General features: G+C 64.6%; 53 protein-coding genes and 1 riboswitch (1 of these 54 only partly in view). Of the genes, 41 read left to right on the top strand and 12 right to left on the bottom strand.

Annotated features, from left to right (window positions below):
- The 13 genes from A9513_RS02685 to lpxC form a co-directional block, all read left to right on the top strand.
- A protein-coding gene (locus tag A9513_RS02685; RefSeq protein WP_065083910.1) for a penicillin-binding protein 2 crosses the window boundary here: on the top strand, window positions 1-984 show its 3' portion. 765 nt of this gene lie to the left of the window's left edge; the window shows 984 of its 1749 coding nt (coding positions 766-1749); the start codon falls outside the window, past its left edge; its stop codon occupies window positions 982-984.
- Entirely contained in the window at window positions 984-2447 is a 1464-nt protein-coding gene (locus A9513_RS02680; protein ID WP_065083909.1) for a UDP-N-acetylmuramoyl-L-alanyl-D-glutamate--2,6-diaminopimelate ligase, read from the top strand. Before A9513_RS02685 ends, A9513_RS02680 begins: the two co-directional genes overlap by 1 nt.
- Window positions 2440-3804, top strand: a complete 1365-nt coding sequence (gene murF / locus A9513_RS02675; RefSeq protein WP_065083908.1) for a UDP-N-acetylmuramoyl-tripeptide--D-alanyl-D-alanine ligase — start codon at window positions 2440-2442, stop codon at window positions 3802-3804. Before A9513_RS02680 ends, murF begins: the two co-directional genes overlap by 8 nt.
- Window positions 3805-4887, top strand: coding sequence for a phospho-N-acetylmuramoyl-pentapeptide-transferase (mraY, locus tag A9513_RS02670; protein ID WP_024764061.1), 1083 nt, complete (start codon window positions 3805-3807; stop codon window positions 4885-4887).
- Between the two features lie 13 nt (window positions 4888-4900).
- Entirely contained in the window at window positions 4901-6247 is a 1347-nt protein-coding gene (gene murD / locus A9513_RS02665) for a UDP-N-acetylmuramoyl-L-alanine--D-glutamate ligase (RefSeq protein WP_038803243.1), read from the top strand.
- A complete protein-coding gene (ftsW, locus tag A9513_RS02660) occupies window positions 6247-7446 on the top strand; it encodes a putative lipid II flippase FtsW (protein WP_017518101.1) in 1200 nt (399 codons plus the stop codon). The genes murD and ftsW overlap by 1 nt, the downstream gene beginning before the upstream one ends.
- Entirely contained in the window at window positions 7436-8509 is a 1074-nt protein-coding gene (gene murG, locus A9513_RS02655) for an undecaprenyldiphospho-muramoylpentapeptide beta-N-acetylglucosaminyltransferase (RefSeq protein WP_037009769.1), read from the top strand. The genes ftsW and murG overlap by 11 nt, the downstream gene beginning before the upstream one ends.
- Entirely contained in the window at window positions 8502-9956 is a 1455-nt protein-coding gene (gene murC, locus A9513_RS02650) for a UDP-N-acetylmuramate--L-alanine ligase (protein ID WP_065083907.1), read from the top strand. The genes murG and murC overlap by 8 nt, the downstream gene beginning before the upstream one ends.
- Window positions 9953-10900 carry a D-alanine--D-alanine ligase gene (locus A9513_RS02645; RefSeq protein ID WP_065083906.1) on the top strand — a complete coding sequence of 316 codons (948 nt, stop codon included), beginning with the start codon at window positions 9953-9955 and terminating at the stop codon, window positions 10898-10900. Before murC ends, A9513_RS02645 begins: the two co-directional genes overlap by 4 nt.
- A gap of 3 nt (window positions 10901-10903) precedes the next feature.
- Complete coding sequence (locus tag A9513_RS02640; RefSeq protein ID WP_037009767.1) at window positions 10904-11767, top strand: cell division protein FtsQ/DivIB; 864 nt, start codon at window positions 10904-10906, stop codon at window positions 11765-11767.
- Between the two features lie 21 nt (window positions 11768-11788).
- Window positions 11789-13036: a cell division protein FtsA gene (ftsA, locus tag A9513_RS02635; protein ID WP_024764065.1), complete on the top strand. Its 1248-nt coding sequence runs from the start codon at window positions 11789-11791 to the stop codon at window positions 13034-13036.
- A 53-nt stretch (window positions 13037-13089) separates the two neighbouring features.
- Window positions 13090-14274: a cell division protein FtsZ gene (gene ftsZ, locus A9513_RS02630; RefSeq protein ID WP_024764066.1), complete on the top strand. Its 1185-nt coding sequence runs from the start codon at window positions 13090-13092 to the stop codon at window positions 14272-14274.
- Window positions 14275-14386: 112 nt separating this feature from the next.
- The gene (gene lpxC / locus A9513_RS02625; protein WP_024764067.1) at window positions 14387-15298 is read left to right on the top strand and encodes a UDP-3-O-acyl-N-acetylglucosamine deacetylase; all 912 of its coding nucleotides are present in this window, start codon (window positions 14387-14389) and stop codon (window positions 15296-15298) included.
- Between the two features lie 70 nt (window positions 15299-15368).
- Here the strand turns inward: lpxC and A9513_RS02620 are convergent, their stop codons facing one another.
- Entirely contained in the window at window positions 15369-15836 is a 468-nt protein-coding gene (locus A9513_RS02620) for a DUF721 domain-containing protein (RefSeq protein WP_065083905.1), read from the bottom strand.
- A gap of 290 nt (window positions 15837-16126) precedes the next feature.
- On the opposite strand from A9513_RS02620, the gene secA reads away from it, so the two are divergent.
- From secA to A9513_RS02600, 4 genes are all read left to right on the top strand, one after another.
- Window positions 16127-18877, top strand: coding sequence for a preprotein translocase subunit SecA (secA, locus tag A9513_RS02615; RefSeq protein WP_024764069.1), 2751 nt, complete (start codon window positions 16127-16129; stop codon window positions 18875-18877).
- Window positions 18878-18995: 118 nt separating this feature from the next.
- On the top strand, window positions 18996-20213 hold the full coding sequence (gene argJ / locus A9513_RS02610; RefSeq protein ID WP_024764070.1) for a bifunctional glutamate N-acetyltransferase/amino-acid acetyltransferase ArgJ: 1218 nt from the start codon (window positions 18996-18998) through the stop codon (window positions 20211-20213).
- A 135-nt stretch (window positions 20214-20348) separates the two neighbouring features.
- Window positions 20349-20978 carry a glutathione S-transferase family protein gene (locus A9513_RS02605; RefSeq protein ID WP_024764071.1) on the top strand — a complete coding sequence of 210 codons (630 nt, stop codon included), beginning with the start codon at window positions 20349-20351 and terminating at the stop codon, window positions 20976-20978.
- 71 nt (window positions 20979-21049) lie between these two features.
- A complete protein-coding gene (locus A9513_RS02600; protein ID WP_024764072.1) occupies window positions 21050-22000 on the top strand; it encodes a Nudix family hydrolase in 951 nt (316 codons plus the stop codon).
- A gap of 312 nt (window positions 22001-22312) precedes the next feature.
- Here A9513_RS02600 and A9513_RS02595 read toward each other — a convergent pair whose 3' ends face one another.
- From A9513_RS02595 to A9513_RS02580, 4 genes are read right to left on the bottom strand one after another with little or no spacing between them, the layout of a single operon-like run.
- A complete protein-coding gene (locus tag A9513_RS02595) occupies window positions 22313-22885 on the bottom strand; it encodes a cob(I)yrinic acid a,c-diamide adenosyltransferase (protein WP_037009764.1) in 573 nt (190 codons plus the stop codon).
- A 2-nt stretch (window positions 22886-22887) separates the two neighbouring features.
- Window positions 22888-24939 carry an ATP-binding protein gene (locus A9513_RS02590; protein WP_024764074.1) on the bottom strand — a complete coding sequence of 684 codons (2052 nt, stop codon included), beginning with the start codon at window positions 24937-24939 and terminating at the stop codon, window positions 22888-22890.
- 59 nt (window positions 24940-24998) lie between these two features.
- Entirely contained in the window at window positions 24999-25910 is a 912-nt protein-coding gene (locus A9513_RS02585) for a putative 2-dehydropantoate 2-reductase (RefSeq protein ID WP_065083904.1), read from the bottom strand.
- A 38-nt stretch (window positions 25911-25948) separates the two neighbouring features.
- Window positions 25949-26914 carry a response regulator gene (locus A9513_RS02580; RefSeq protein ID WP_065083903.1) on the bottom strand — a complete coding sequence of 322 codons (966 nt, stop codon included), beginning with the start codon at window positions 26912-26914 and terminating at the stop codon, window positions 25949-25951.
- 155 nt (window positions 26915-27069) lie between these two features.
- On the opposite strand from A9513_RS02580, the gene A9513_RS02575 reads away from it, so the two are divergent.
- Together A9513_RS02575 and A9513_RS02570 are read left to right on the top strand one after the other, a co-directional pair.
- Window positions 27070-27549 (top strand): YajQ family cyclic di-GMP-binding protein, encoded by a 480-nt coding sequence (locus A9513_RS02575; RefSeq protein WP_037016362.1) that lies wholly within the window; start codon window positions 27070-27072, stop codon window positions 27547-27549.
- Between the two features lie 143 nt (window positions 27550-27692).
- Window positions 27693-28538, top strand: a complete 846-nt coding sequence (locus A9513_RS02570; protein WP_024764078.1) for a mechanosensitive ion channel family protein — start codon at window positions 27693-27695, stop codon at window positions 28536-28538.
- 69 nt (window positions 28539-28607) lie between these two features.
- On the opposite strand, the gene A9513_RS02565 is transcribed toward A9513_RS02570, so the two are convergent.
- Window positions 28608-30416 carry an AmpG family muropeptide MFS transporter gene (locus A9513_RS02565; protein WP_065083902.1) on the bottom strand — a complete coding sequence of 603 codons (1809 nt, stop codon included), beginning with the start codon at window positions 30414-30416 and terminating at the stop codon, window positions 28608-28610.
- Window positions 30417-30456: 40 nt separating this feature from the next.
- The gene (locus A9513_RS02560; RefSeq protein WP_024764080.1) at window positions 30457-30825 is read right to left on the bottom strand and encodes an MGMT family protein; all 369 of its coding nucleotides are present in this window, start codon (window positions 30823-30825) and stop codon (window positions 30457-30459) included.
- A 206-nt stretch (window positions 30826-31031) separates the two neighbouring features.
- On the opposite strand from A9513_RS02560, the gene A9513_RS02555 reads away from it, so the two are divergent.
- Complete coding sequence (locus A9513_RS02555) at window positions 31032-32033, top strand: DUF481 domain-containing protein (RefSeq protein WP_065083901.1); 1002 nt, start codon at window positions 31032-31034, stop codon at window positions 32031-32033.
- A gap of 134 nt (window positions 32034-32167) precedes the next feature.
- Here A9513_RS02555 and A9513_RS02550 read toward each other — a convergent pair whose 3' ends face one another.
- Entirely contained in the window at window positions 32168-32926 is a 759-nt protein-coding gene (locus tag A9513_RS02550; RefSeq protein WP_024764082.1) for an SDR family oxidoreductase, read from the bottom strand.
- A gap of 107 nt (window positions 32927-33033) precedes the next feature.
- On the opposite strand from A9513_RS02550, the gene A9513_RS02545 reads away from it, so the two are divergent.
- From A9513_RS02545 to A9513_RS02490, 12 genes are all read left to right on the top strand, one after another.
- Window positions 33034-33771 carry a HugZ family protein gene (locus tag A9513_RS02545; RefSeq protein ID WP_065083900.1) on the top strand — a complete coding sequence of 246 codons (738 nt, stop codon included), beginning with the start codon at window positions 33034-33036 and terminating at the stop codon, window positions 33769-33771.
- Window positions 33772-33858: 87 nt separating this feature from the next.
- The gene (locus A9513_RS02540; protein WP_024764084.1) at window positions 33859-34326 is read left to right on the top strand and encodes an FxsA family protein; all 468 of its coding nucleotides are present in this window, start codon (window positions 33859-33861) and stop codon (window positions 34324-34326) included.
- 237 nt (window positions 34327-34563) lie between these two features.
- Complete coding sequence (locus A9513_RS02535) at window positions 34564-34857, top strand: co-chaperone GroES (RefSeq protein ID WP_009617968.1); 294 nt, start codon at window positions 34564-34566, stop codon at window positions 34855-34857.
- 48 nt (window positions 34858-34905) lie between these two features.
- A complete protein-coding gene (groL, locus tag A9513_RS02530; protein ID WP_065083899.1) occupies window positions 34906-36537 on the top strand; it encodes a chaperonin GroEL in 1632 nt (543 codons plus the stop codon).
- A gap of 73 nt (window positions 36538-36610) precedes the next feature.
- Window positions 36611-36673: riboswitch (Fluoride riboswitch) on the top strand.
- Window positions 36674-36737: 64 nt separating this feature from the next.
- The gene (crcB, locus tag A9513_RS02525; protein ID WP_024764086.1) at window positions 36738-37121 is read left to right on the top strand and encodes a fluoride efflux transporter CrcB; all 384 of its coding nucleotides are present in this window, start codon (window positions 36738-36740) and stop codon (window positions 37119-37121) included.
- 246 nt (window positions 37122-37367) lie between these two features.
- Window positions 37368-38051: a response regulator transcription factor gene (locus tag A9513_RS02520; RefSeq protein ID WP_024764087.1), complete on the top strand. Its 684-nt coding sequence runs from the start codon at window positions 37368-37370 to the stop codon at window positions 38049-38051.
- On the top strand, window positions 38041-39315 hold the full coding sequence (locus A9513_RS02515; RefSeq protein WP_024764088.1) for a HAMP domain-containing sensor histidine kinase: 1275 nt from the start codon (window positions 38041-38043) through the stop codon (window positions 39313-39315). The genes A9513_RS02520 and A9513_RS02515 overlap by 11 nt, the downstream gene beginning before the upstream one ends.
- 82 nt (window positions 39316-39397) lie before the next feature.
- Window positions 39398-40069 carry a class I SAM-dependent methyltransferase gene (locus tag A9513_RS02510; protein WP_024764089.1) on the top strand — a complete coding sequence of 224 codons (672 nt, stop codon included), beginning with the start codon at window positions 39398-39400 and terminating at the stop codon, window positions 40067-40069.
- 3 nt (window positions 40070-40072) lie between these two features.
- Window positions 40073-40777, top strand: coding sequence for a lipopolysaccharide kinase InaA family protein (locus A9513_RS02505; protein ID WP_065083898.1), 705 nt, complete (start codon window positions 40073-40075; stop codon window positions 40775-40777).
- The gene (locus tag A9513_RS02500; protein ID WP_024764091.1) at window positions 40774-40998 is read left to right on the top strand and encodes a hypothetical protein; all 225 of its coding nucleotides are present in this window, start codon (window positions 40774-40776) and stop codon (window positions 40996-40998) included. The genes A9513_RS02505 and A9513_RS02500 overlap by 4 nt, the downstream gene beginning before the upstream one ends.
- Before the next feature lie 91 nt (window positions 40999-41089).
- Window positions 41090-42289: a nicotinate phosphoribosyltransferase gene (gene pncB / locus A9513_RS02495; protein ID WP_065083897.1), complete on the top strand. Its 1200-nt coding sequence runs from the start codon at window positions 41090-41092 to the stop codon at window positions 42287-42289.
- A 95-nt stretch (window positions 42290-42384) separates the two neighbouring features.
- Window positions 42385-43863, top strand: a complete 1479-nt coding sequence (locus A9513_RS02490) for a helicase HerA-like domain-containing protein (protein ID WP_024764093.1) — start codon at window positions 42385-42387, stop codon at window positions 43861-43863.
- A 61-nt stretch (window positions 43864-43924) separates the two neighbouring features.
- Here A9513_RS02490 and A9513_RS02485 read toward each other — a convergent pair whose 3' ends face one another.
- The 3 genes from A9513_RS02485 to A9513_RS02475 all read right to left on the bottom strand — a co-directional run bounded on the left by A9513_RS02485 (window position 43925) and on the right by A9513_RS02475 (window position 46441).
- Window positions 43925-45820, bottom strand: coding sequence for a methyl-accepting chemotaxis protein (locus tag A9513_RS02485; protein WP_065083896.1), 1896 nt, complete (start codon window positions 45818-45820; stop codon window positions 43925-43927).
- A gap of 122 nt (window positions 45821-45942) precedes the next feature.
- Entirely contained in the window at window positions 45943-46155 is a 213-nt protein-coding gene (locus tag A9513_RS02480) for a Flp family type IVb pilin (RefSeq protein WP_024764096.1), read from the bottom strand.
- 76 nt (window positions 46156-46231) lie between these two features.
- Entirely contained in the window at window positions 46232-46441 is a 210-nt protein-coding gene (locus tag A9513_RS02475) for a Flp family type IVb pilin (RefSeq protein WP_037006964.1), read from the bottom strand.
- A 358-nt stretch (window positions 46442-46799) separates the two neighbouring features.
- On the opposite strand from A9513_RS02475, the gene cpaB reads away from it, so the two are divergent.
- The 9 genes from cpaB (at window position 46800) to A9513_RS02430 (ending at window position 56138) form a co-directional block, all read left to right on the top strand.
- Entirely contained in the window at window positions 46800-47720 is a 921-nt protein-coding gene (cpaB, locus tag A9513_RS02470) for a Flp pilus assembly protein CpaB (RefSeq protein WP_065083895.1), read from the top strand.
- Window positions 47721-47735: 15 nt separating this feature from the next.
- Entirely contained in the window at window positions 47736-48968 is a 1233-nt protein-coding gene (locus tag A9513_RS02465) for a type II and III secretion system protein family protein (RefSeq protein ID WP_065083894.1), read from the top strand.
- Between the two features lie 65 nt (window positions 48969-49033).
- Complete coding sequence (gene tadZ, locus A9513_RS02460; protein WP_065083893.1) at window positions 49034-50218, top strand: type 4b pilus Flp biogenesis protein TadZ; 1185 nt, start codon at window positions 49034-49036, stop codon at window positions 50216-50218.
- On the top strand, window positions 50215-51468 hold the full coding sequence (gene tadA, locus A9513_RS02455; RefSeq protein ID WP_024764100.1) for a type 4b pilus Flp biogenesis ATPase TadA: 1254 nt from the start codon (window positions 50215-50217) through the stop codon (window positions 51466-51468). Before tadZ ends, tadA begins: the two co-directional genes overlap by 4 nt.
- Window positions 51465-52349 (top strand): type II secretion system F family protein, encoded by an 885-nt coding sequence (locus tag A9513_RS02450; RefSeq protein ID WP_065083892.1) that lies wholly within the window; start codon window positions 51465-51467, stop codon window positions 52347-52349. The genes tadA and A9513_RS02450 overlap by 4 nt, the downstream gene beginning before the upstream one ends.
- Window positions 52350-52359: 10 nt before the next feature.
- Complete coding sequence (locus A9513_RS02445; RefSeq protein ID WP_083195967.1) at window positions 52360-53265, top strand: type II secretion system F family protein; 906 nt, start codon at window positions 52360-52362, stop codon at window positions 53263-53265.
- Entirely contained in the window at window positions 53262-54050 is a 789-nt protein-coding gene (locus A9513_RS02440) for a tetratricopeptide repeat protein (RefSeq protein WP_024764103.1), read from the top strand. Before A9513_RS02445 ends, A9513_RS02440 begins: the two co-directional genes overlap by 4 nt.
- Before the next feature lie 19 nt (window positions 54051-54069).
- Window positions 54070-54354, top strand: a complete 285-nt coding sequence (locus tag A9513_RS02435) for a DUF3613 domain-containing protein (RefSeq protein ID WP_054906556.1) — start codon at window positions 54070-54072, stop codon at window positions 54352-54354.
- Window positions 54355-54371: 17 nt separating this feature from the next.
- A complete protein-coding gene (locus A9513_RS02430) occupies window positions 54372-56138 on the top strand; it encodes a pilus assembly protein TadG-related protein (protein ID WP_065327303.1) in 1767 nt (588 codons plus the stop codon).
- A 24-nt stretch (window positions 56139-56162) separates the two neighbouring features.
- Here the strand turns inward: A9513_RS02430 and A9513_RS02425 are convergent, their stop codons facing one another.
- A complete protein-coding gene (locus A9513_RS02425; RefSeq protein WP_024764106.1) occupies window positions 56163-56996 on the bottom strand; it encodes a response regulator transcription factor in 834 nt (277 codons plus the stop codon).
- Window positions 56997-57111 lie beyond the last annotated feature (115 nt).

Genomic DNA, 57111 nt, shown 5'->3' with positions numbered 1-57111 from the left:
GTGAAGACTGGCGAAGTGCTGGCCATGGCCAACCAGCCGACCTACAACCCGAACAACCGCCGCAACCTGCAGCCGGCGATGATGCGCAACCGCGCGATGATCGACGTGTTCGAGCCCGGCTCGACCATGAAGCCGTTCTCCATGAGCGCGGCGCTGGAAACCGGCCGCTGGAAGCCCACCGACAAGGTCGAGGTCTACCCCGGCACCCTGCAGATCGGCCGCTACACCATTCGCGACGTTTCCCGTACCGAGGGCCCGGTGCTGGACCTGACCGGCATCCTGATCCGCTCCAGTAACGTGGGCATGAGCAAGGTCGCCTTCGACATCGGCGGCGAAGCCATCTACAGCGTGATGCAGAAGGTCGGCCTGGGGCAGGACACCGGCCTGGGCTTCCCGGGCGAGCGCGTCGGCAACCTGCCGAACTACCGTGAGTGGCGCAAGGCCGAGACCGCGACCCTGTCCTACGGCTATGGCCTGTCGGTAACCGCCATCCAGTTGGCCCATGCCTATGCGGCGCTGGCCAACAATGGTCGCAGCGTGCCGCTGACCATGGTGCGTGCCGATCGCCCGGCCGACGCCGTCCAGGTCATCCCCGAGCCGGTCGCCAAAACCATGCAGGGCATGCTGCAGCAGGTCATCGAGGCGCCGAACGGCGTGTACCGCGCCCAGGTGCCGGGTTATCACGTGGCCGGCAAGTCCGGCACCGCGCGCAAGACCGCGACCGGGACCAAGGGCTACGCCGAGAACTCCTACCGTTCCCTGTTCGCCGGGTTCGCGCCGATGAACAACCCACGCTATGTCGCCGTGGTGGTGATCGATGAACCCAGCAAGGCCGGTTACTTCGGTGGCCTGGTTTCCGCGCCGGTGTTCAGCAAGGTGATGTCCGGGACGTTGCGCCTGATGAACGTGCCGCCAGACAACCTGCCGACAACCCCGCAGCAACAAGCCGATGCTGCGCCCGCTGCCAAAGGAGGGCGTGGCTGATGCCGATGAGCCTGAATCAACTGCTGCCGCAAGCTGAAAGCGGCGAGCTGATCCGTGAGCTGACCCTGGACAGCCGCACCGTCAAGCCGGGCGACCTGTTCCTGGCCGTGCCGGGTGGCCGTCAGGATGGCCGCGTGCACATTGCCGCTGCGCTCTCCCTGGGCGCTGCCGCGATTGCCTACGAAGCGGAAGGTGCTGTCGACCTGCCACCCAGCGATGTGCCGATGATCGCCATCAAGGGCCTGGCCAAACAGCTTTCCGCCATTGCCGGGCGCTTCTATGGCGAGCCTAGCCGTGCCGTCGAGCTGGTCGGCGTGACCGGCACCAATGGCAAGACCAGCGTCAGCCAACTGGTGGCCCAGGCGCTCGACCTGCTGGGCGAACGCTGCGGCATTGTCGGAACCCTCGGCACCGGTTTCTATGGCGCGCTGGAAAGCGGCCGCCACACCACGCCCGATCCGCTCGCCGTGCAGGCGACCCTGGCACGCCTCAAGCAGGCCGGCGCCAAGGCCGTGGCGATGGAGGTGTCGTCCCATGGCCTGGAGCAGGGCCGCGTCGCCGCCCTGGGTTTCGATGTGGCGGTATTCACCAACCTGTCCCGCGACCACCTGGACTACCACGGCTCGATGGAAGCCTACGGCGCCGCCAAGGCCAAGCTGTTCGCCTGGCAGGGGCTGCGTTGCCGGGTGATCAACCTGGACGATGACTTCGGTCGCCAGCTGGCTGCCGAATCCCACGAGTCGCGACTGATGGGTTACAGCCTGAACGACTCGTCTGCCTATATCTATTGCCGCGAAGCGAAGTTCAGCGATGCCGGCGTGCAGGCGCACATCGTCACCCCGCAGGGCGAAGGCCTGCTGCGCAGTTCGCTGCTGGGCAAGTTCAACCTGAGCAACCTGCTGGCCGTGGTCGGTGCGCTGCTAGGCCTGGACTACCCGCTGGGCGACGTCCTCAAAGTGCTGCCGCAACTGGAAGGCCCCATCGGCCGCATGCAGCGCCTGGGTGGCGGCGACAAGCCACTGGTGGTTGTCGACTACGCCCATACCCCGGATGCGCTGGAAAAGGTCCTGCTGGCCCTGCGCCCGCATGTGCACGGCCAACTGCTGTGCTTGTTCGGCTGCGGCGGTGATCGTGACCGCGGCAAGCGTCCGATCATGGCGCAGATTGCCGAGCAGCACGCCGACCGCGTGCTGGTCACCGACGACAATCCGCGTACCGAGCAGAGCGGGGCGATCATCGCGGATATCCGCGCCGGTTTCGCCAAGCCCGATGCCGTCGAGTTCGTCCCGGGCCGTGGCGAGGCTATCGCCCGCCTGATTGCCTCCGCCGGTGTCGACGATGTCGTGCTGCTGGCTGGCAAGGGACACGAGGATTACCAGGAGATCGACGGCGTACGCCATCCGTTCTCCGATCTTGATCAAGCCGCCAAGGCGCTGGCTGCCTGGGAGGTGAAGCGTGCTTAAGCCCCTGTCGCTCAACGAAGTCGCTGGCGCACTGCAAGGCCGGGTGGTCGGTGCCGATGTCACTTTCGCCGCCGTGAGCACCGACAGCCGCGCCATCGAGCCGGGACAACTGTTCATTGCCCTGACCGGTCCGCGCTTCGACGGCCACGACTATCTGGCCGACGTCGCCGCCAAGGGCGCTGTCGCTGCGTTGGTCGAGCGTGAAGTCGCCGGTGCGCCGCTGTCGCAGTTGGTCGTGAAAGACACCCGCATCGCGCTGGGCCAGCTCGGCGCGCTGAACCGTGCTGCCTTCACCGGCCGCGTCGCTGCCGTGACCGGCTCCAGCGGCAAGACCACCGTGAAGGAAATGCTCGCCAGCATCCTGCGGACCCAGGGCGACGTCCTGGCGACCCGCGGCAACCTGAACAATGATCTCGGCGCGCCGCTGACCCTGTTGCAGCTGGCCCCCGAGCACCAGAGCGCAGTCATCGAGCTGGGCGCCAACCGTGTCGGCGAGATTGCCTATACCGTCGCGCTGACCCGTCCGCAGGTGGCGATCATCACCAACGCCGGCACCGCCCATGTGGGCGAGTTCGGCGGGCAGGACAAGATCGTCCTGGCCAAGGGCGAAATACTCGAAGGCCTGGCGGCCGATGGGGTCGCCATTCTCAATCGTGACGACAAGGCCTTCGATACCTGGCAGGCCCGTGCTGACGGCCGTCGCGTCTCCAGTTTCGGCCTGCACGATGTTCGCGCCGACTTCCACGCCAGCGACGTCAAGCGGGACGCCCGTGGCTGCCCGGGATTCACCCTGCAGGGCCCTGCCGGCGAAGCTGCCGTTCAGCTGAATCTGCTGGGTGAGCACAACGTCACCAATGCGCTGGCCGCCGCCGCAGCCGCTCACGCTCTTGGCGTGCCGCTGGTCGGGATCGTTTCCGGGCTGCACAACCTGCAGCCGGTCAAGGGGCGCGCCGTAGCCCAGTTGGCGACGAACGGCATGCGTGTGATCGACGACAGCTACAACGCCAACCCGGCTTCAATCTGCGCGGCGATTGATATACTCGCCGGCTTTTCCGGCCGGACCGTCCTGGTCCTCGGGGACATGGGCGAGCTGGGTGCCTGGGCGGAATCTTCCCACCGCGAAGTGGGAACCTATGCCATTGGCAAAGTCGCCGCCCTGTATGCGGTCGGACCGCTGATGAGCCACGCCGTGCAGGCGTTCGGTTCCGCGGGCCGGCACTTCGCCGATCAGGCCAGCCTGATCCAGGCCCTGGCCGAAGAAGCTTCGACAACCACCATTCTGATCAAGGGTTCCCGCAGCGCGGCGATGGACAAGGTCGTCGCGGCGCTCTGTGGTTCCTCCGAGGAGAGTCACTAAATGCTGCTGCTGCTCGCCGAGTACCTGCAACAGTTCTACAAGGGCTTCGGCGTTTTCCAGTACCTGACCCTGCGCGGCATCCTGAGCGTGTTGACCGCGCTCGTCCTGTCGCTGTGGCTGGGGCCGTGGATGATCCGCACCCTGCAGATCCGCCAGATCGGCCAGGCCGTGCGCAACGACGGCCCGCAATCGCACCTGTCCAAGAAAGGCACGCCGACCATGGGCGGCGCGCTGATCCTCACGGCCATCGCCATCAGCACCCTGCTGTGGTCCGACTGGTCGAACCGCTACGTGTGGGTCGTGCTGGTAGTGACCCTGCTATTCGGCGCCATCGGCTGGGTGGATGACTACCGCAAGGTGATCGAGAAGAACTCCCGCGGCCTGCCGAGCCGCTGGAAGTATTTCTGGCAGTCGGTATTCGGCCTGTGCGCGGCGATCTTCCTCTTCATGACCGCCGAGACGCCGGTGGAGACCACGCTGATCGTGCCGATGCTGAAGAACGTCGAGATCCCGCTGGGGATCGGTTTCGTGGTGCTGACCTACCTCGTGATCGTCGGCTCCAGCAACGCGGTGAACCTCACCGACGGCCTCGACGGCCTGGCCATCATGCCCACCGTGATGGTCGGCGGCGCGCTGGGGATCTTCTGCTACCTGTCGGGCAACATCAAATTCGCCGAATATCTGTTCATCCCGAGCGTGCCTGGCGCGGGTGAGCTGATCATCTTCTGCGGCGCCATCGTCGGTGCCGGGCTGGGCTTCCTCTGGTTCAACACCTACCCGGCCCAGGTCTTCATGGGTGACGTCGGCGCGCTGGCCCTCGGCGCCGCGCTGGGCACCATCGCGGTGATCGTCCGCCAGGAAATCGTGCTGTTCATCATGGGCGGCGTGTTCGTCATGGAAACCCTGTCGGTGGTGATCCAGGTCGCCTCCTTCAAGCTGACCGGCAAGCGCGTGTTCCGCATGGCGCCGATCCACCACCACTTCGAACTCAAAGGTTGGCCTGAACCGCGCGTGATCGTGCGTTTCTGGATCATCACGGTAATTCTCGTGCTGATCGGCCTGGCCACGTTGAAACTGCGTTGAGGACTGATCGAGCATGAGCCTGATCGCTTCCGACCAATTCCGCATCGTTGTCGGCCTCGGCAAGAGCGGCATGTCCCTGGTGCGCTTCCTGGCGCGCCAGGGTGTGCCGTTTGCCGTGGCCGATACGCGCGCGAATCCGCCGGAGCTGGCGACCCTGCGCGAGCAGTACCCGCAGGTCGAGGTGCGCTGCGGCGACCTCGACGCCGATTTTCTCTGCCGCGCCCAGGAGCTCTACGTGAGCCCCGGCCTGTCGCTGCGCGTGCCTGCGCTGGTGGAGGCTGCGGCTCGCGGCGTACGCCTGTCCGGCGATGTCGACCTGTTCGCGCGTCACGCGAAGGCGCCGATCGTCGCCATCACCGGTTCCAACGCCAAGAGCACCGTCACCACCCTGGTGGGCGACATGGCCAAGGCCGCCGGCAAGCGCGTCGCCGTGGGCGGTAACCTCGGCACTCCGGCGCTGGACCTGCTGGCCGATGACGTCGAGTTGTATGTGGTGGAGCTGTCCAGCTTCCAGCTGGAAACCTGCGAGCGCCTCAACGCCGAAGTCGCCACCTGCCTGAACGTCAGCGAAGACCACATGGACCGCTACGACGGCATGGCCGACTACCACCTGGCCAAGCACCGCATTTTCCGTGGCGCGAAGCAGGTCGTGGTGAACCGCGCCGACGCGCTGAGCCGCCCGCTGATCGCCGACAACGTGCCGTGCTGGACTTTCGGCACCAACAAGCCGGACTTCAAGGCCTTCGGCCTGATCGAGGAAGACGGCGAAAAGTGGCTGGCCTTCCAGTTCGACAAGCTGATGCCGGCCCGCGAGCTGAAGATTCGCGGCGCGCACAACCAGTCCAATGCCCTGGCCGCGCTGGCCCTGGGTCATGCCGTTGGCCTGCCGTTCGAACCGATGCTGCAGACCCTGCGTGAATTCGCCGGCCTTGCCCACCGCTGCCAGTGGGTGCGCGAGCGCAACGGCGTGAACTACTACGACGACTCCAAGGCCACCAATGTCGGCGCCGCCCTGGCCGCCATCGAAGGCCTGGGCGCCGATATCGACGGCAAGCTCGTGCTGATCGCCGGAGGCGACGGCAAGGGCGCCGACTTCAATGACCTGCGTGGCCCCGTTGCCCAGCACTGCCGTGCTGTGGTGCTGCTGGGCCGCGATGCCGAGCTGGTGAGCGTTGCCATCGGCAATGCCGTACCCAAGGTTCGTGTGAATACCCTCGAGGAAGCCGTCGAGCACGCTGCCGACCTCGCCCTGCCGGGCGACGCCGTGCTGCTGTCGCCGGCCTGCGCGAGCCTGGACATGTTCAAGAACTACGAAGAACGCGGACGGCTGTTCGCCAAGGCCGTGGAGGACCTCGCCTGATGTTCTCCTTCCTGCGCCCGTACCCGTCCCCGCTGATCAGCCGCAACGGCATCGATATCGATTTCCCGTTGCTGGCAGGTTGCCTGGCGCTACTCGGCCTGGGGTTGGTGATGGTCACTTCGGCATCCTCCGAAGTCGCCGCGGCGCAGTCCGGCAACCCGCTGTACTTCTCGGTCCGCCACCTGATCTACCTGGCCATCGGCTTCGTCGCCTGCGGCGTGACCATGATGGTGCCGATGGAAACCTGGCAGCGCTGGGGCTGGAAACTGCTGGCCGTGGCCTTCGTGCTGCTGGTCATGGTGATCACCCCCGGCATCGGCCGCGAGGTGAACGGCTCCATGCGCTGGATCGGCTTCGGCCTGTTCAACATCCAGCCCTCGGAGATCGCCAAGGTCTTCGTGGTGATCTTCATGGCCGGCTACCTGGTTCGCCGCCAGGAAGAAGTGCGCGAAAGCTGGCTGGGCTTCTTCAAGCCGTTCGTGGTGCTGCTGCCCATGGCCGGCCTGCTGCTGCGCGAGCCGGACTTCGGCGCCACCGTGGTGATGATGGGCGCTGCCGCCGCAATGCTGTTCCTCGGCGGCGTGGGCCTGTTCCGCTTCGGCCTGATGGTCGCGCTGGCGGTCGGTGCCGTGGTGCTGCTGATCCAGACCCAGCCCTACCGGATGGCACGCCTGACCAACTTCACCGACCCCTGGGCCGACCAGTTCGGCGCAGGCTACCAGCTCAGCCAGGCGCTGATCGCCTTCGGCCGTGGCGGCTGGACCGGCATGGGCCTGGGCAACAGCATCCAGAAGCAGTTCTACCTGCCCGAAGCGCACACCGACTTCGTGTTCGCCGTGCTCGCCGAAGAGCTGGGCATCGTCGGCGCCATGGCCACCGTGGCCCTGTTCGTCTTCGTCAGCCTGCGCGCGCTGTACATCGGCATCTGGGCCGAGCAGTCGAAACAGTACTTCTCCGCTTACGTCGCCTACGGCCTGGCCTTCCTGTGGATCGGCCAGTTCCTGATCAACGTGGGTGTGAACGTCGGCCTGCTGCCGACCAAGGGCCTGACCCTGCCGTTCCTCAGCTATGGCGGTTCGTCCCTGGTGATCTGCTGCGCCCAGCTGGGAATGCTGCTGCGCATCGAGTGGGAACGCCGCACCGTGATGGGCAGCGAGGAATATGAATTCAGCGAAGAGGACTTTGCCGATGAAAGGTAACGTCCTGATCATGGCGGGTGGCACCGGCGGACATGTGTTCCCGGCCCTGGCCTGCGCCCGTGAATTCCAGGCGCGCGGTTACAGCGTGCACTGGCTGGGCACTCCGCGCGGCATCGAGAACGACCTGGTACCCAAGGCCGGCCTGCCGCTGCACCTGATCAACGTCAGCGGCTTGCGTGGCAAGGGCCTGAAGTCGCTGCTGCGCGCGCCGTTCGACCTGCTCAAGTCGCTGTTCCAGGCTATCGGCGTGGTTCGCCAGCTCAAGCCGGTGTGCGTGCTCGGCCTGGGTGGCTACGTCACTGGTCCGGGCGGACTGGCCGCCAAGCTGTCCGGCGTGCCGCTGGTGATCCATGAACAGAATGCCGTTGCCGGCACCGCCAACCGCAGCCTCGCGCCGCTGGCCAAGCGCGTCTGCGAAGCCTTCCCGGATACCTTCGACAGCAGCGCCAAGCGCCTGACCACCGGCAACCCGGTGCGCGCCGAATTGTTCCTGGAGGAGGGCGCCCGCGCACCGCTGGCCGGTCGTCGGGTCAACCTGCTGGTGCTGGGCGGCAGCCTGGGCGCCGAGCCGCTGAACAAGCTGTTGCCTGAAGCGCTGGCGCAGGTGCAGGCACAGATTCGCCCGGCCATTCGCCATCAGGCCGGTCGTCAGCACGACGAAATCACGGCGGAGCGTTATCGCGCCGCGGGTGTCGAAGCGGATGTAGCTCCGTTCATCGCCGACATGGCCGCTGCCTACGCCTGGGCCGATCTGGTGATCTGCCGCGCCGGAGCGCTGACCGTGAGCGAGCTGACTGCCGCCGGCCTGCCGTCCTTCCTGGTGCCGCTGCCCCACGCGATCGATGACCACCAGACCAAGAACGCCGAATTCCTGGTGCGGGAGGGCGCGGCCCACCTGCTGCCACAGAAATCTACCAGCGCCGCCGAACTGGCCGCGCAGCTGTCCGAGGTATTGATGCATCCCGATTCCCTGACCCGCATGGCCGCTCGCGCCCGCAGCCTGGCCAAGCCCGAGGCTACCCGCACGGTAGTCGATGCCTGCCTGGAGGTGGCCCGTGGTTAAAGAACCCACCGGCGTCACCCGTACCATGCGGCGCATCCGTCGCATCCACTTCGTCGGCATCGGCGGCGTGGGCATGTGCGGTATCGCGGAGGTGCTGCTCAACCTCGGCTACGAAGTCTCCGGCTCGGACCTCAAGGCTTCTCCGGTCACCGAGCGCCTGGAAAAGTTCGGCGCGGAAATCTTCATCGGTCACCGCGCGGAAAACTCCGACGGCGCTGATGTGCTGGTGGTGTCCAGCGCAGTGAACAAGTCGAACCCGGAAGTTGCCGCCGCGCTGGATCGCCGCGTGCCGGTGGTGCCGCGCGCCGAGATGCTCGCCGAGCTGATGCGCTACCGCCACGGCATCGCCGTCGCCGGTACCCATGGCAAGACCACCACCACCAGCCTGATCGCCTCGGTATTCGCCGCCGGCGGCCTGGACCCGACCTTCGTCATCGGCGGCCGCCTGAACGCTGCCGGCACCAACGCGCAGCTGGGCACCAGCCGCTACCTGGTGGCCGAGGCCGACGAGAGCGACGCCAGCTTCCTGCACCTGCAGCCGATGGTCTCGGTGGTCACCAATATCGACGCCGACCACATGAGCACCTACGGCGGCGACTTCAACAAACTCAAGCGCACCTTCGTCGACTTCCTGCATAACCTGCCGTTCTACGGCCTGGCCGTAGTCTGCGTGGACGACCCGGTGGTGCGTGAGATCCTGCCGCAGGTGGCGCGTCCGACCGTGACCTACGGCCTGAGCGAGGACGCGGACGTCCGCGCCATCAATATCCGCCAGGAAGGCATGCGCACCTACTTCACCGTGCTGCGCCCCGAGCGCGAGCCGCTGGACGTCTCGGTGAACATGCCCGGCCTGCACAACGTGCTGAACTCCCTGGCGACCATCGTCATCGCTACCGACGAAGGTATCTCCGACGAAGCCATCGTCCAGGGCCTGTCCGGCTTCCAGGGCGTGGGCCGGCGCTTCCAGGTCTATGGCGACCTGCAGGTGGAAGGCGGCAGCGTGATGCTGGTCGACGACTACGGCCACCACCCGCGCGAAGTCGCGGCAGTGATCAAGGCCGTGCGCGGCGGTTGGCCGGAGCGTCGACTGGTGATGGTCTACCAGCCGCACCGCTTCAGCCGTACCCGCGATCTGTATGACGACTTCGTGCAGGTGCTCGGCGAGGCCAATGTGCTGATGCTGATGGAGGTCTACCCGGCCGGCGAAGAGCCGATACCCGGCGCCGACAGCCGTCACCTGTGCCACAGCATCCGCCAGCGCGGCCAGCTCGATCCGATCTACCTGGAGCGCGGTGGCGACCTCGCCTCGCTGCTCAAGCCGCTGCTGCTTCCGGGCGACATCCTGCTTTGCCAAGGCGCCGGCGACATCGGCGGGCTGGCTCCGGCACTGATCAAGAATCCGATGTTCGGCGCCGCTGCTGCGGGCGCCGAGGGGAAGAAGCAATGAGTGACGCCCTCAAATCCGCCCTCGAGCCCCGCGCCTTCGGTCGCGTCGCCGTGCTGTACGGCGGCAAGAGCGCCGAGCGCGAGGTGTCGCTGAAGTCCGGCGCCATGGTGCTGCAGGCCCTGCAGGGTGCGGGCGTGGATGCCTTCGGCATCGACGTGGGCGACGATCTGCTGGAGCGTCTGACCCGCGAGAAGATCGACCGCGCCTTCATCATCCTCCACGGTCGTGGCGGTGAAGACGGGACCATGCAGGGCCTGCTGGAAATCGCCGGCATCCCCTACACCGGCAGCGGTGTGCTGGCGTCCGCCCTGGCCATGGACAAGCTGCGTACCAAGCGCGTGTGGCTGAGCCTCGGTCTGCCGACGCCTGACCACGCCGTCCTCGCCAGCGAGGAAGATTGCCGCGCGGCTGCGGCGAAACTGGGCTTCCCGCTGATCGTCAAGCCGGCCAGCGAGGGTTCGAGCATCGGCATGGCCAAGGTGAACAGCGAGCAAGAGCTGATTGCCGCCTGGGCCGGTGCCGCGAAATACGATCCGCAGGTGCTCGTCGAGCAATGGATCAGCGGCCCCGAGTTTACCGTCGCGATCTTGCGTGGCCAGGTGCTGCCGCCCATTCGCCTGGGTACCCCGCACACCTTCTACGACTACGACGCCAAGTACCTGGCCAACGATACCCAGTACCAGATTCCCTGCGGCCTGGATGCCGACAAGGAACAGGAACTCAAGGACCTGACCGCGCGCGCCTGCGATGCCCTCGGCATCCAGGGCTGGGGCCGGGCCGACGTGATGCAGGACGCCCAAGGGCGCTTCTGGCTGTTGGAAGTGAACACCGCACCGGGCATGACCGACCACAGCCTGGTGCCCATGGCCGCGCGCGCGGCCGGCCTGGATTTCCAGCAGCTGGTGCTGGCGATCCTCGCCGACAGCGTCGAGGCAAGGGGGTAAGTCATGAACGGCGCGCAGCTTCGTCACCAGAATCCCGGAATCGGCCGTGCTCCCGCACGCAAGCCGGTGCCGCGCGGCGCCAGCCGTCTGGTGGCCAAGGAGCCGCTCAGCGCTCGCATGCCCAAGCCCAGCTTCGGCTTCCTGAAGGTGCTGCTGTGGCCGCTGGTGCTGGGCGTGCTCGGCGCTGGTGCCTACTACGGCGCGCAGTACGTGCTGCCTTATGCAGACCGTCCGATCGCCAAGGTCAGCGTGGAAGGCGACCTCAGCTACATCAGCCAGGCGGCAGTGCAGCAGCGGATCAGCCCCTACGTGTCGGCCAGCTTCTTCACCATCGACCTGGCCGGCATGCGCCAGGAGCTGGAACAGATGCCCTGGATCGCTCATGCCGAGGTGCGCCGTGTATGGCCTGATCAGGTGGTTATCCGCCTGGACGAGCAATTGCCCATCGCCCGTTGGGGTGACGAAGCCTTGCTGAACAATCAGGGTCAGGCTTTTGCACCGCGGGAAGTGGCCAACTACGAGCACCTGCCGCGCCTTTCCGGCCCGCAGCGCGCTCAGCAGCAAGTGATGCAGCAGTACCAGATTCTCAGCCAGATGCTCCGCCCGCTGGGCTTCACCATCGCCAGCCTGGACATGAGTTCGCGCGGCGCCTGGACCCTGGGCACCGCGCAAGGCGTGGAGATCATGCTGGGCCGCGACCACGCGGTAGAACAGATTCGCCGGCTCGTGACCATCTACGACAAGGCGCTGAAAGAACAGATTACGAAAATTGCCCGCATCGACATGCGCTACCCCAACGGCCTGGCCGTGGCATGGCGTGATCCGGTGCCGGAAGCGACGGTGGCTCAGACCACCGCCGCGCAGTGAGTTGAGGAGACTTCTATAAACATGGCAAGCGTGCAGAGCGGCAAAATGGTCGTCGGCCTGGACATCGGCACCTCCAAGGTGGTGGCGCTGGTGGGCGAGGTGGCGGCCGATGGCAAGCTGGAAATCGTCGGCATCGGGACGCATCCGTCGCGCGGCCTGAAGAAGGGCGTGGTGGTGAACATCGAGTCCACCGTGCAATCGATCCAGCGCGCCATCGATGAAGCCCAGCAGATGGCGGGCTGCCGTATCCACTCGGCCTTCGTCGGCATTGCCGGCAACCATATCCGCAGCCTGAACTCCCACGGCATCGTGGCGATCCGCGACCGCGAAGTCAGCGGCGCCGATATCGAGCGCGTGCTGGACGCGGCCCAGGCCGTGGCCATCCCGGCCGACCAGCGTGTGCTGCACACCCTGGCCCAGGACTACGTGATCGATAACCAGGAAGGCGTGCGTGAGCCGCTGGGCATGTCCGGCGTGCGTCTGGAAGCCAAGGTGCACGTGGTGACCTGCGCGGTGAACGCTGCGCAGAACATCGAGAAGTGCGTGCGCCGCTGCGGCCTGGAAGTCGACGACATCATCCTCGAGCAACTGGCGTCGGCCTACTCCGTGCTCACCGAGGACGAGAAGGAACTGGGCGTTTGCCTGGTGGACATCGGCGGCGGCACCACCGACATCGCGATCTTCACCGAAGGCGCCATCCGCCATACGGCTGTCATCCCGATCGCCGGCGATCAGGTCACCAACGATATCGCCATGGCGCTGCGCACCCCGACTCAGTACGCTGAGGAAATCAAGATTCGCTACGCCTGCGCGCTGGCCAAATTGGCCGGTCCGGGCGAAACCATCAAGGTACCCAGCGTCGGTGATCGTCCGCCGCGGGAACTGTCGCGCCAGGCGCTTGCCGAAGTGGTCGAGCCTCGTTACGACGAGCTGTTCACCCTGGTCCAGGCCGAGCTGCGCCGCAGCGGTTACGAAGACCTGATTCCAGCCGGAATCGTCATGACCGGCGGCACCGCCAAGATGGAAGGCGCTGTCGAACTGGCCGAAGAGATCTTCCACATGCCGGTACGCCTGGGCGTACCGCATAGCGTCAAGGGACTGGCCGACGTCGTGCGCAATCCCATCTATTCCACGGGTGTGGGGCTGCTCCTGTACGGACTGCAGAAACAGTCCGACGGCATCTCCATGTCCGGCAGCAGTTTCAGCAGTGACGAACCCAAGACACCGGTACTGGAAAAGCTTAAACGCTGGGTCCAGGGCAATTTCTGATTTACCACCGCGGTAAACGTAGGCGACACAACTAGAAAGGAAGGAGAGGGGAAATGTTTGAACTGGTAGATAACGTCCCGCAAACAGCAGTCATCAAGGTGATCGGCGTAGGTGGTGGTGGCGGCAACGCCGTGAACCACATGGCCAAGAACAACGTTGATGGCGTCGAATTCATTTGCGCCAACACCGATGCGCAGGCGCTGAAGAACATCGCCGCGCGCACCGTGCTGCAGCTCGGCCCAGGCGTGACCAAGGGCCTGGGCGCTGGCGCCAACCCTGAAGTAGGCCGCCAGGCCGCCATCGAGGACCGCGAGCGTATCGCCGAGGTTCTGGAAGGCGCCGACATGGTCTTCATCACCACCGGCATGGGTGGCGGTACCGGTACCGGTGCTGCGCCGATCATCGCCGAAGTGGCCAAGGAGATGGGCATCCTCACCGTTGCGGTGGTGACCCGTCCGTTCCCGTTCGAGGGTCGCAAGCGCATGCAGATCGCCGATGAAGGCATCCGCTCGCTGGCTGAAAGCGTCGACTCGCTGATCACCATCCCGAACGAAAAGCTGCTGACCATCCTGGGCAAGGACGCGAGCCTGTTGGCCGCCTTTGCCAAGGCTGACGATGTTCTGGCCGGTGCCGTTCGCGGTATCTCCGACATCATCAAGCGCCCGGGCATGATCAACGTCGACTTCGCCGACGTGAAAACCGTCATGAGCGAAATGGGCATGGCCATGATGGGCACCGGCTGCGCCAGCGGCCCGAACCGTGCTCGCGAGGCGACCGAAGCCGCGATCCGCAACCCGCTGCTGGAAGACGTCAACCTGCAGGGCGCCCGCGGCATCCTGGTGAACATCACCGCAGGTCCGGACCTGTCCCTGGGCGAGTACTCCGACGTGGGTAACATCATCGAGCAGTTCGCTTCCGAGCACGCCACCGTGAAGGTGGGCACCGTGATCGACCCGGACATGCGCGACGAGCTGCACGTCACCGTCGTTGCCACCGGCCTGGGCGCTCGCCTGGAAAAACCGGTCAAGGTCGTCGACAACACCGTCCAGACCCAGGCCGTCAGCGCCCAGGCTCCGGTTCAGCGTGAGCAGCAGTCGGTGAACTACCGCGACCTGGACCGCCCGACCGTCATGCGCAATCAGAACCACGGCGGCGCTGCCACCGCGGCCAAGCTGAACCCGCAGGACGATCTGGACTACCTGGACATCCCGGCCTTTCTGCGTCGCCAGGCCGATTGAGTCGATTTATCAGGAGTATCAATGTGATTGGTGTTCAGCAAAGGGCGGTTCTGCTATCATCGCCGCCCATTGTTGACAACAGTTCGCAACTTGCGCGAAAGCGGCCAAAGCCATGATCAGACAACGCACCTTGAAGAACATCATCCGGGCGACCGGTGTCGGCCTGCACTCCGGGGAGAAGGTTTACCTGACCCTGAAGCCGGCTCCCGTCGATACTGGCATCGTGTTCTGCCGGGCTGACCTCGACCCTGTGGTGGAAATTCCTGCCCGGGCCTCGAACGTCGGCGAAACCACCATGTCGACCACCCTGATCAAGGGTGACGTCAAAGTGGATACCGTGGAGCATCTGCTTTCGGCCATGGCCGGCCTGGGTATCGACAACGCCTATGTCGAGCTGTCCGCGTCGGAAGTACCGATCATGGACGGCAGCGCAGGTCCCTTCGTATTCCTGATCCAGTCCGCTGGCCTGCAAGAGCAGGACGCGGCCAAGAAGTTCATCCGCATCAAGCGCGAAGTGACGGTGGAAGAGGGCGACAAGCGCGCCACCTTCGTTCCGTTCGACGGCTTCAAGGTGAGCTTCGAGATCGATTTCGATCACCCGGTCTTCCGTGGTCGCACCCAGAAAGCCGTGGTGGATTTCTCCAGCACTTCCTTCGTGAAGGAAGTCAGCCGCGCCCGTACCTTCGGGTTCATGCGCGACATCGAGATGCTGCGTTCGCAGAACCTGGCTCTGGGTGGCAGCGTGGAGAACGCCATCGTGGTCGACGAGTATCGAGTGCTCAACGAAGACGGTCTTCGTTACGAGGACGAGTTCGTCAAGCACAAGATCCTGGACGCCATTGGTGACCTGTACCTGCTGGGTAACAGCCTCATCGGCGAGTTCATCGGCTACAAGTCCGGTCACGCCCTGAACAACCGTCTCCTGCGGACCCTCATCGCAGACAAGGATGCTTGGGAAGTGGTGACCTTCGAGGACGCCAAGACCGCGCCGATCTCCTATATGCGACCCGCTGCGGCCGTATAAGGAAACCTCCTCCTTTCAGCTACAACTTTTAAAGGCCACCCTTGGGTGGCCTTTTTTTATGCCCCGCTGTTTACTCTTCGCCCGGCTCCGGTGGTTTGCGGCTACGGCTGGCGAGCCGCTCGAGCGCGGCCTTGAGTTGCGGATTGCTGATGCCTTCGGCAGCTTCGTGCAGGGTGGCAGAGGCGGACTCGCTGATGCGGTTGGTGTTCACCCGGGTCGGCGCCTGGGTCGTCGGCTGCACTTTGAACAGAATGCGCACCAGGCCCCTGAATTCCTCGAACGCGGCCAGTTGCCGCAGCAGGCGGTTCTGCTGGTAGCGCAGGCGCGTAGCCCAGTGACCATCGGTGACCACTAATAGCAGGCTGCCTTCACGCCAGGAGGCGACGCGGCAATAGGGGCGTGCGGCGGGTTGCAATTGTGAGTCGAGCAGTTCCTGCAGGCGCGAGAGGCGTTGCGCCTCGGCGAACAGCGACTGCAGCGGCTTGGCTTCGCGCAGCAACTTGGTCATCGCCTTGGCGGGCAGGGGGCGGAAGGCCATGGAGAGCAACCGGGAGTGAATGAAGAAGGATGGTAACAGATGCACCCAGGGCCAGACGCCACTGTCCGCCCTTGAAGTTGCCTGTCTGCGTCACCATATCACTCACTCGGACTCAAAGTTGTCCGCCCATGCATTGCCCCGAGGCTCGCAGAATGCGAAGCTTCGGAGGATGACTTCGGCACTTTTTTCCCGGAAGTTTCCGGGTAGAATGCCCGCTTCATTGCCGTTCCGCGCCGCGGCCAGCCAGTCGGGCAGCCCTCCAATTCTCCAGTTCGGATGACCCAGTCGATATGTTTGCGCCTTTGTTGAAAAAACTCTTTGGAAGCAAGAACGAGCGCGAAGTGAAGCGCATGGCCAAGCAGGTCCAGGCCATCAATGCACTCGAGCCCCAGATGGTCCCGCTTTCCGATGAGCAACTGAAGGCCAAGACCGAAGAGTTCAAGGCACGCGTCGCCAAGGGCGAGACCCTCGACCAGATCCTTCCAGAGGCTTTCGCCGTCGCCCGCGAGGCCGGCAAGCGCGTGATGGGCATGCGTCACTTCGATGTCCAGCTGATCGGCGGCATGACCCTGCACGAAGGCAAGATCGCCGAGATGCGTACCGGTGAGGGCAAGACCCTCGTCGGTACCCTGGCTGTCTACCTGAACGCCCTGTCCGGCAAAGGCGTGCACGTGGTCACCGTGAACGACTACCTGGCCCGCCGCGACGCCAACTGGATGCGCCCGCTGTATGAGTTCCTCGGTCTTTCCGTCGGCATCGTCAGCCCGTTCCAGCCGCCGGAGGAGAAGCGTGCCGCGTATGCCTCCGACATTACCTACGGCACCAACAACGAATTCGGCTTCGATTACCTGCGCGACAACATGGCGTTCAGCCTGGAAGACAAGTTCCAGCGTGAGCTGAACTTCGCCGTGGTCGACGAAGTGGACTCCATCCTCATCGACGAGGCGCGGACTCCGCTGATCATCTCCGGCCAGGCCGAAGACAGCTCCGAGCTGTACATCAAGATCAACAAGCTGATCCCGCGCCTGAAGCGCCACATCGAGGAAGTTGAAGGCCAGGTGACCCAGCAGGGCCACTACAGCATCGACGAGAAGACCCGTCAGGTCGAACTCAACGAGCAGGGCCATGCCTACGTCGAGGAACTGCTGACCCAGAATGGCCTGCTGGCCGAGGGTGAGAGCCTCTACTCCGCGCACAACCTCAGCCTGCTGACCCACGTCTACGCCGCGCTGCGCGCCCACACCCTGTTCCACCGCAACGTGGAATACATCGTCCAGGGCGACCAGGTCCTGCTGATCGACGAGCACACCGGCCGTACCATGCCGGGCCGTCGCCTCTCCGAGGGCCTGCACCAGGCCATCGAGGCGAAGGAAAACCTGCCGATCCAGGCCGAGAGCCAGACCCTGGCCTCGACCACCTTCCAGAACTACTTCCGCCTCTACACCAAGCTGGCCGGCATGACCGGTACCGCCGACACCGAGGCCTTCGAATTCCGCCAGACCTACGGCCTGGACGTGGTGGTGATCCCGACCCACCGCCCGGTTGCCCGTAAGGACTTCAACGACCTGGTCTACCTGACCCAGGACGAGAAGTACGCCGCCATCATCACCGACGTGCAGCAGTGCCAGGCTCTGGGCCGTCCGATCCTCGTGGGTACAGCCTCTGTCGAGACCTCCGAGTACGTCTCGCAGCTGCTGCAGAACGCCGGCATCGAGCACAAGGTACTGAACGCCAAGTACCACGAGAAGGAAGCCGAGATCATCGCCCAGGCCGGTCGTCCGGGCTCGGTCACCATCGCCACCAACATGGCCGGTCGGGGTACCGACATCCTGCTGGGCGGCAACTGGGAAGTGGAAGTCGCCGCGCTGGAAAACCCCACCGACGAGCAGGTCGCGCAGATCAAGGCCGACTGGCAGAAGCGTCACCAGCAGGTCATCGAGTCGGGCGGCCTGCATGTGATCGCCTCCGAGCGCCACGAGTCCCGCCGTATCGACAATCAGCTGCGCGGCCGTGCCGGTCGCCAGGGCGACCCGGGTTCGAGCCGCTTCTACCTGTCGCTGGAAGACCACCTGATGCGCATCTTCGCCTCCGACCGGGTGAAGAACTTCATGAAGGCGCTCGGCATGCAGCCGGGCGAGGCGATCGAGCACCGCATGGTGACCAACGCCATCGAAAAGGCCCAGCGCAAGGTCGAAGGCCGCAACTTCGATATCCGCAAGCAACTGCTGGAGTTCGACGATGTCGCCAACGAGCAGCGCAAGGTGATCTACCACATGCGCAACACCCTGCTCGCGGCCGACAACATCGGCGAGACCATCGTCGAGTTCCGCGAAGAGACCCTGAACAACACCGTCAGCGAGCACATTCCGCCGCAGTCGCTGCCCGAACAGTGGGACGTCGCCGGTCTGGAAGCCGCGCTGTACAGCGATTTCGGTCTGAAGCTGCCGATCCAGCAGTGGCTGGACGACGACGAGAAGCTCTACGAGGAAACCCTGCGCGAGAAGATCCTCACCGAGCTGGTCGCGGCCTACAACGAGAAGGAAGACATGGCGGGCGCCGAAGCCCTGCGTACCTTCGAGAAGCAGATGCTGCTGCGCGTGCTGGACGACCTGTGGAAGGACCACCTGTCCACCATGGATCACCTGCGCCACGGTATCCACCTGCGTGGTTACGCGCAGAAGAACCCGAAGCAGGAATACAAGCGCGAGTCCTTCAACCTGTTCCAGGAACTGCTGAACTCCATCAAGCGCGACACCATCCGCGTGCTGTCCTTCGTCCAGGTTCGCCGCGAAGACCCGGCCGAAGAAGAAGCCCGCCTGCGCCGCGAAGCCGAGGAAATGGCCAAGCGCATGCAGTTCCAGCACGCCGCTGCGCCGTCCATGGACCAGGTCACCGACGAGCCGGAAGAGGAAGGCGAAGTACCGGCTGACAACGTGGTGCCGATGGAGCCCATCCGCAACGAACCGAAGATCGGCCGCAACGAGCCGTGCCCCTGCGGTTCGGGCAAGAAGTACAAGCACTGCCACGGTCAGGTGGAATAACGCCTCCCGACCCTGATACCGACGCCGCGACCGGCCCTGCCGCTCGCGGCGTTTTTCTCATCTGAATCGCTGATTCGTTTCACTGACTAGATTCACTGACTAGATAGGAGCGCGCCACATGGCTGTTGGTCTCGGCCCCATGTCCACCCTGCACCCGGTCCCCGGTTTCGAACTCGGCATCGCCTCCGCCGGCATCAAGCGACCCGGCCGCAAGGACATCGTGGTGATGCGCTGCGCCGAAGGCTCCACCGTGGCCGGTGTGTTCACCACCAACGCCTTCTGCGCCGCTCCGGTGATCCTGGCGCGCAAGCGCTTCCTGGGGCCGGTGCGCTACCTGCTGACCAATACCGGTAACGCCAACGCCGGCACCGGCGAGTCGGGCCTGGCCAACGCCATCCGTACCTGCGCCAAGCTGGCCGAGCTGGCCGGTGTTGCGGAAAACGCCGTGCTGCCATACTCCACCGGTGTGATCGGCGAGCCGCTGCCGGTCGAGAAGATCGAAGCCGCGCTGCCCGCCGCGCTGGCCAACCTGTCCGTGGACAACTGGGCCGACGCTGCCGCTGGCATCATGACCACCGACACCCTGCCCAAGGGCGCCAGCCGCCAGTTCGAGCATGACGGCGTGACCATCACCGTCACCGGCATCAGCAAGGGCGCGGGCATGATCAAGCCGAACATGGCCACCATGCTTGGCTACATCGCCACTGATGCCAAGGTCGCCCAGGCTGTGCTGCAGGATCTGTTGCGCGATGCAGCGAACAAATCGTTCAACCGTATCACCATCGATGGCGACACCTCGACCAACGACTGCTGCATGCTGGTCGCCACCGGCCAGGCCGCGCTGCCGGAAATCACCGCTGCCACCGGCGCGTTGTTCGCCGCGCTGAAGCAGGCCGTGCTGGAAGTCTCCATGGAACTGGCCCAGGCCATCGTTCGCGACGGCGAAGGCGCCACCAAGTTCGTCACCGTGCAGGTGAATGGCGGCGCCACTCACCAGGAGTGCCTGGACGTCGGCTACGCCGTATCCCACTCGCCACTGATCAAGACCGCCCTGTTCGCCTCCGACCCGAACTGGGGTCGCATCCTCGCTGCCGTTGGCCGCGCCGGTGTGCCGGACCTGGATGTCAGCCTGATCGACGTGTACCTGGACGACGTCGCCATCGCCAGCCGCGGCGGCCGTGCTGCCAGCTACACCGAGGACCAGGGCGCGAAAGTCATGGCCCAGGAGGAGATCACCATCCGCATCGATCTCGGCCGCGGCACCTGCAGCGAGACCATCTGGACCACCGACCTGTCCCACGAGTACGTGAAGATCAACGCGGAATACCGCACCTGATCCGGCGCCGGCCCGGTGCCGGCGCGTCATTTCACTCGGATTCCCGATTTTCATGGAACGATGAAAATCGGGAATTTGTTTTCATGGCTGCCGCACTCTAAGGTCTCCTGACTGACCTTCAAGAGCATCGCGTCCATGTCCCTCACCCTGATCATCGGCAGCAAGAACGTCTCCTCCTGGTCCCTGCGCGGCTGGCTGGCCATGCAGCTCACCGGCGCCGAGTTCGAGGAAGTCCTCATTCCCCTGGGTGGCCAGGACACCGCGCGGCGCATCCGCGAGCATTCGCCCAGCGGCAAGGTGCCGGCGCTCAAGTGCGAGCACGGGCTGATCTGGGATTCCCTGTCGATTGCCGAGTACCTCGCCGAACGCTTCCCCGAAGCCCATCTCTGGCCCCGTGGTGAAGCGGCCCGCGCCCTGGCACGTACGGTCTGCGCCGAGATGCACAGCGGCTTCATGGCGCTGCGCTCGAACATGCCCATGGACCTCCAGCGCAACCAGCCGCTGGCCGAAGTGCCCGAAGCGGTGGCGGCCGATATCGCCCGAATCGTCGAGCTCTGGGCGCTGTGTCGCCAGCAGTTCGGCCAGGACGGCCCGTTCCTGTTCGGCCACGCCAGCATCGCCGATGCGTTCTACGCGCCTGTCGCCACGCGCCTGCGCAGCTACTGCGTAACCCTGCCCATCGAGGCACAGAACTACGTCGACGCCATCTACGCCTGGCCGGCGTTCCGCCCGTGGCTGGACGCGGCGATGGTCGAACGCGCCTGAACCCGGCCGCCAATGACGGTAGAATGCCCGTCTGCGCGGGCCCTGCCTGAATCGGATTGAGGAGTAGCACTGTGAAACGAGTACATGTCGCCGCCGCCGTGATTCGCGGACTCGATGGCCGGGTGCTGATCGCCCGCCGTCCGGACGACAAGCACCAGGGCGGCCTCTGGGAGTTTCCCGGTGGCAAGGTGGAGGAGGGCGAAGCGGTACAGGTCGCCTTGGCCCGCGAGCTGAAGGAAGAGCTGGGCATCGACGTCGAGCAGGCGCGCCCGCTGATCCGGGTGCAGCACGACTATAGCGACAAGCACGTGCTGCTGGATGTCTGGGAAGTCTCGGCCTTCTCCGGCGCGCCCCACGGCGCCGAGGGCCAGCCGCTGGCCTGGGTTGCCCCGCGCGATCTGCCGGACTATGAGTTTCCAGCGGCCAATGAGCCCATCGTGCAGGCCGCGCGACTGCCCGATCGCTACCTGATCACCCCCGACGGCCTGGAAATTCCTCAGCTGGTGCAGGGCGTGCGCGCCGCAGTGGCCAGTGGTATCCGGCTGATCCAGTTGCGCGCGCCCAACATGTACAGCCCCGAGTACCGCGACCTGGCGGTGGATGTTCAGGGCCTGTGCGCCGGCAAGGCGCAGTTGATGCTCAAGGGGCCGCTGGAGTGGTTGGGAGACTTTCCGGCGGCCGGCTGGCACCTGACCTCCGAGCAACTGCGCAAATACGCGCCCAATGGTCGCCCGTTCCCGCGTGAGCGTCTGCTCGCGGCTTCCTGCCACAGCGCCGAGGAACTGGAGCTGGCGGCGCGCATGGGGGTGGATTTCGTCACACTGTCGCCGGTGCAGCCCACCGAGAGCCATCCGGGCGAGCCAGCGCTGGGCTGGGAGGCGGCGGCGGAGCTGATCGATGGCTTCAACCAGCCGGTGTTCCTGCTCGGTGGCGTCGGCCCGCAGGATCTTGAGCGCGCCTGGCAGACAGGGGCGCAGGGCGTGGCGGGTATTCGAGCGTTCTGGCCGAAGAACGAAGGCTGACAGGCATTTTGCGTGGGGCGGCGATGGGTATCGCTCCGCTCCACGCCATCCTACGATGCTCCCTGTAGGAGCAACTGTGTTCTTCAGGTGAGTCCGTACCAGCGCCTTCCCCTCACCCCAGCCCTCTCCCAGGGGGAGAGGGAGCCGCCCGTGCCGGCGAACGACAAGGTTTCATCCTGCACCGAACAGTCCCCTCTCCCCCTGGGAGAGGGTTAGGGTGAGGGCTGATCCGAGCACAGGACTATCGAGTAGGGGCGGGCCATGCCCGCGATCGCGCGCACAGCGCGCTCCTACGAGTCGACTCTCGACCGATCAGGCGGGCTTCTCAGCGGCTTGCCAGAGAATCTCTTCCACGCCCTGGCGCCGGGCTATAAAGCGCGCAGCGACGAACAGCAGGTCCGATAGGCGGTTCAGGTAGCGCAGGCCCGCACCTTCCAGCGGTTCCTCGGCATTGAGTTGCTGGCAGCGGCGCTCGGCATTGCGCGCCTGGGCGCGGCACAGGTGAGCGAGAGCGACCAGGCGCGAACCGCCGGGCAGGATGAAGTTCTTCAGCGGCCCAAGCTCTTCATTCCAGCGGTCGATCACCGTTTCCAGGCGTTCCACTTCGGCATCGTTCAGCGCACGGTACTCCGGCATTGCCAGCTCACCGCCGAGGTCGAAGAGGCGGTGCTGGATCGGCGCCAACACCCCGATCACTTCTTCCAGCGCACTGCTGCGCGCCTCGTGCAGCCCAGCCAGCAGCAGGCCGAGGTGGCTGTTCAGCTCGTCCACGGCGCCCATGGCTTCCACGCGGGGGTGGTGCTTGGGCACGCGCCGGCCATCGGCCAGGCCAGTTTCCCCGGCATCGCCGGTGCGGGTGTAGATCTTCGACAGGCGGTTGCCCATGCTCAATGCTCCTTGTCGTCGCGCGCCAGCAGCGGCAGCGGCGGGGAAATTTCGGCCGCCAGCGGCAGGCGGATGGTGAAGCAGGTGCCGACACCCAGCTCGGACTGCACCTCCATCTGCCCCTTGTGGTTGTTGGTGACGATGAAGTACGAGACCGACAGGCCCAGCCCTGTGCCCTGGCCGACTTCCTTTGTGGTGAAGAAAGGCTCGAAGATGCGCTTGCGCACGTTCTCCGGCATGCCGCAGCCGTTGTCTTCCACGTGGATTTCCGCCCAGGGCGGATTGAGCCGGGTACGCAGGGTGATGCGGCCGTACTCGCCTTCCTCTTCGTCGTCGCGCAGGTGGATGGCCTGGGCGCCGTTCTTCAGCAGGTTGAGCAGCACCTGCTCGATTTCGTTGGCGATCACCGGCACCGGGCCCAGGCGCGGGTCGTACTCGTGGACGATCTCCAGCGACTTGAAGTCGAAGCCGCCGGTGAGGTCGAAGTCGTTACCGGCAATCTCCACGGCTTGCTCCAACAGCGCTGGCAGCTCGCAGGCGGCCATCTGCCGGTGGCTGCGGCGGCTGAAGGAGAGCATGTGGGTGACGATCTTCGCGGCGCGGGAGCCGGCGTACTGGATGCCATCCATCAGCTTGGGGATCTCCCGCGCCTCCAGGTAGTGGTTGAGGTCGTCCAGGCGCACGCCCACTTCGCCGGCTACCTCCAGGTTCTTCGGCAACTCCGGCGACAGTCGCCGGCGGATGTTCTGCACGTTGTGCAGGATGGCGCCCAGCGGGTTGTTGATCTCGTGAGCCATACCGGCCGCGAGGCCGCCGACGGAGAGCATCTTCTCCGACTGCACCATCATCTCTTCCATTCCCAGGCGGTCGGTGATGTCGTCGATACGGATCACCGCGCCACGGCCGGTGCCGCCCATCAGCGGGTAGAAGGTCAGGGCGTAATGGCGCGGCGCGTCAGTGAGGGCCCAGGTGACGCGTTCGACGCGTTCGACCTTGTGCTGCTCGGCGGCGCGGGTGAGCTGCGGCAGGAAGGGCTTGAGCGACGGGAAGGCGAGGAATACCGGCTGGTTCACCGCGTCGTCCAGGCTGGTGCCGGAGAGCAGGCTGGCTTCCTGGTTCCACTGGGTGACGTAGAGCTGCTCGTCCACCGCGATCAGCGCCGAGGGCATCGAGTCGATGATGCTGTTGAGGTAGTGCTGGAAGCCGGTGAGCTTCTTCTCGATCTTGCTGCGTACCTGGACTTCCAGTTCCAGCTTGCGGTTCGAGCGGCGGGTTTCCTCGGCCAGCGACTGGGCCTGCTCCACGGCTTCCTGGGCATCGTCGCGGGCGCGCTTGAGCTGCTGCTCGCGGGCTTCGATGCGGGTCAGCATGGTGTTGAAGGCGTCGGCCAGCCGGCCGATCTCGTCGGCATTGCCGCGCTCGGCGCGCAAGGCGTAGTTCTCCTCGCGGGTGACCTGGCGCGAGAGCTCCTCTAGGCTGCGGATCGGCCGGGTGATCAGGCGGCGGATCTGCTGGGCGATCAGCAGCCAGAGCAGCACCGAGACGGCGAGGATCACCAGGCTGGCAGTCAGGGTGCCGGTGTAGAAGGCGCCCGGCAGCTCGCTGCTCGCCACCAGCAGCAGGTAGCCGCTGTTGCGGCCGGCCTGGGGCAGTTCGAACAGCGCGTTGAGGCGGTATTCGTGCTGGCGCCAGCGCTCCAGGTGATCGAGGCGCTCGGGCAGGGCAATGGGGCCGTTGCCCGGCGTCTGGGCGATACGTTCGCCGTTGCTGTCATAGAGTGCGGCGGCGCGCAGCGGTTGGTAGTCGTCCAGCTGGCGCAGCAGCACCTGGGCCTGGGTGGGCGAGGACAACGCCGGCTCGCTGAGCGCCGGGTTGGCGATCAGCCGTCCGATGGTTTGCAGCGCCTGGGGCGCGACGCTGTCCTGGGAAATCCAGTAGGCCGCGCTGATGAAAGCCAGGTTGGCCACCAGCATCACGGTCGCCAGCAGCACCAGCAGGGCGGCGAGGATTTTCTGGCCGACCGGCAGGTCTTCCAGGCGCTGGCGCAGGTTCATGGGTGAAGGCATGGGCGCTTTCTTGGAAAAACAGGAGAGGCGGGCAGGGTAGCCCGCGATCAGGTGTCGGGCAATCCGCGCGCCACCAGGTAGGCGCGCAGGCGCTCGTGTACGGCTCGCAGTCGCGGCAGGGCGAGGTGCAGGCGGTCACCTTCGCGGCAGGCGTGGCCGAGCAGGTAAGCGATCTCGCTGCGCCGGCCCTGGGCGACGTCCTGGTACATGGAGGAGAAGTTCGTTGCAGTGGCGGCACTCACGCGCTCCACGTCGCCCTGCAATTCCTGCGCAGCGGCGGGGTAGTTGCAGGCGTGCAGCAGTTGGCCCAGTTCGTCGCACAGCGCGGCCACTTCGTCGGGGTGCCCGGCCAGTTCGCCATTGCGGCATTGGTGCAGCACGGTCAGCGGGTTGATCGCGCAGTTCAGGGCCAGCTTGCGCCACAGGCGTTCGAGGATGTTCTCGCTCCACTGGGCGGGAATCCCGGCTTGCTCCAGCTCGGTCAGCCAGGCCGGAGTGGGCCCGCCGTGCTCGTCGCCCAGCCAGGTCTGGCCATGGCCTGCGAATACCACGCGGAAGTCGGATTCGCGGAATGCGCCTTCGGTGCTGGAAGCATAAAGGCAGCGTGCGCGCGGCAGGTGGGCGCTGACCGCCTGCTGGCTGCCCAGACCGTTCTGCAGCAGGATCAGTTCGGCTCCGGGGGCCAGGCGCGCCGCCACGCTGGCGGCGGCAGACTCGGCGTCGTAGGCCTTGCAGGCCAGCAGCAGGCGCTGGATCGGCGCGCCTTGCGCAGCGGTTTCGGCGGGTATCGGGTAGAGGCTCTCGCGACCGTCTTCGATCAGGGTGACGCCACCGAGGGCGCGATAGGCGTTGAGGCGCTGGCGGTCGCGCAGCAGCAGGCGCACCGGCAGGCCTGCGCGGGACAGGCGGGCGGCCCACAGGCAACCGAGGCTGCCGGCGCCGAGGATAGACCAGGTCATGGGAGAAACTTCGCGGGTTCGGGGGCTTACCGCGAAGTTTAGCGCAGGCCGGTCAGGCGACTGGCGTTGATTCGCCCGCTGGCGAAGGCATCGGGCAGCAGGGCACGGCCCTGCTGCATCAGTTGCTCGACTTCCACGGGCAGCGCCTTGGCGTCCAGGCCCACCAGGCTGATGCCGGCCTTGAGGGTGATGAAGCCTTCGCTGGTCTTGAACGCCTTGAAGTTCAGGCCTTCGTGCAGGCGGCGGAAGCTGCTGGGGGAGCATTCCTGCAGGTCTTCGAGCAGGGTGATCAGGGCGAAGTGCTGGCCGTCGATGCGCGCCAGGACGTCCAGCGGTCGTACCAGTTGCTGCAGGCGCCGGGCGACGCCGTGGAGCAGTTCGTTCTGGAACGACTGGCCATGCTTCTGCCCCAGTTCGGCCAACTCCGGCAGGCCGATGAGCATGTAGCACACGGCACCACCACGGGATTCCACCTGGCGGATGCTGTCGGCCAGCTTCTGCTTGAGGTAGCGCTGGTTGCCTAGGCCCGTGGCACTGTCCACCAGGTTGCGTTCTTCCAGGCTGGTGATGTTCTCGGTAAGCAGGCGATTTTCCATCAGCAGGCGCTGCAGGGTATTGCTCAGGCGGTCGGCGGCCAGTACGCGGGGCACCAGTTGCTCGTTCATCGCCGATTTGCTGACGAAGTCGTCCACGCCACGGTCGAAGGCTTCGGCCAGGGCGTTGTCGCCCTCCTTGCCGGTGAGCAGGATGATGTAGGTGTAGTGGTCGCCGCTCTCGTCGAGCTGGCGCACTCGGGCGGTGAGCTCCAGGCCGTCCATCTCGGGCATCAGCCAGTCGGCGAGGAGGACGCTCACCGGCTGCTTTTCCAGCAGGTCGAGCGCTTCGCTGGCACTGCTGGCGAAGCGCACGTTCAGGTAGCCGGCCTGGCTCAGCGCGCGGCCGATCATGGCGCTGGAGAACTTGGCATCGTCGACTACCAGGATGCTGAGATGGTTGGTTGGCATGGAATGTCTCGGAAACGGGTAGGAAATGCCGGCTAACGACGTCAGAGGCCGGGCGCGGTCTTGTCTGTCAGTTATAATGACCGCGCATTTTTATCGTCAAGCCAGGCGTCGTCCCGTCTGTGAACCGGGTCGCGCCGTCCATCTGGAGAGATGTCATGCCTTCGTTCGACGTGGTGTCCGAACTGGACAAACACGAACTGACCAACGCCCTGGATAACGCTGCCAAGGAACTGGACCGCCGTTTCGACCTGAAGGGCAAGTGCAGCTTCGAGACCAAGGACAAGTCCGTCACCCTGACCGCCGAGGCGGATTTCATGCTTGAGCAGATGCTCGACATTCTTCGCTCCAGCCTGGTCAAGCGCAAGATCGATGTGCAGTGCATCGAAACCAAGGACCCCTTCCCGTCGGGCAAGGTGGTCAAGCAGGAAGTGACCTTCCGCGAGGGCATCGACAAGGATCTGGCGAAGAAGATCGTCGCCCTGATCAAGGACAAGAAGCTCAAGGTGCAGGCTGCCATCCAGGGTGAGCAGGTGCGTGTCACCGGCAAGAAGCGCGATGACCTGCAGGAAGCCATCGCGCTGCTGCGTGGTGAATCCCTCGGTATGCCGCTTCAGTTCAACAACTTCCGCGACTGATGCGCGCTGCTCTGTAAGCGCTGCGGAACCTCAGCGCCCGCGCGACGTCGCAGTAATAGAGTCGCTCGGCGAACTCCCGACCGCCATGGCTTGCCATGGCGGTTTTGTTTTAGGCAATGGCAACAGACAAGGGGCCTGCATCCATGGATATGAATTACGAGCAGATCATGAACAGTGCGGAGGCCTGGACGCCGGTCGTCCTGGCTTACCTGGGCAATGCCGTGCTGGCGCTGTTGACCCTGCTGATCGGTTGGTGGGTGATCAACCTGTTCACCCGTCGTATCGGCGGGTTGCTGTCCACCAAGCATGTGGACAGGACGCTGCAGGGCTTCATCGGCAGCATGGTGAACATCATCCTGAAGATCCTGCTGATGGTCAGCGTGGCGTCGATGATCGGCATCCAGACCACCAGCTTCGTCGCTGCCATCGGTGCCGCCGGCCTGGCCATCGGCCTGGCGCTGCAGGGCAGCCTGTCGAACTTCGCCGGCGGCGTGCTGATCCTGCTGTTCCGCCCGTTCAAGGTCGGCGACTGGATCGAAGCCCAGGGCGTTTCCGGCACGGTGGACCACATCATGATCTTCCACACCGTGCTGCGCACCGGTGACAACCGCACGGTGATCGTGCCCAATGGCGCGCTGTCCAACGGCATCATCACCAACACCTCGACCCAGACGACCCGCCAGGTGACCTTCGATGTGAAGTTGGCCTTCGACGCCGATCTGGAGGGTGCTCGTGCCATCCTCAAGGAGCTGGCGGAGGATTCGCGCGTACTCAAGTCGCCGGCGCCGGTGGTGGTGGTCGCGGGCCTGGGCGAGAACTCGGTGACCCTGTCGCTGCGCCTGTGGACCGCCAACTCCGATTACTGGGCGGTCACCTTCATGCTCAACGAGCAGGTGCGTCAGCGCCTGCGCGACGACGGCATCGACCTTGCGCCGAACAAGGTGGTGCGTGTGGTCAAGGGTGAAGAGGACGCCGTCCTGGCGGACTGATCCCTCACGCGGAACGGAAAAGGCCGGCATTTGCCGGCCTTTTTCATGGGCGCTGCTTCATCAGCCAGTTCAGGGGCGTTCGGCGCTGGCTGGCTGCGTTGGGGCTTCGCTGGCTTCCTCGGCGGCGCCGTTGGTCATGTCGTTCTTGCGCTGCAGCCACAGCCAGCCGATCAACAGCAGCGTCGGCACGCCGAGCAGGGCGGTGAAGAAGAAGAACCGCTCGTAGCCCATGCCCTCGACCATGGCGCCGGAGTAGCCGCCGATGAAGCGTGGCAGCAACAGCATGGTGGAGCTGAGCATGGCGTACTGGGTCGCGGAGAACTTCAGGTTGGTCAGGCTCGACAGGTAGGCGACGAAGGCCGAGGTCGCCAGACCGCCGCTGAAGTTGTCGAGCATGATGGTCACCACCAGCATGGTGACGTGGGGCTCCAGCACCTTGAGCAGGGCAAAGACGTTTTGCCCCATGAGATGCGGATCGTCGATCGCGCCCATCTGCGCAAGGAGGGCGAACAGCAGGTTGGTCGCCGCCGAGGCCGCGCCACCGATGAACAGGATCGGCAGGATGCTGAAGCGGGCGATCAGCACACCGCCGGCCGCCGCGCCCACCAGGGTCATGACCACGCCGAACAGCTTGCTGACGGTGGCGATGGTGTCCTTGGTGAAGCCCATGTCGATGTAGAACACGCTGGCCATGGTGCCCATGACGGTGTCGGACATGCGGTAGGTGGAGATCAGCCCGAGCAGCAGCAGGGCCTGCCAGCGGTAGCGGCGGACGAACTCGGTGATGGGTGTCAGCACCGGGGCCATCAGCAGCCGACCCGGTGCGGAGATGCAGCTCAGGGCGATCAGCAGGTAGAGGAGGGCGAGCCACCACTTGCCGGCCTCGATCATGTTGATGAATGCGGTGCCGGTCACCAGCAGGATGATCAGCACGATCACCGAAACCGCCTGGTGGACGAAGTCGAACTGCGGCAGACCGCGCCCGTGTACGGCCAGCAGCAGCGGGCGGCGCACCTTCGACAGCAGCTCGCGGACCGGGCGGATCTGCCGGCGACCGTGGGGCGTCATGCAGATGCCGATGAAGATTCCATAGAGCGCGGCGCGCGGCCAGGCCTGTGCGGTCAGCGCGGTGAGCATGGCCGGCACGGAGATCAGCAGCACCAGCAGGGTCAGCACCGAGAGTAGCTGGTGGTTGAAGGCGAAAGCCGAGCTGCCAGCCTGTGGTTGCACGTTCACCGGCGGCTCTTTCATCAGCAGGGTGGTGATCAGACCGGGCAGGATGGCCAGCGAGCACACCGCGTAGGTCAGCGCCCAGGCCGACTGGCTGTAGTGCAGGGCACTGGAGCCGGCCCATTCGGCGAGGAACAGCACGCCGGCGGTGGCGAACAGGACGGCGACCCGGTAGCCGGTCATGTAGCACGCGGCCAGCGCGGCCTGGCGGGTGTTCTCGGCGATTTCCAGGCGGTAGGCGTCGATCGCGATGTCCTGGGTGGCCGAGGCAAAGGCCACGACCATCGCCAGGGCGATCAGCCAGTTCAGATGCGACTGCGGGTTGCACAGAGCCATGCCGAGCAGGCCGATAGCGATCAGGCCCTGGGAGAACACCAGCCAGGAGCGGCGACGGCCCAGGCGGCCGATGAAGGGCAGGCGCCACTGGTCGAGCATGGGCGACCAGACCCACTTGAAGGCGTAGACGAGCCCGATCCAGCTGGCGAATCCGATGGTTTCCCGGGCGACACCCGCTTCACGCAACCACACCGAGAGGGTGGAAAGCACCAGCATGTAAGGCAGGCCGGCGGCGAAACCCAGCAGCAAAAGTGCGAGGCTGGCGGGAGACTTGTAGGCAATCCATGCCTCTCGCCAGGAATGCTCTTTCATGGGGTGTTTTCCAGCAGGTCAAAAATTCTCGCGAACTTTACTAGGACTGCTCGCCGCTAGGCCAGCCGTGCCGACGTATGTCCACCCGATCGTTATGGATTCTGACACCCTCTGCACGCAATCGTGCGCGCTGTTCGTTCCCCGAAACAGTGCCGATGGGCAGGCTGATGCGGCCACCGGCGGCGATCACCCGGTGCCAGGGCAGGCGGGTGCCATCGGGCAACTGGCTGAGGATGCGTCCTACAAGCCGCGCAGAACGGCCCAGCCCGGCCAGTTTGGCCACATCGCCGTAGGTGATCACGTGCCCTTCCGGCACTTGGGCGACCACCAGGAAAATGGCCTCGCGGCGAGTCTGCAGGCTTTCCTGCGTCAGATCCGCGGAGGAGGCGGAGACTTTGCGCTCGGGCATGGGTGATGGTCGCTTCAGTGGAGGCCAGGTCAGGATATAGCGAAGCCTGTGGTAGGCAAATGCGTGCGGCTAAATGAAGGAAGTTTCCCGTCATTCTGTCAGTAATGATGAACTCTGTACCGCCAGGTCTGTCATTCGTTGCTCTAGCGTCGGGTATCTGGATAATGCCCGGCTTTTTGCCCACCTTGTCCAGTTGAATCAGGCTCATGTTGTCTAGAACCCTGCTCTCCATTGCCCTGGCTTCCTGTTCCCTTTCCGCTGTCGCCGATACCGTCTGGTTGAAGAATGGCGACCGCCTGACCGGCACCATCAAGCTGTTCGACGGCGGCAAGCTGTTGCTGGCGACTGATTATGGCGGGGAGATCACCCTGAAATGGGACAAGATCAAGACCCTCGAGACCGACCAGAACCTGCTGGTGAAGTACGACGAGGAAACCGGCGAGCATTCCAAGGGCATCAAGGCATCGGGCGATGGCAAGGTCACGCTGGTCAACGGTCAGCCGCGCACCGTGGAGCTGGCGAAGATCGAGCAGATGATGCCGCCCAAGCCGATCCTCGAAGACTGGGTATGGACTGGCAACGTCGACTTCTCCCTGGACCACAAGCAGGCCGAGAACGATGTTGAGGACTACGACATCGATTTCAAGACCAACGCCCGCCACGGCCGTTGGCGCCACAACCTGCAGGGCGAATACAACCGCGAGAAGAAGAACGACCAGGTCAGCACCAACAATTATTCTGCCGAGTATGCGTTGGACCGCTTCCTCGATGAGCACTGGTTCTGGCAGGGGCAGGCGCAGTACAAGCGCGACTGGATCGAGGACCTGAAGAAGAAGCGCACTGTCGGTACCGGTCCCGGCTACCAGTTCTGGGATAATGAGCTGGGCGCGTTCTCCCTGGCCACGCTGGTCAACCGCAACGACTACGAGTTCGTCGACGACGAGAAGTCCCACTTCTACAGCACCAGCCTGAAGTGGGACTACAACCGTTACCTGCTGGCCAAGCAGTTCGAGCTGTTTACCAACGGCGAAGTCAGCAAGCCACTGGAGTCCAACGTGGACTACGAGCTGGAGAGCGAGGCGGGCATCCGCTACAAGCTGACCTCCTGGGCGTCCCTGAGCCTGAAGGCCGAGTGGGACAAGCTCAGTGGCAACGATGGCGACGTCAACGAGCGCCGCTACACCGTTGGCCTGGGCGTGGGCTGGTGAGCCGATTTATGTAGGAGCGAGCTTGCTCGCGAACAGCCCCAACGCCGGCGGGGAAACGTTCGCGAGCAAGCTCGCTCCTACAAAAAGCACAAAAAAGCCCCGCACATGGCGGGGCTTTTTCATGGGCGGGAGGATTACAGGCGCAGGCCGCCGTCCAGCTCCAGCACGCGGCCGGTGTAGTAGTCGTTCTCGAGGATGTAGGCCACCGAGTGGGCGATTTCCAGGGGCTTGCCCAGGCGCTTGAGCGGGATGCCGGAGGTCATTTTCTCCAGCGCTTCGGGTTTCATGCTGGCGACCATGTCGGTCTCGATGAATCCAGGTGCCACGCCGGCCACGCGGATGCCGTAGCGTGCCAGTTCCTTCGCCCAGACCACGGTGTCGGCGGCGACGCCGGCCTTGGCTGCGGAGTAGTTGGCCTGGCCCATGTTGCCGGCGCGGGAGATGGAGGAGATGTTGACGATCGCGCCTTCGTTCTTCAGCTCGATCATCTTCGCCGCCACTTCACGAGTGCAGAGGAACACGCCGGTCAGGTTGACGTCGATCACGGCCTGCCATTGGGCCAGACTCATCTTGCTCAGCTCGCCGTCCTTGACCTTGATGGTCAGGCCGTCGCGCAGGATGCCGGCGTTGTTCACCAGGCCGTTGATGGCGCCGAAGTCGCTGGCGACCTGGGCCACCATATGGGTAACCTGTTCTTCATTGGCGACGTTGCACAGATAGGCGCGGGCGTCACCACCGGCGGCCTTGCAGGCGGCCACGGCTTCGTCCAGTTTTTCGGCGTTGAGGTCAACCAGCGCGACGCGCGCGCCCTTGCCGGAAAGGTATTCGCCCATGGCGCGGCCCAGGCCCTGGCAGCCACCGGTGATGATGATGACCTTGTCTTTCAATTGCATCGGAACAACCCCACGAACAGTTTCTGGTGAAAGGCCCCGCCGGCAGCTGTGCACAGAGTCAGTCCTGCCCGTCCGTTTGCGACGGATTCTTTGCGAGGAGTCATAAGTTGAGCGTGAAAGCTGCCAAGCATGCCCGAGAACTGCTGCTCAAGGAATACCGCGGCGTCCTCTCCACCCACTCGAAGAAGTGGTCCGGGTTTCCCTTCGGCTCCGTGGTGCCCTACTGCCTGGACGAGGCGGGCCGGCCGCTGATCCTGATCAGTCGCATCGCCCAGCACACCCACAACCTGCAGATGGATGGCAAATGCTCGTTGCTCATCGGCGAGCGTGGCGTCGACGACATCCAGGCCGCCGGCCGCCTGACCCTGCTGGCCGAGGCGCTGATGATCGAGGATGTCGACGCCATCGCGGGTGCCGCCGAGCGCTACTACCGCTATTTTCCCGGTTCGCAGGACTACCACATCGTCCACGACTTCGATTTCTGGGTACTCGAGCCGGTGCAGTGGCGCCTCATCGGCGGCTTCGGCGATATCCACTGGCTGGGCGCCGACAGCGTGCCGCTGGCCAATCCCTTCGTCGGCGAGGCGGAAAGGAGCATGGTCGAGCACATGAACAGCGACCATGCCAGTGCCATCGAACACTACGTCGAACTGGCCGGGCTGCCCGCGGGCAAGGATCCGCAGCTGGTGGGAATTGATACCGAAGGTTTCCACCTGCGCATCGGCCAAGGCCTGCACTGGTTGCCGTTCCCTGCGCCCTGCAGTGATCCTGGTGCGGTGCGCCAGGCGCTGGTGCAGTTGGCCAGGGCGGACGTCTGGCCGGGTAGTGAGGTTATCCGGGCTTGAACAATCGCCGGGCATTCCCTTGAAATTGGCGCGGGACGTCGCCACCTTTCCCGTTATCTGGGTAAATGCCCCGCCAAGGAAACATCGATGCGAGTTCCTCTTTTCCTGATTCTTCTCTTCCCGCTGATCGAGCTGGCCGTGATGATCAAGGTCGGCAGCGTGATCGGCGTGGGCTGGACCCTGCTGCTGATCATTGCCGGTGCCTTCATCGGTGCCGCCGTTCTGCGTGTCGCTGGCGTGGCGACCGCTCTGCGTGCCCGCGAGCGCCTGAATCGTGGCGAGCTACCCGAACAGGAAATGCTCGAAGGTCTGGTCATCGCCCTGGGTGGTGGCCTGCTGATGCTGCCGGGCTTCATCAGCGACGCCATCGGCCTGCTCTGCCTGATCCCCTTCACCCGCCGCCTGATGCTTGGCCGCGTGCGCCAGCGCATGCAGGAACAGGCCGAGCGCCGTCGGGCCTTCGCCGACGATCCGGCCGCTCAGCAACGTGGCGGCCCGAGCGTGATCGAAGGCGAGTACCAGCGCCGTGAGGAAGATCGCGACCGCTTGCGCTGAGCCTCGGACGGTTTCGGCCGTCCTGAGCACCCTCCGTTTGCAAAATTTTTTTCGTCACACCCTTGAAATGCCTTGTAGCGACCTTATGTACCGGTCACCGCAAGGTCCCTGTCGCATGGACAGGCTGCTCTTTACGCGTCTCGCCAGCCGGGACGCAAACCGGCAACGCCGGATTCAATAAAACCTGCCGGGCATCGATCTGGCTGTTGGAAATCACAGTTTGGGAGAGTTACGACTATGAAGCTTCGTCCTCTGCATGACCGCGTCGTCATCCGTCGCAGCGAGGAAGAGACCAAAACCGCAGGCGGCATCGTGCTGCCGGGTTCCGCCGCCGAAAAGCCGAACCGCGGTGAAGTGGTCGCTGTTGGTGCCGGCCGTGTCCTGGACAACGGCGAAGTTCGCGCTCTGGCCGTCAAGGTCGGTGACAAGGTGGTGTTCGGTCCTTACTCCGGCAGCAACGCCATCAAGGTCGACGGCGAAGAACTGCTGGTGATGGGCGAGTCCGAGATCCTCGCCGTCCTGGAAGACTGATTTCAGTCCGTCCACTCCCCACCGAATTCGATTTAGAGGAAACAGAACATGGCTGCCAAAGAAGTTAAGTTCGGCGATTCCGCTCGCAAGAAAATGCTGGTCGGCGTAAACGTCCTGGCCGACGCGGTTAAAGCGACCCTCGGCCCGAAAGGCCGCAACGTCATCCTGGACAAGAGCTTCGGTGCTCCGACCATCACCAAGGACGGCGTTTCCGTCGCCAAGGAAATCGAACTCAAAGACAAGTTCGAGAACATGGGCGCCCAACTGGTGAAAGACGTTGCCTCCAAGGCCAACGACGCTGCCGGTGACGGCACCACCACCGCTACCGTTCTGGCCCAGGCCATCGTCAACGAAGGCCTGAAAGCCGTCGCTGCCGGCATGAACCCGATGGACCTCAAGCGCGGCATCGACAAGGCCACCGTGGCCATCGTTGCTCAGCTCAAGGACCTGGCCAAGCCGTGCGCCGACACCAAGGCCATCGCCCAGGTCGGCACCATCTCCGCCAACTCCGACGACTCCATCGGCAACATCATTGCCGAAGCCATGGAAAAAGTCGGCAAAGAAGGCGTGATCACCGTTGAAGAAGGCTCGGGCCTGGAAAACGAACTGTCCGTCGTAGAAGGCATGCAGTTCGACCGTGGCTACCTGTCCCCCTACTTCATCAACAAGCCGGACACCATGGTTGCCGAGCTCGACGGCCCGCTGCTGCTGCTGGTCGACAAGAAGATCTCGAACATCCGCGAAATGCTGCCGGTCCTGGAAGCCGTTGCCAAAGCCGGCCGTCCGCTGCTGATCGTGGCTGAAGACGTCGAAGGCGAAGCCCTGGCTACCCTGGTCGTCAACAACATGCGTGGCATCGTGAAAGTCGCAGCCGTCAAGGCTCCGGGCTTCGGCGACCGCCGCAAGGCCATGCTGCAGGACATCGCCATCCTGACCGGCGGTACCGTCATCTCCGAAGAAGTCGGTCTGAGCCTGGAAGGCGCCACCCTGGAGCACCTGGGTAACGCCAAGCGCGTCGTACTGAGCAAGGAAAACACCACCATCATCGATGGCGCTGGCGCTCAGGCCGACATCGAAGCTCGCGTCCTGCAGATCCGCAAGCAGGTCGAAGAGACTTCCTCCGACTACGACCGTGAGAAGCTGCAAGAGCGTCTGGCCAAGCTGGCCGGCGGTGTTGCCGTGATCAAGGTAGGCGCTGCCACCGAAGTCGAGATGAAAGAGAAGAAAGCCCGCGTTGAAGACGCCCTGCACGCTACCCGTGCTGCGGTCGAGGAAGGCGTGGTTCCTGGCGGCGGCGTCGCTCTGGTTCGTGCTCTGCAAGCCATCGAAGGCCTGAAGGGCGACAACGAAGACCAGAACGTCGGTATCGCCCTGCTGCGTCGCGCTGTCGAAGCTCCGCTGCGCCAGATTGTTGCCAACTCCGGTGACGAGCCGAGCGTGGTGGTCGACAAGGTCAAGCAAGGCTCGGGCAACTACGGCTACAACGCTGCTACCGGCGTGTACGGCGACATGATCGAGATGGGTATCCTCGATCCGGCCAAAGTCACCCGTTCGGCCCTGCAAGCCGCTGCTTCCATCGGCGGCCTGATGGTCACCACCGAGGCCATGGTTGCCGAAGTGGCTGACGACAAGGCTGCTCCGGCCATGCCGGACATGGGCGGCATGGGCGGCATGATGTAAGCCACTCGGCACCTGCTGTAAGAAAAAGCCCCGCCTAGGCGGGGCTTTTTCATGGGCGCGGGTTGTGCCAGACTGCGGTGCAGGAGATGGCATTCCTCCTTCAACCGCCCTTGTGGCTGATGATGCCTACGCATTGACCTGGAAAGGCGCGTAGGCGATCGCCTGCAGCCTGTCCAAGACACTTTTCCCAGGACAGGACCATGTGGAAATCCATTCTTGCCGTCTCTCTCGGAGCCGCCCTCGGTGCACTGCTGCGCTGGGTGCTCGGGCTCAAGCTCAACACCCTCCTGCCTTCCATGCCACCGGGCACGGTGGTCGCCAACCTGGTTGGCGGCTATATCATCGGCGCGGCCATCGCCTTCTTCGCCAACACGCCGGGCGTGGCGCCGGAATGGCGGTTACTGATCATCACCGGCTTCTGCGGTGGTCTCACCACTTTCTCGACCTTCTCCGCCGAAGTCGTCATGTTGCTGCAGCAGGGCCGCCTGGCCTGGGCGATGGGTACAGTCGCCACGCACCTGGCCGGTTCTCTGTTGATGACCCTGGCCGGGCTCTGGTCGGTGAACTGGATGATGGGCCGTTAAGCGACCGCTGATAGTGATGCCTCGGCAAGAATGAACGGGGCCCCGTTGCGGTGCTTCCCCCTGCAGGATCGCAACGACAGCCTAAGGACCGCCAGTGGCTGTTGGATATCCAGCGCTACGAGCACGATGGACTCCGGGTGTGCGCTGCTATCTTGAGAATGCGATGAAGTGTGAAAAAACCGTCAAAGGCGCTTAAGTTCCATTTAAGCCAGTTAGGCTAGAGTGCTGTTCGCGAAAGGAGAGCACATGCGCATTCTGTTGGTTGAAGACAATCGGGACATTCTGGCCAATATGGCCGACTACCTGGGCCTGAAGGGCTACACGGTGGATTGCGCCCAGGACGGCCTGTCCGGATTGCACCTGGCGGCGACTTCCCATTACGACCTGATCGTACTGGACGTCATGCTGCCGGGGTTGGACGGTTTCACACTGTGCCGTCGGCTGCGCGAAGACGCGCGCCGCGACACGCCGGTGATCATGCTCACCGCCCGTGACCAGTTGGACGACCGCCTGCAGGGCTTCCGCTCGGGCGCCGACGATTACCTGCTCAAGCCCTTCGCGCTGTCCGAGCTGGCCGCTCGCATCGAAGCGGTGCTGCGCCGCAGCCAGGGTGGTGGTCGTCGCGAGTTGCAGGTCGCCGATCTGAGCTACAACCTCGATACCCTCGAAGTGAACCGTGCCGGCAAACCGCTGAAACTCAATCCCATCGGTCTCAAGCTGCTGGCGGTGCTGATGCAGAAGAGCCCGCACGTCGTGCGACGCGATGTGCTCGAGGAAGCCGTCTGGGGCGACGACTGCCCGGACAGCGACAGCCTTCGCAGCCACGTGCACCAGCTTCGCCAAGTGATCGACAAGCCCTTCGCATCCTCCCTGCTGCATACGGTCCACGGTGTCGGCTACAAGCTGGCAGAGGAAACGCATGGAGTATAAGCAGAGCCTTTCCCGCCGGATTGTCTTTGCCTTCGTACTCATGACCGCCGCCGTCGGCGGCCTGTTCTCGGTGGGAATCGTCGGCGTCGTTCACATCGTCGAGGAGCGCCTGATTTCCCGCGACCTGGGTGGCGAACTGGATCGCATCATCAATGAGGACCTGGGCAACGGCCAGGCTCCCAAGCTCGATCCGGGCATGCGTTTCTTCATCAGCGACGGCGTGGGCGTCTACGCCATGCCACCGGCACTGCGTCGGCTGGATGAGGGGTTCCACGAAGTCTTCGATGGGGAGTTGTCCTTCCATGCGCTGGCGCGCGATGTCGATGGCCGCCGCTTCGTCCTGCTGCAGGACCAGAGCGACTTCGAAGCACGCGAGCAGATTCTCTACGCGGCCGTGGTCACCGGCTATGTCCTGAGCCTGGCTTTGTCCGGGGTCCTGGGCTGGCTGCTGGCGCGCAAGGTCATGGAGCCGGTTGCACGCCTGGCGCGGCAGGTCCGGCATCGCGACCAGTTGCTCGAGCTGGCGCCGCCCATGTCGCCGGATTACGCCAACGACGAAGTGGGTGAGCTGGCGGCGGCTTTCGATTACGCCATGGGGCGGCTGCACGACGTGCTGACTCGGGAAAAGCTCTTCACCAGCGATGTCAGTCATGAATTGCGTACGCCACTGATGGTGATCGCCACCAGCTGCGAGCTGTTGGCAGAGGAGCCGGGGCTCAGCGCGCGGGCTCGTGCTCAACTGGCGCGCATGAACAGTGCCTGCGAGGAAATGCGCGATCTGGTGCAGACCTTCCTCATGCTGGCCAGGGCCCAGCGCAAGGACATGGCCATCGTTTCGCAGGCCGGGCTGCGGCAGATCGGGGATGAATTGGTAGCGCAGTGGCGCGGCCCGATCGAAGCGAAAGGTTTGACGCTCGTATACGAGGCGAACCAGGAGATGCCCGGGCAATTCAACGCGCCGTTCCTGCGCTCGGTGATGAGCAATTTATTGCGCAATGCCATGCATTACACCGAAAGCGGCAGCATCCGCTTACAACTTGGGCCTAACGGATTCTGGGTCGAAGACACCGGCGCCGGTATCCCGGAAGAACAGCGAGAACGAGTCTTCCAACCGTTCGTTCGAGGCCAGAACCCGCGTGGTGAGGGGCTTGGGCTCGGGTTGTCGCTGGTCAAGCGGATCTGCGCCTCCGAAGGCTGGGACGTCACGCTGCGTCCCGCGGAACCCCACGGCTGCCGCTTCGAAGTTCGCCTAGCCGTAGTTTGACAAAATCTTCACAAGTGCATGACCCGGCTGTGACAGGCTGATTTGTATCGTTCGCCCTGAATTCGGGAAAGGTAATAATCCGATGACTGAAAAACCCGTCAACCTGGAGTTCTCCCAGAAGTACGACCGCCAGCATGCGCAGCGTTATCTGCGCAAGCACCAGGCCGGACTGTCCCGGAAACTTTCCCATTGGCGCGATGTCCAGATAGCTCGCCAGGCACTCAAGCTTGCCGGCCAGCCCAACCTGGTACTCGACCTGCCGTGTGGCGCCGGACGCTTCTGGCCGATGCTGGCCGAGAAGGAGAACCGGGTGATCATCGGGGCGGACAATTCGCCTGACATGATCGCCGTGGCCTGCGCCGGTCAACCGAATGAGGTTGTCAAACGCGTTCGACCTTTGCAGACTTCGGCGTTTGCCATTGATCTGCCGGACAACGCCGTCGATAGCATCTTCTCGATGCGTCTGATGCACCACATCGGCGAATCTGATGATCGTTTGACGATGCTGCGCGAATTTCACCGCGTAAGTCGCGATTCGGTGATCCTGTCGCTGTGGGTCGATGGCAACTTCAAGTCCTGGAAACGCGCGCGCGCCGAGTCGACCCGCAAGAAACACGCCTACCAGAACCGCTTCGTGATTCCCGCCAAGACCATCGAGGCGGAGTTCCGCCAGGCCGGTTTCAAGGTCCAGGATCACATTGATTTCGTCCCGCTCATCCATATGTGGCGGGTCTACATTCTGCGTAAGGAGTGATGGATGGCCGTTGATCTGGCTTCGCTGCAGCAAATTTCCGGTGAGAACGCCATCGACCGTTGGCTCCAGGTGCCCGGCAAATGGGTCGAGGAACCCAACCGTCGGCGCGGCGGCGAAAGTGGCGTGCAGCGAGTCCTGACTTCCGACGGCCGTATGCTCTACCGCAAACAGCAGATGGGGCATATCTACCGTGACCTGCTGCATCCCTTCGGCTACCCGACCGCCATTCGCGAGCGCAACGCCCTCAAGGCGGCCGAGGCGCTGGGCGTTAAAGTGCCGACCCTGGTCTATGCCGGTTGCCGCAAGGTGGATGGCGAATGGCAGGCGCTGCTGGTGACCGAATCCCTGGATGGTTTTACCAGCCTCGAAGACTGTTACGCCCGCGGCGACCAGGATCGCTGGGGTGAAGCCCTGCACCAAAGAATTCTGCAACATTACGGCAGTACCCTTGCAAAACTTAACGCCGGCCGCTGGCAACACGGCTGCCTGTACCTCAAGCACGTGTTCGTGAAGGTGGACGGCGAGAAGATCGAAGTGGCCCTGATTGACATGGAAAAAGCTCGCCAGCGCTTCAGCGCTCAGCGTGCTGCGCGTCATGATCTTCGCCAGGTGAAACGCCGCTCGTCGTGGACTGAGGCGCAATGGCAGGCCTTTGTCTATGGTTACCAAGCGGCGTTTGGCAGCGCCATCAAAGGGTTGCAGATATGAAGTTAGAAATTACGCGAGGTTTGCTCCTCGTTGGCGCGCTTGGGGTGGCAACCCTGGCGGCGGCGGCCTGGCATGAGCCGGGGCCTTCGGTCATCACCGGAAAAGGTGGCTTGGACAGCTGCCCCATCCCGCCCAACCTGCGCGCCAAGCAACAGGACATCCGCCCGGACGATGACCTGCTGCTTTTCCTCTTCGGGATGTCGCAGAGCAAAGCACGCTGATTTCTGATTCGAACTCAAAACCCCGCCTCGGCGGGGTTTTTTGTGGGCGGCCGGTTTAGACTGCCGGTTCGAAGCCTGCAATGAGACGAGCATGAGCGACAGCGCATTTTCCCGGCGGATCGTGCAGAACCTGCTGGATACCGATTTCTACAAGCTGAGCATGATGCAGGCAGTGCTGCACAACTACCCCAACGCCGAGGTGGAGTGGGAGTTCCGTTGCCGCAATGAAGAGGATCTGCGCTCCTATCTGGATCCGCTGCGCGAGCAGATCGAGCGCCTGGTGGAGCTTTCCTTCGCGCCGCAGGACCTGGCCTTCCTCGAGCGCATCCCGTTCTTCAAGCCGGACTTCATCCGCTTCCTTGGCCTTTTCCGCTTCAACCCCAACTACGTCCGACTGGGTGTGGAGAATGAGGAGCTGTACCTGCGGCTCAAGGGCCCATGGCTGCACGTGATCCTCTTTGAAGTGCCGCTGCTGGCGATCATCAGCGAAGTGCGCAACCGACATCGCCATCCGGGCGCCACGCTGACGATGGTCCGCGAGCGGCTGCAGGAAAAGTTCGACTGGTTGCGCGGGGAGGCCGGTGCGGAAGAACTGGCCGGCTTCAAGATGGCCGACTTCGGCACTCGCCGACGCTTCTCCTACCCGGTGCAGAAGGCGGTGGTGCGGGACTTGCGCGACGGCTTCCCGGGGCATTTCGTCGGCACCAGCAACGTTCACCTGGCGCGCGAGCTGGGCGTCAAGCCGCTGGGCACCATGGCGCACGAATGGCTGATGGCGCACCAGCAGCTCGGCCCTCGGTTGATCGACAGCCAGGCCGCCGCGCTGGACGTCTGGGTGCGCGAGTACCGTGGACAACTGGGCATCGCCCTGACCGACTGCATCACCATGGATGCCTTCCTGGCGGACTTCGACCTGTACTTCGCCAAGCTCTTCGACGGCCTGCGCCACGACTCGGGCGACCCGCTGGAATGGGCGGAAAAGGCCATCCAGCATTACGAGCGGCTGGGCATCGACCCGCAGACCAAGACGCTGGTGTTCTCCGATGGCCTCAACCTGCCGCGTGCCCTGGAAATCTATCGCTCGTTACGCGAGCGCATCGACGTCAGCTTCGGCATCGGCACGCATTTCACCTGCGATGTGCCGGGCGTGCAGCCAATGAACATCGTGCTGAAAATGACCGCCTGCAATGGCCATCCGGTGGCGAAGATCTCTGACGCGCCAGGCAAGACCCAGTGCAAGGACGAGAACTTCCTTCGCTACCTCAAGCACGTCTTCAAAGTACCGGGGTAGCCGATTGCGCGGCGCGCCGGGACGCGCCACTCTAGCTCAAGCACTCATCGCGACAGGCTTGCTGGCGCGACAGGCCCACTGAAGGGGAACAACGGATGTCAGCCACGAACGAACTCATCATCGGCGCGGGTCCCGACGGGCAGCCGGTCGGCCAGTCCTGGAAGCTCGCCAACCGCCACGGCCTGATCGCCGGCGCCACCGGCACCGGCAAGACGGTGACCCTGCAGCACCTCGCCGAGTCTTTCAGCGATGCGGGTATTGCGGTGTTCGCTGCGGACATCAAGGGTGACCTGTGTGGTATCGCCGCCGCCGGTAATCCCCAGGGCAAGGTGGCCGAGCGCATCGCCAGCATGCCGTGGCTGAACTACAAGCCCCAGGCCTACCCGGTCAGCATCTGGGACGTGGCCGGCAAGACCGGTCACCCGCTGCGCACCACGCTGTCGGAGATGGGCCCGCTGTTGCTGTCCAACCTGCTGGAACTGACCGAGAGTCAGCAGGCCGCGCTGTTCGCCGCGTTCAAGGTGGCCGATCGCGAAGGCCTGCTGCTGCTCGACCTGAAGGACCTCAAGGCGCTGCTCAACCACTTCAAGGAACACCCGGAAGTGCTCGGCGAAGATCGAGCGCTGTTCACCGCAGCTTCGTCCCAGGCGCTGCTGCGGCGCCTGGCGCTGCTGGAGCAGCAGGGTGCCGAGGATTTCTTCGGCGAACCGGCACTGCAACTCGAAGACCTGCTGCGCCCCGAGGCCGATGGTCGCGGGCGCATCCACTTGCTGGATGCCAGCAAGCTGGTACACGACGCGCCCAAGGTTTATGCCACCTTCCTGCTCTGGCTGCTCGCCGAGCTGTTCGAACAACTGCCCGAGCGCGGCGATGCGGACAAGCCGATCCTCGCGCTGTTCTTCGACGAGGCGCACCTGCTGTTCAACGGCACGCCCAAGGCTTTGCAGGACCGCCTGGAGCAGGTGGTGCGGCTGATCCGCTCCAAGGGCGTGGGCGTGTACTTCGTCACCCAGTCGCCCAGTGACCTGCCGGACGACGTGCTGGCGCAACTGGGCCTGCGCATCCAGCACGGCCTGCGTGCCTTCACGGCCAAGGAGCAGAAATCCCTGCGCGCGGTGGCTGATGGCTTCCGCCCGAACCCGGCGTTCGACACCCTGAAGGTGCTCACCGAACTGGGCATCGGCGAGGCGCTGGTTGGTACGCTGGAAGAGAAGGGCACCCCTGCAATGGTCGAGCGCGTGGCCGTGGCGCCGCCGCAGTCGCGCATTGGCCCGTTGACCGATGCCGAGCGTGCGGACGTCATCCGTCGCTCGCCGCTGGCCGGGCGTTATGACCAGCCGATCGACCGCGAGTCTGCCTACGAAAAGCTCACCGGCCGCGCCGACGACAAGATGGCGCCGACCCAGCAGAAGGAAGAGAAGGGCACCGACTTCGGCGGTATGGCCGGCGAGATCCTCGGTTCCCTGGCCAGCCAGGTCAGCAAGACCGTGGTGCGCCAGGCGGCGAACCAGATCGGCCGGCAACTGGTGCGGGGGCTGATGGGCGCGCTGTTGGGCGGTAGCAAGCGGCGGTAGACCTCATTTCGATGCACACCCAAAAGGCGCCCGAAGGCGCCTTTCTTGTTTTCCGCTGCAGTCAGATGCGGAAGCTGTCCACCAGGTGGCGCAGGCGGCCGGCCTGGTTCTCCAGGTCGGCGCAGGCGCGCAGGGTGGCCTGCAGGTTYTCCACGCCTTCCTGGTTGAGGGTGTTGATCTCGGTGATGTCCATGTTCAGCGAGTCGACCACGGCGGTCTGCTCTTCGGTGGCTGTCGCCACGGACTGGTTCATCGAGTCGATCTCGCCGATGCGGTGGGTSACGCTGGCCAGGCGYTCGCCGGCGCGGTTGGCGATCTCCACGCTYTCCAGGCTRTAGCGCTGRCTTTCGGTCATGGTGTCCACGGCTTCGCGGGCGCCGACCTGCAGTTCCTCGATCATCTTCTGAATCTGCTGGGCCGATTCCTGGGCGCGGTGGGCGAGGTTACGGACCTCGTCCGCCACTACCGCGAAACCACGACCGGCTTCACCGGCACGAGCGGCTTCGATGGCGGCGTTKAGRGCCAGCAGGTTGGTCTGCTCGGAGATGCCTTTGATCACTTCCAGAATCTGGCCGATGTTCACCGTACGGCTGTTCAGCGCCTCGATGTTGGCGCAGGCCGAGCTGATCTTGTCGGACAGCAGGTTCATYGCGCTGATGGTCTGYTCGACTACCTGGCGGCCGTCGCCGGCCTGGTGCGAGGCGTCGGTGGCGTGGTGCGAGGCGTCGGCGGCRTTRCGGGCGATTTCCTGGGCGGCGGCGCCCAGYTCGTTGATSGCGGCGGCGACGCTGTTGGTGCGGTTGGATTGCTCGTCGGAGTTGCTCATSGAKGAGTTGGAGGCRTTCACYACCAGCTGCGAAACGTCGTGCAGGCTGCGCGCRGTCGAAGCCACTTCRCGGATCGATTCGTGGATACGCTCCACGAAACGGTTGAAGGCGTTGGCCAGCACGCCGAATTCGTCATTGCTGGCGACTTGCAGACGCTTGGTCAGGTCACCGTCGCCCTGGGCGATGTCCTGCATGGCGCGGCCCATGTCGGTCAGCGGCGCCATCAGCACGCGGATCAGCATGCCCAGCAGGAACAGGATGGCGACGATGGCGATCACGGTGGCGATGATCGCGGTGTTACGGAAGTCGCTCAGCATTGCGTAAGCGGAGTCCTTGTTGAGCACCAGCGCAACGTACCAGGTCACGCCCGGCAGGCCTTTCACCGGGGTCATCGACACCAGTTGCTCCTCGCCGTTGATGCTGACTTCCTGCACACCCGGCTGCACCTTCGGCGCACCTTGCGGGTAGACCTCGCCGAGGGATTTGAAGATCTGGCTGCTGTCCGGGTGCAGGAGAATCTTGCCGGCGTCGCTGACCAGGAAGGCGTAGCCGTCGCCGTCGAATTTCAGCGAGTTGATGATCGCGGTGATGGTTTCCAGCTTCATGTCGCCGGCGGCCACACCCACCAGTTGGCCGTTGCGCATGACCGGCATGGACATGGCGAGGATCTGCTCGTTGGTGCCGGCATCGAGGAAGGGCTCGGTGACGATCAGCCGGCCGGCGGCCACGGCGTCCTTGTACCAGCCGCGGGTGCGCGGGTCGTAGCCGTCGGGCATCGGCGCATAGGGGCGCATGGTGAACACGCCGCTGGCGGCTTCACCCAGGTAGACCGATTCGAAGTTCTTCTGGAACACCGCCTGTTCCAGCACGTGCTGGATGCGCTCGGGCGTTGGTTCGCCATCGGCCAGCTGCGCGGCTTCGGCCTCGACCAACTGGATGCGGCCTTCCAGCCAGCTCTGGATGTTGCTGGCGGTCAGGCTGCCGACTTCGGTGAGATAGGACTCGGTGTCGGAGTGGATCGCCTCGCGCTGGCGGAAGTCGTTGAAGAGGATGAAGCAGGCGAAGGCGAAGGTGACGACGAGGGAGGCTGCCAGGAGGATCTTCCTGGAGAAGGACAGCGAGCGAAGCATGGGCAAAGCATCCTGCAGGTGGAACAAGGGTTAGGCAGGATGTATCGGCTGTCTAGCGCGGGACTTTAGCGGGGAATATCTGAAACGGAGCGACAGTGTTCCGCTCCGTTCCAGCATCTGACTCAGGTAGCGCCAATCGCGTTACGGATGATGTCCATCAGAGCGCCAACGCGGGTACCGATGGGAGTGGCGGCCAGTATGACGGCGATGGATATAAGCCCGGCGATAACGGCGTATTCGATCGCCGTAGCACCTTCGCGATCCAGGGCAAAAGTTCGGGCACGGCGGTAAAGGCGTCGAATCAGCGAAGGGATATCGAGGTCTCGGCTTTCCATGACTGAATCCTCTGAGGCGAACAGCAATGGCGAGGCTTTGCTTAGCCTCGCCCGATACCAAAAGCTCCAGTACGGGTCAGGCTGCGCCGATGGCAGTCTTGATTGTATTCATCAGTACGCCGATGCGCGCACCAATGGGCGTCGCTGCGGTGAGCACCGCAATGGAAATAAGCCCGGCGATGACCGCGTATTCAATCGCGGTGGCCCCTTCGCGGTCACGCAGGAAGGACTTGGCTTTGCTGAGGATATTCTTCGAAAGTTGTTTTGCTGAGGTTTTGATCTTCATGGCCGTCGCTCCGTGCACGCCCGACTACAAACAGGGCGGTTGCCCTGACTTCATCGTCAGGCTAGGCGCAGTGTGGCCGAATGCAATTGATCAAATAGCGCTAATACCAAAGTTATAGTTACGGATAAGTATAACTAACTGGAGATTGGAAATTTGCAGTTAGCATTTGACGCTATTACCGCAGCTACTAAATTCTGCTTTGGAACAAGTAGAGCCTGATTATCAGGAAAGGTTCTTATCGAACTTTCCTGTTCGGCCGAAATAACAATAAAGGTCTGAAGGATGTACTCCGGCAGGCATTTGTTTCGCGGAGTCGGGCCGGCGGCACGACTTCCCACTTGTGCACAAGGATGGGTTCATGAATAGCAAGGTGCTGATGGTATTCGCCGGGCTGTTGTTGGTGTGCGCAGGGGTAGTGGGTTACCTCGGGCTACAGATCGGCAAGCCGGCTCAGCCGGCAGTGGGTGTGGTCCAGGACATGGCGCCCGCGGCAGTGGCCGAGACCGACAAGCTGCAACGCACGCCGGTGGTCGTCGCCGCACGCGATCTGCCGGCGCTGGCGGTCATCGGCAAGGAAGATCTGGCCGTCGAGCAGCTGCGCACCGCGCCCAGTGGAAGTTTCCCCAAGCCTGAAGCGCTGATCGGCCAGCGCGTCTGGGTCGCGGTGCCGGCCGGCAGCATCATTTCCTCCTCGATCACCGAACCGGGCGGGCCGCTGGCGCGGACTATCCGCCCTGACGAGCGCGCCATGGCCATCGCGGTAGACGAAGTCATCGGCGGCGGCGGCTTTGTCCTGCCCGGCGACTATGTCGATGTGATGCTCTTCGTCCAGGACCAGCAGACCGGCGAGCGCAACGTCAGCGCCCAGGTGGTGCTGCCCGGCGTGCGCGTGCTCACCTACGGCGAGCAGATTGCCGTGGCGAAGGATGGCCAGGCGCGCAACGCCGGCGACCCCAAGGACCAGACTCCGCGCCCGCCGCGCACTGCCGTGCTGGCCGTGCCGGCCGAGGCCACCTCTCGGCTGATGCTGGCCAGCCAGGCCGGCTCATTGCGCCTGGCAGTGCGCAGCAAGGACGAAAAGCTCTACGAGAAGGACCAGGAGGGCCGCTACCTCCAGGCCTCCCTGGGAACGGGCAGCAGCCAGCCGATCACCCTCGAGCAACTGATCGGCAAGCCGCGGCCGACCACGGCGCCTGCCACTCGCCAGATTTCCGCGCCGGCGGTGAGCCAGGGCGTGGTGGTCTATCGCGGTACCGAAGTCACCCGTGAAGCACATTGAGCAAGGAGTGCATCGATGTCCAAGCGCTTCATTCTGTCCCTCGCCGCCCTGCTGGCCTGCGCCGCTCACTCCACTGCGCAGGCCGTGCCCAGCGCCTGCGCCGGGCTTGCCGGCCAGCAGCTGAATCTCGATGTGGAGCAGGGCGCCCAGCGCGACCAGCAGCTCCCGGTGCCGATCAAGCGCCTGGCCATCGGCGACCCGAACATCGCCGACGTGCAGGTGCTGGACAAGCGTGACTTCCTCATCACCGGCAAGGCCGAAGGCCTGACCAGCCTGCTGATCTGGACTACCTGCGGCGACCAGCCGCTGCGCAGCGTGGTGCGCGTGGGCGGCCGTGCCGTCGGCGATGTCGCCGGTGCAGCGGGCATGGCCGCCGGCAGCCTGCCCAACCAGGTGCAGACCGACATCCGCTTCGTCGAAGTCAGCCGCAGCAAGCTCAAGCAGGCCAGTACCTCGCTGGTGCGGCGCGGTTCCAACACCTTTGTGCTCGGTGCGCCGGGCAGCCTGGGAAACCTCGAGGTTGGCGTCGACGGCGGCCTGGGCGGCAACTTCGGCACCAACCAGAGCGGCTTCAACATCATCTGGGGCGGTGGCAGCAGCAAGTGGCTGGGCTTCATCAATGCCCTGGAAGGCAGCGGCTTCGCCTACACCCTGGCGCGCCCCAGCCTGGTCGCCACCAGCGGACAGAGCGCATCGTTCCTGGCCGGGGGCGAGTTCCCGATCCCGGTGCCCAATGGCGATAACAACAACATCACCATCGAGTACAAGGAATTCGGCGTGCGCCTGACGCTGACGCCCACGGTGATGAACGACAAGCGCATCGCCCTGAAGGTCGCCCCCGAGGTCAGCGAGCTGGACTTCTCCAACGGCATCCGCACCGCCGACATCACCGTGCCGGCACTCAACGTCCGCCGCACCGACACCAGCGTGATGCTCGCCGACGGCGAGAGCTTCGTGATCAGCGGCCTGATCAGCAGCAACACCATCAGCAACATCGACAAGTTTCCGTTCCTGGGCAGCATCCCGGTGATCGGCGCGCTGTTCCGTTCCTCGAACCTGGACAAGGACGACCGCGAACTGCTGATGATCGTCACCCCGCACCTGGTCCAGCCGCTGGCCGCCAATGCTGCACTGCCGACCCTGCCAGGCGAGGGCCTGCGCAACTATGACCCGGGCTTCGCGGAGTTCTACTTCCTCGAAGACGGCCGGTTCGACCGGCGCAAGGCCAACAGCGGGATGTCGCGCTGATGGATACCTACGAAGCGCTGACCCGCCACAGAGCGGGAGGCAAGGCAAAGCAAGGGAGCATGGGCATGAGTCAGACGTTCGTGGCACTGATCCAGCATCCTGGCGAGCAGGAATGGTTGCAGAGCAGCCTGGCCGGGTGCGGGCAGGTGGTTCTGGCCAACAGTGGAACCCTGGAAGAGTTGTTGTCGCTGCTGGACGTCACCGGCGCGACGGTGCTCTTCACCAGCCTGAACAAGGCCAATCTGGTTGCCCAGGGTTCGCTGATCGAGGGGCTGGTTTCCGCGCGTCCGCTGCTGTCGGTCGTGGCCGTCGGCGATGGCCTGGACAACCAGCTGGTGCTCGCCGCCATGCGCGCTGGCGCAAGGGATTTCGTCACCTACGGTGCCCGCGCCAGCGAGCTGAGCGGGCTGGTCCGGCGTCTTGGTGGGCGCCTGCCCACGGTACCGGTGAGTGCCACCCAGCAGGGCGAGCTGATCAGCCTGGTCAGCGCCCGGCCCGACGCCGACGGCGCCTTCGTCGCCCTGCACCTGGCGCTGGCGCTGCAACGCCAGCCCGAGCACCGTGTGCTGCTGGTGGACATCGGCCAGCCTACCGGAGAAGCGCTGGCCATCCTCGGCATGGAGCCGGCCTTCACCTTCGCCGACGCCATGCGTAACCTGCGGCGCCTCGACCAGACGCTGATCGACAGCGCCTTTACCCGCCACGAATCCGGCCTGCGGGTGCTGAGCCTGTCCGACGAGCCCGGCGTGCTGGAGCGCGTCACCACGGCCGAGTTGTACCTGCTGCTGGGCAACCTGCGCAGCGCGTTCAGCCACATTCTGGTCAACCTGACGGGCGTTGCCGAGGGCGAGTTGAGCTCGCAGTTGCTTGGCCAGGCCAACCGCGTGCTGTGGCTGGTGGACCAGAGCGTGCCGTCCTGCAAGAAGGGGCTGGAGCGCCTTCGTCGCTTGCGTGAGCGCAGCCCGATGCTGCCACGCATGGAGCTGCTGATCGAACGCTACTGGCCCTCGGTGCCGCCGGATGCGCCGGCGCTGGGCAAGATGTTCGGGCTGGAACTGTTCGGTGTGCTGCCGGCATCCCCCGAAGCGCGCCTGCGTTCGAAGAATGTCGGCCAGAGCCTGTTCGAGCTGTCGCCGCGCGATCCTCTGACGGTCAAGCTGCGTGACCTCGCCGAGGGACTGGGCGCCGGCGTCGTGGAGAAACGCGGCCTGTTCGGCTGGATCGGTCGCGCCAGGGCCGTGCGCCCATGACCCAGCATTACGGCGGCAGCGGCCACGGCGCAAACCACGACCGGGATCTGCAGGCGCTGAAGATGCGCCTGCACCGCTACATCATCGACGAGATCGACGAAGACGGCATGAACCTGCTGGAGGGCGCGCGGCCGGCGGTGGCGCAGTACGTCTCCGAGAAGGTCAGCGAATATGCTGCGCGCCGCCAGCTGGCGATCTCCCGCTATGAACTGGACCGCCTCGCCGAAGAGGTGGTGGACGAGCTGACCGGCTTCGGCCCGCTGGAAATCCTCCTGCGCGATCCGGGTATCTCGGAAATTCTGGTCAACGGCCCCGACCGCGTGTTCATCGAGCACGAAGGCCGGCTGTACCAGAGCGACCTGCGCTTCATCGACGACCACCACGTGCAGCGCGTGATCCAGCGCATCCTCGCGCCGCTGGGCCGGCGCCTGGACGAGTCCAGCCCGATGGTGGACGCGCGCCTGCCCGATGGCAGCCGGGTCAACGCCATCATCCCGCCGGTGGCGCTGGACGGTCCGTGCCTGTCGATCCGCAAGTTCAGCAAGGACCTGCTCAAGAGCGCCGACCTGCTGGGCTACCAGAGCGTCAACGAGGAGATGCTGGCGTTCCTCCGCCAGGCCGTGGCGAGCCGTTGCAACATCCTCATCAGCGGCGGCACCGGCACCGGCAAGACCACGCTGCTCAACGTCATGAGCAGCTTCATCGACGAGCGTGAGCGCATTGTCACCATCGAAGACACCGCCGAGCTGCAACTGGGCCACGACCACGTGGTACGCCTGGAGACCCGCCCGCCGAATGCCGAGGGTTTCGGCGAAGTCACTGCCCGCGACCTCATCCGCAACGCCCTGCGGATGCGCCCGGACCGCATCATTCTCGGCGAAATCCGCGGCGTGGAAGTACTTGACGTGCTGCAGGCGATGAACACCGGCCACGACGGTTCGATGAGTACGGTGCACGCCAACTCGGCCATGGATTCGCTGCTGCGCCTGGAAATGCTCGTCGGCCTCACTGGCCAGCGCGTGCCGGAGCAGACCCTGCGGCAGATGCTCTGCTCGGCGCTGGATGTCGTCGTGCAGATCACCCGCCTGTCCAACGGCCGCCGCTGCATCAGCGAGATACTCGAAGTGCTGGAAGTGCGCGATGGCGTCTACGTCACCAACTCGCTGTTCAGCCTGGATCGGCGCGGCACCGGACAGTTCGTCCGCACCGCCCAGCCGAGCGGGCTGAAATTCCGCCAGGTGCTGTTGTGAACGGCGCGCTCTGGCTGATTCTCGCCAGCCTGGCGCTGGCAGCGATCGGCGTCGTGCTCAGTGGCATGAGCTGGCGCGCGCGGCACAACGAGCAGGTGATGCGTCGCCTGAGCGGCGAGCCCATCGTGCAGAGCGGTCGTGGCCGCAGCAGCCACTGGCTGGCGCGACGCATGCGCCGCGCAGGCATCGCCGACATGCGTATCTGGCTGCTGGGCGCGGCCCTGGCGGCGTTCCTGCTGGGGGTGCTGTGCGAGCGCATCCTCGGGCCCGTCGGCCTCCTGTGCGGCGTCGGCCTGGCCCTGGCGGGTTTCCACATCCTGCTCAACGCGCTCTACCAGCGCAGGTTGCAGAAGATGATCCGGCAGATGCCCAATTTTCTCGACCAGGTGGTGCGCAGCCTGCACTCGGGCCGCACCCTGGGCGATGCCATCTCCCAGGCGGTCAGTGCCGCCGACGATCCGCTGCGGGAAATCTTCTCGCTGGTCACCCATCACGTTCAGTTGGGCATCAGCCTGCCCGAGGCGCTGCAGGAAGTCGCCGAGCTCTACGACGTGGAGGAGTTGCACGTGTTTTCCCTGGGCGTCGCGGTGAACCACCGCTACGGCGGCAACACCACCGACCTGCTGGAAAACATCATCAAGGTCATCCACGAGCGCGAGAAGCTCAGCCGCCAGTTGCGTGCCATGACCGGCGAAACGCGCCTTAGCGCCTTCGTGCTGGCGGTGCTGCCGATCAGCCTGGGAGGCTACATCCTGTTCACCAATCCGGGCTACCTGATGAACATGTGGCTCGACAGCGGCGGCCGCTGGATGCTGCTGACGTCCCTCGGCCTGCAGGTGCTGGGCGTCTACATGCTCTGGCGCATGCTCAAGAGCATATGAGGAGTTCGCCATGCCACTGATGTACGGCCTGATGGCGCTGATCCTGCTGCTGGCGGCGGTCCTGCTGATGCTCTCGCAGAGCCGTGCGGCGGGGCGCGAACAACGACTGATCGAGCAGCGCCTGGGCGGCCAGCCGCTGCCGCGTTCCGGTAATCGCGTGGCGGACCTGTTCGACCGCCTCGGCAGCAGCGGGCTGGGCAAGCGCCTGCACCTGCGCGACGAGGAAGTCCGCGTGCTACTGCACCAGGCCGGCTGGAGCGGCAGCACGCCGCGCAGCGTCTACCTGATGACCCTGATCGCCTGCCCGTTCGTGCTGATGGGGATCACCATCGTCTACCTCGCCATGCAGGGCCACGCCGCTACCTCGCCGGTGGTGCCGCTGCTGTTCGCCGCGGGCATCGGCTTCCTGCTGCCCAAGCGGGTGCTGGCCTATCTCGCCGAGAAGCGCCGGACGCGCCTGGCTGGCGAAGTGATCCTGTTCATCCAGCTGATCCGCATCCTCTTCGACTCCGGCCTGACCGTCGAGCAGAGCCTGCGGGTGGTCTGCCGCGAAGGAAGGAACATCGTCCCGGTGCTGGCCTCGGAGCTGGAAACCGTGCTGGCCCACACCGACAGCGGCCTGGAGCTGGCCGAAGAGCTGGAGCAACTGAGCCGCCGCCTGATGGTCGGTGAGCTGACCGACTGCTGCAACGTCCTGCGGCAGATGGTGCGCCAGGGTGGCAGCGCGCGCAGCTCGTTGCTCACGCTCAAGCAATTGTTCGAGGACCGCCGTCTGACTGCCCTGCAGGAAAAGGTCAGCAAGCTGTCGGCGAAGATGAGCCTGGTGATGATGGTGCTGTTGTTCCCGGCACTGCTGATCATCCTCGCCGGGCCCGGGTTCCTCGCCATTACCAAGGCCATGGGGGGTATGGGATGAGAAATGCCTGCGCGATCGGACTGTTGAGCCTGGCGCTCGGCGGTTGTGCCAACTTCGACACGCTGGGCGGCCCGACCGTCGGCCAGCGTTGCGACGAGAACCTGGGCCAGTCGGTGGAACTGCAGCTCAATCTGGCTCGCGAAATGCTCGACAACGGCCGCGCCCACGCTGCGCTGGCCAACCTCGAAACCCTGCCGCCGAACTCGCTGGAAGTGCGCGAAAGCAAGGCCCTGGCCCTGCGTCGTATCGGCGACCCCAAGGCGCGGATCGTCTATGAAGGCCTGCTCGGTACCTGCAAAACCGCCGAGGCCCACCATGGCCTGGGGCAGATCGCCATGCGTGCCGGCAATACCGTGGAGGCCGAGCGCGAGTTGCGCGAAGCGGCACGCCTGCAGCCTACCGACAGCGCTCTGCGCAATGACCTGGGTTACGTCCTGCTGCGCCGTGGCGAGCTGGAGAAGGCGCGTTTCGAATTCATCACCGCTATGGAACTGGACGAGCACGACAAGCTGCCGGCGACCAACCTGCTGAGCCTGATGTTCATGCAGGGCGAGACCCCCGAGGCGACTCGCCTGATCCAGAGCGTCGGTCTGTCGGCCGAGCAGGTGCGTGAAGCGCAGGATCAGGCGCGTGACCTGGGACATGGCAGCCCGGCAAGCCAACCCAGGGTGGAGGCGGACACCGTCAGTTACGTGGACGAGCCCGTCGTCGATGCGCATCCGGCGCTGGCCGACTCTACGCCCGCCGTGGCGCACGATGCGAAGTTGCTGTTCAAGGCTCGCTGAGGCGAGCAGGGAGGATGCGATGAAGGCATGGATTCTGGTCGGCGCCCTGCTGGCTGCGCCGATGATGACGCTGGCCGCCGAACGCGCAGCGGTACCCACCAAGGCGGGCACCACGGCCCGCGACCAGCAGGAAGTTCTCAGCTGGCTGGAGTTGCAGTCCAGTGGGCGCGCCGCCTCGGCCAATCACCAGAGTGCGACGCCAGCCGAGCGTGACCGCGCCTACCAGCGCTACCTGAAGAGCTATACCCGCGAAATCCCCGAGTATCTGCTCGACGACAACAGCTTCAGCACCGACAAGAAGTAATCCTTCGGGAGCGTGCCATGGGACGCGAACGGCAGCGGGGCGCGATTGGAGTCATGGCGGCCGGCACCTTGTTGCTGGCGCTGATCTGCCTGGCGCTGGTGATCGACACCGGGCGTTTGTACTACGAGCAGCGCAAGTTGCAGCGGGTCGTCGACATGGCGGCCCTGGAGGCGGCGTCCCAGGGCGGGTTGTGTGGATTGCCGTCGGGCGTGCAGGGCTTCGTCACGACCAGCGCGGCCCGCAACGGGTTCGTCCCGGCCACCGGCGATTCCCTGGTGGCGACGCTGGGCAGTGTGACTTTCGATGGCGGCTATGGCTCGGCGTCGTCGCGGCGGACGTTCATCGCCGGTGGCGACCCTGCGGACTCCGTGCGCGTGCAGGCGACCCACACGGTGCCCTCCAGCTTGCTGCTCAATGTCGCCAGCCTGTTCAGCGGCGCGAGCAGCAATACCGTGCTCAGCGCCCAGGCGGTGGGCCGGCGCACGGCGATGGCGGGGATTTCCGCCGGCAGCGGCGTGCTGAGCCTGGACTCGACCAACTCGCCGCTGCTCAACGCGCTGCTTGGCGGTCTGCTCGGCACCACGATCAACCTCGACCTGGTGACCTACCAGGGCATTGCCGGGGCCAACGTCTCGCTGCTTGCCCTCAGCCAGCAACTCAAGGCGGCTGGCGTGAACCTGGAACTGGGCAAGATCGACAGCCTGCTGGGCGCCAACGTCACCGCCGCGCAGTTGCTCCAGGCGATGGTCAACGCGGCGGACGCCTCGCAGCTGGCCAACGTGAATACCTCCCTGCTGCGCACCGCGCTGGCGACCATCAACGTGCCGACGGCCAACCTGACCCTCGGGCAGATCCTTAGCGTGGTGGCACCGGACAGCGTGCGCGACACGGCGTTGAGCGCGGGGGTCAATCTGCTGGACCTGCTGATGGCGACTGCAATGGTGGCGAACAAGAACAACGCGGTGAACGTCGACCTCAAAGGCAAGAACATCGCCGGCGTGGTGCCGACGGTGAAACTGCAGGTCATCTCGCCGCCGACCATCGCCATCGGCTATCCCGGCAAGGACAGCGCGGGGAATTGGCGGACCGTCGCCAAGAATGCCCAGGTGCAGCTGATCGTCGGCGCCAACGCCAACCTGCTGGGGTTGAACCTGGTGAACCTGGCACTGAACCTGAGGGTGGGCGTGGCGGAGGGCTATGCGGCGCTTGATAGCATCCAGTGCGGCGGCGTCGGCCAGCCGACGACGGTCAACGTCAAGGCGCGGCCGGGGGTGGCGAGCGCCAATATTGATGCCAACGTCAGCCTGCTGTCCGGCGCCAGTGGCAGTTTGCTGGGGGTGACGATCACCAATACCGCGACCGGGGCGAGCGGCAGCAGCGCCTCGGCCGGCACGCAGTTCGCCATTCCTGGCGAGCAGTCGCTGAGCTTTACGGTGAACGGTCCGTCGGATCTGCCCAGCGCGGTGACGCGGGTGCAGAGTCCGCTGGGCTCTTCGCTCGGGGCGGGGCTGGCCAGTCTTGGAAACTCGCTGAGCATCAAGGTCACTGCGGGTGGTAATTGCAATGCCATTATTCTCGTCAGCTGGTTGCTCTGTGCGCTGAGCAGTATCGTCAACTCGCTCGCTGACCTGATGCTCAACCTGACATCGGGGTTGGGAACGCTCGTCAGTGCCCTCGGCCAGCAACTGATCGACCCGCTGCTGTCGCTGCTCGGCATCCAGACCGGCATCCTCGACGTACGCCTGATCGACCTCCAGACCGGCGGGGCCGAGCTGCTGATCTGAAGGTCGTCAGGAGCGGCGCGGTGCTCAGTGCACCGCGCTGCTCTGGGAGGCGCTGGGGGAAATGGCGAGGGCAAGCTGCGTGCGGTTGTGCATGTGCATCAGCCGCAGCACCTGCGAGACGTAAAGCTTCACGGTGTTCTCGGTGATCCCCAGGTCGTAGGCGATCTGGTAGTTGGTCAACCCCTTGCTCACCAGGCGCGCCACCGCCTGCTGGCGCGGCGAGAGCTTGTTGAACAACGGGTTGTTCACCACTGGCGCGATCTGCTCGGCGTTGTTCGGCGCGGCGCTGGCCGCAGGCTCGGTTTGCTCCTGCTTGAGCGCGCCGCCGCCGGCGGGCTGGCCGCCACCGTGAACCTCGTACTTGATCTTGTGGATATCCCGCGAAATTGAATTGAGCGATTCGGCCAGGTACTCCAGGCGCTGGTTCACATGGCTCAGGCTGAGCTGGCTGCGAATGCGCTCGTGCAGGCGCGCCTCCAGGCGCTCCAGGCCCTTGAGCAGGTCCATCGGCGCCACCGGCTTCTGGTAGTAGTCGGCAACGCCCACGCGCATGGCCTCTATCACTTCCTGGCTGCCCTGCTGGCCGGTGAGGATGATGGTTTCGAAGAACCGCGCCGTGCCGGCCGCCTCCTTCAGCGCCTCGACCACTCGGATGCCGTTGTCGCGCCCCAGGCCCAGGTCGCAGATCACCAGGCCGATCGAGGGATCGTCGCGGAATTTCTGTAGGGCGCTGTCCTTGCTGTCGCTGACCACGCAGTGGTAGCCGCTGTTTTCCAGCAACTCGGAAAGCTCGGAAGTGACCTGCGGCTCGTCATCGATGACCAGCACGCTGAAACGGCGATTGGCCGTTTTGTCCATGACTGCACGCTCCTTGAAAATAGGCGGTTGCAGAAGCTGAGTGCAACACGGTTACTGGATTGAAGCAGGTGCATCATGCTGCAACGCCACTACCTCTGTCATGACCTCAATCGGG

The sequence above is a fragment of the Pseudomonas sp. AU12215 genome (genome assembly GCF_001675465.2).
GTDB lineage: Bacteria > Pseudomonadota > Gammaproteobacteria > Pseudomonadales > Pseudomonadaceae > Pseudomonas > Pseudomonas nitroreducens.
Note: the sequence above shows the minus strand (reverse complement) of the source record. Positions and strands in the feature narration are given on the sequence as shown.

Coding starts and splice junctions, on each gene's coding strand:
- A9513_RS02680 (WP_065083909.1), top strand. CDS start 984: ATGCCGATGAGCCTGAATCAACTGCTGCCGCAAGCTGAAAGCGGCGAG.
- mraY (WP_024764061.1), top strand. CDS start 3,805: ATGCTGCTGCTGCTCGCCGAGTACCTGCAACAGTTCTACAAGGGCTTC.
- murD (WP_038803243.1), top strand. CDS start 4,901: ATGAGCCTGATCGCTTCCGACCAATTCCGCATCGTTGTCGGCCTCGGC.
- ftsW (WP_017518101.1), top strand. CDS start 6,247: ATGTTCTCCTTCCTGCGCCCGTACCCGTCCCCGCTGATCAGCCGCAAC.
- murG (WP_037009769.1), top strand. CDS start 7,436: ATGAAAGGTAACGTCCTGATCATGGCGGGTGGCACCGGCGGACATGTG.
- A9513_RS02645 (WP_065083906.1), top strand. CDS start 9,953: ATGAGTGACGCCCTCAAATCCGCCCTCGAGCCCCGCGCCTTCGGTCGC.
- A9513_RS02640 (WP_037009767.1), top strand. CDS start 10,904: ATGAACGGCGCGCAGCTTCGTCACCAGAATCCCGGAATCGGCCGTGCT.
- ftsA (WP_024764065.1), top strand. CDS start 11,789: ATGGCAAGCGTGCAGAGCGGCAAAATGGTCGTCGGCCTGGACATCGGC.
- ftsZ (WP_024764066.1), top strand. CDS start 13,090: ATGTTTGAACTGGTAGATAACGTCCCGCAAACAGCAGTCATCAAGGTG.
- lpxC (WP_024764067.1), top strand. CDS start 14,387: ATGATCAGACAACGCACCTTGAAGAACATCATCCGGGCGACCGGTGTC.
- A9513_RS02620 (WP_065083905.1), bottom strand. CDS start 15,836: ATGGCCTTCCGCCCCCTGCCCGCCAAGGCGATGACCAAGTTGCTGCGC.
- secA (WP_024764069.1), top strand. CDS start 16,127: ATGTTTGCGCCTTTGTTGAAAAAACTCTTTGGAAGCAAGAACGAGCGC.
- argJ (WP_024764070.1), top strand. CDS start 18,996: ATGGCTGTTGGTCTCGGCCCCATGTCCACCCTGCACCCGGTCCCCGGT.
- A9513_RS02605 (WP_024764071.1), top strand. CDS start 20,349: ATGTCCCTCACCCTGATCATCGGCAGCAAGAACGTCTCCTCCTGGTCC.
- A9513_RS02595 (WP_037009764.1), bottom strand. CDS start 22,885: ATGGGCAACCGCCTGTCGAAGATCTACACCCGCACCGGCGATGCCGGG.
- A9513_RS02590 (WP_024764074.1), bottom strand. CDS start 24,939: ATGAACCTGCGCCAGCGCCTGGAAGACCTGCCGGTCGGCCAGAAAATC.
- A9513_RS02585 (WP_065083904.1), bottom strand. CDS start 25,910: ATGACCTGGTCTATCCTCGGCGCCGGCAGCCTCGGTTGCCTGTGGGCC.
- A9513_RS02580 (WP_065083903.1), bottom strand. CDS start 26,914: ATGCCAACCAACCATCTCAGCATCCTGGTAGTCGACGATGCCAAGTTC.
- A9513_RS02575 (WP_037016362.1), top strand. CDS start 27,070: ATGCCTTCGTTCGACGTGGTGTCCGAACTGGACAAACACGAACTGACC.
- A9513_RS02570 (WP_024764078.1), top strand. CDS start 27,693: ATGGATATGAATTACGAGCAGATCATGAACAGTGCGGAGGCCTGGACG.
- A9513_RS02565 (WP_065083902.1), bottom strand. CDS start 30,416: ATGAAAGAGCATTCCTGGCGAGAGGCATGGATTGCCTACAAGTCTCCC.
- A9513_RS02560 (WP_024764080.1), bottom strand. CDS start 30,825: ATGCCCGAGCGCAAAGTCTCCGCCTCCTCCGCGGATCTGACGCAGGAA.
- A9513_RS02555 (WP_065083901.1), top strand. CDS start 31,032: ATGTTGTCTAGAACCCTGCTCTCCATTGCCCTGGCTTCCTGTTCCCTT.
- A9513_RS02550 (WP_024764082.1), bottom strand. CDS start 32,926: ATGCAATTGAAAGACAAGGTCATCATCATCACCGGTGGCTGCCAGGGC.
- A9513_RS02540 (WP_024764084.1), top strand. CDS start 33,859: ATGCGAGTTCCTCTTTTCCTGATTCTTCTCTTCCCGCTGATCGAGCTG.
- A9513_RS02535 (WP_009617968.1), top strand. CDS start 34,564: ATGAAGCTTCGTCCTCTGCATGACCGCGTCGTCATCCGTCGCAGCGAG.
- groL (WP_065083899.1), top strand. CDS start 34,906: ATGGCTGCCAAAGAAGTTAAGTTCGGCGATTCCGCTCGCAAGAAAATG.
- crcB (WP_024764086.1), top strand. CDS start 36,738: ATGTGGAAATCCATTCTTGCCGTCTCTCTCGGAGCCGCCCTCGGTGCA.
- A9513_RS02520 (WP_024764087.1), top strand. CDS start 37,368: ATGCGCATTCTGTTGGTTGAAGACAATCGGGACATTCTGGCCAATATG.
- A9513_RS02515 (WP_024764088.1), top strand. CDS start 38,041: ATGGAGTATAAGCAGAGCCTTTCCCGCCGGATTGTCTTTGCCTTCGTA.
- A9513_RS02510 (WP_024764089.1), top strand. CDS start 39,398: ATGACTGAAAAACCCGTCAACCTGGAGTTCTCCCAGAAGTACGACCGC.
- A9513_RS02505 (WP_065083898.1), top strand. CDS start 40,073: ATGGCCGTTGATCTGGCTTCGCTGCAGCAAATTTCCGGTGAGAACGCC.
- A9513_RS02500 (WP_024764091.1), top strand. CDS start 40,774: ATGAAGTTAGAAATTACGCGAGGTTTGCTCCTCGTTGGCGCGCTTGGG.
- pncB (WP_065083897.1), top strand. CDS start 41,090: ATGAGCGACAGCGCATTTTCCCGGCGGATCGTGCAGAACCTGCTGGAT.
- A9513_RS02490 (WP_024764093.1), top strand. CDS start 42,385: ATGTCAGCCACGAACGAACTCATCATCGGCGCGGGTCCCGACGGGCAG.
- A9513_RS02480 (WP_024764096.1), bottom strand. CDS start 46,155: ATGGAAAGCCGAGACCTCGATATCCCTTCGCTGATTCGACGCCTTTAC.
- A9513_RS02475 (WP_037006964.1), bottom strand. CDS start 46,441: ATGAAGATCAAAACCTCAGCAAAACAACTTTCGAAGAATATCCTCAGC.
- cpaB (WP_065083895.1), top strand. CDS start 46,800: ATGAATAGCAAGGTGCTGATGGTATTCGCCGGGCTGTTGTTGGTGTGC.
- A9513_RS02465 (WP_065083894.1), top strand. CDS start 47,736: ATGTCCAAGCGCTTCATTCTGTCCCTCGCCGCCCTGCTGGCCTGCGCC.
- tadZ (WP_065083893.1), top strand. CDS start 49,034: ATGAGTCAGACGTTCGTGGCACTGATCCAGCATCCTGGCGAGCAGGAA.
- tadA (WP_024764100.1), top strand. CDS start 50,215: ATGACCCAGCATTACGGCGGCAGCGGCCACGGCGCAAACCACGACCGG.
- A9513_RS02445 (WP_083195967.1), top strand. CDS start 52,360: ATGCCACTGATGTACGGCCTGATGGCGCTGATCCTGCTGCTGGCGGCG.
- A9513_RS02440 (WP_024764103.1), top strand. CDS start 53,262: ATGAGAAATGCCTGCGCGATCGGACTGTTGAGCCTGGCGCTCGGCGGT.
- A9513_RS02435 (WP_054906556.1), top strand. CDS start 54,070: ATGAAGGCATGGATTCTGGTCGGCGCCCTGCTGGCTGCGCCGATGATG.
- A9513_RS02430 (WP_065327303.1), top strand. CDS start 54,372: ATGGGACGCGAACGGCAGCGGGGCGCGATTGGAGTCATGGCGGCCGGC.
- A9513_RS02425 (WP_024764106.1), bottom strand. CDS start 56,996: ATGGACAAAACGGCCAATCGCCGTTTCAGCGTGCTGGTCATCGATGAC.